Origin of the sequence: Serratia sp. M24T3 (assembly GCF_000257645.1) — a bacterium.
GTDB lineage: Bacteria > Pseudomonadota > Gammaproteobacteria > Enterobacterales > Enterobacteriaceae > Rouxiella.
This window is the reverse complement of the sequence record NZ_AJHJ01000028.1, coordinates 1-57,671: the sequence shown is the minus strand read 5'-3', so window position 1 is coordinate 57,671 and position 57,671 is coordinate 1. Positions and strand designations below refer to the sequence as shown.

Sequence of the window (57,671 nt, the reverse complement as noted above, 5' to 3'; positions counted from 1 at the left end):
AAGGCCATGGCTGATATTTTGCAGAATATTCGATACTGGTCGGCAATGGCCCTTCAGCAGGCACCGCGTAACCGGCAAACGCCACTTTAATCAGCGCCTGTTTGTTAATGGCATAGTTGATAGCCTGACGGACTTTTAGATTATCAAACGGCTTTTGGGTAACGTTGAAACTGATGTAACGCTGCAAAATCGATGGCGAAGTCACCAGATTCAATTTGCTGTTTTTTTCCAGCAAAGCCGCCTGCTCATAAGGCACCGGATACGCTAAATCGGCCTCACCGGTTTGCAACATTGCAGCACGGGTATTGTTATCAACCACTGGCCGCCAGGTGATGGTGTCCAGTTTTGGCTCGCCTTTTTTCCAGTAGCCGTCAAACTTCTTCACTTTCACGAAATCAGTCTGATTCCACTGTTCCAGCGTATAAGGGCCTGTTCCGACCGGATGGAAACCAATGTCTTTGCCGTATTTGCCCAGCGCCGCAGGTGAGATCATCACCGCAGAAGGGTGTGCAAGATTATTAATAAAGGCTGAGAATGGCGCTTTCAGAGTGATCTTGACGGTATCAGCGTCAATCACCTCGGTTTTGGCAATCATCTTGAACAGGTTGTAACGTTTGAGATGGCTGTCAGGATTGCTGGCGCGATCGAGGTTAACTTTTACCGCTGCCGCATTAAAATCGGTGCCATCCTGGAATTTGATCCCCGGATGCAGCTTGATAGTGTAAGTCAGGCCATCCTGGCTCACGGAGTAGCTGTCTGCCAGCACGTTAACCAGCTTCATGTCTTTGTCAAAACCGAACAGGCCCTGATAAAACGATTTTGCTACCGCCTGAGAGAGCGTGTCGTTGGCGTCATACGGGTCCAGTGAGGTGAAGTTTGAACCAACTGCAATCACCACATCCTTCGCTGCCCAGACTGAACCGGAAGCCATTGCGCTAAGCATTACCGTCGCCAGAACGGCTCTGCGCATCATTTTCTGCTTCATACTGATTTCCTTTTCCTTAGACCCTGTCGATAAAGCTCCCTGTAAGTTGGGCGCTCCTTAATAAACGCCGGCAATAGCATGACGAGCAACGTAATGCCCCTCAGACACTTTCACCAGCGGTGCAATAATAGGCTCATCGCCGATCGCTCGGATCGGACTTGGGATTTCATCCACCAGCAGCGCCTGTTCAACACGTCGATGTTGCGGGTCCGCCACTGGCACCGCAGCCATAAGCTTGCGGGTGTAGGGATGCTGCGGATTTTCAAACACCGCCGCGCGTGGCCCGATCTCGACAATTTGCCCGAGATACATAACCGCGACGCGATGGCTTATCCTTTCTACTACCGCCATGTCGTGCGAGATAAACAGAAACGCGATGCCAAATTCTTTCTGCAGATCCATCAATAGATTGACGATCTGCGCCTGTATCGAAACATCCAGCGCCGACACCGACTCATCGGCAATCACCACTTTAGGATTCAGTGCCAATGCGCGGGCAATACAGATCCGCTGACGCTGACCGCCTGAAAATTCATGCGGATAACGCTCGGCGTGCTCCGGCAATAGCCCAACTTTCTCCAACAGCCATGAAACCCGCTCTTTTGCCTGTTCACGACTGCCAATTTTATGGACCAGCAGGGGTTCCATGATGGAATATCCCACCGTGAGGCGCGGATCGAGGGAGGCGTAAGGATCTTGAAAAATAAACTGAATATCACGTCGAAGATGTTGTAGCGCAGAACTGGAAAGCTGCCCGGCATGTTCGCCATCGAACACAGTTTTGCCGTTAAAAATAACTGAACCACTCTGGCTTTCGACCAGCCTGAGCAATGAACGCCCAGTGGTAGATTTGCCGCAACCGGATTCTCCAACCAGTGCCAGGGTTTCTCCGGGATAGATATCGAAGCTCACCTTTTCCACCGCGTGCACATAGCGGTTTATACGATTAAACAGGCCACTGCGTAACGGGAAACGAGTCACCAGACTGCGCACCTTCAAGATAGGAGCGGCACCTAGAGTTAAAGTCTTTTGAATCAAGGAGGAGTCATCAACGGGCTGATCGTTGACTTCGGTATTTAACAGCGGGAAACGAGCGGGTAGCCGAGTGCCTTTCATTGCGCCAAGTTTTGGCACCGCAGCCAGCAACGCGCGGGTGTAGGGATGCTGCGGCGCGGCAAATACGCGACCAACTTCACCGCTCTCAACACTTTCACCTTTATACATCACCAGCACACGGTCGGCGATTTCGGCCACTACGCCCATATCGTGAGTAATGAAAATCACCGCCATCTGCATCTCTTGCTGCAGCACGCGAATCAGTTGCAGAATTTGCGCCTGAATGGTGACGTCCAGCGCGGTGGTTGGCTCATCGGCAATCAGCAGCGCCGGTTTACACGACAGCGCCATCGCAATCATCACTCTCTGGCGCATCCCGCCGGAAAGCTGATGCGGGTAACTATCAAGAATATTTTGCGCTTCGGGAATGCGCACCAGCTCAAGCATGCGCAAAGCTTCTGCACGCGCGGCGGCATGGTTTTTGCCCTGATGCAGACGGATAGATTCGGCAATCTGTTCGCCGACCGGAAACACCGGGTTAAGCGAGGTCATCGGCTCCTGAAAAATCATCGCCATATCCGCACCGCGCAGCTTGCGCATCTCGGACTGACGGGCGGCAGTCAGGTCAACAATCTGCCCGTTACGACGCCTAAAATCGATTTTTCCCTGATGAACCTGGCCACCACCCTGCTCCACCAGGCGCATCAATGCCAGTGAGGTGGCGGATTTCCCGGAGCCTGATTCCCCGACGATCGCCAGCGTCTCACCACGTTTCACCTCAAAGTCGAGATGACGCACTGCCTCAATCGCCTGCCCCTCGTGCTCGAAACGAACGCTGAGACTGCGCACCGACAGCACTTGATCGTCAAGCATTGTCGGTGCCGAAAGCGCGTGCTCGCGGGAAATTGTCTGACTCATCACGACTCCTTAACCATGTACTTCTCCCTGAATTTCTTGAAACTCACCTGCTGATTAGCAATAACTTCAGATATTAACGATAAATTGCCACTTCTGGCGCTTTGCCAACGTAGGCAAAACCGCGATACATACCTTCGCTGTTAAACGGCAGGCGTACATTGCCGAAACGGTCGATGGCTATCATGCCACCCGAGCCTTCCAGCGCCACCAGCTTTTCCATTACCACTTTATCGGTGGCCTGTTCGAGTGTAAGTCCTGCGTACTCAATCAGCGCGGCGACATCATAGGCCGCGACTGTGCGCATAAATACTTCGCCAGTGCCGGTGCTGGAGACTGCGACCGTTTTATTGCTGGCATAGCAGCCTGCGCCGATAATTGGCGTATCGCCAACGCGGCCAGCCTGTTTATTGGTCATTCCGCCGGTTGAAGTCGCAGCAGCCAGATTACCCATAAGATCCAATGCAACGGCACCAACAGTGCCAAATTTGCGATCTGGATCTAAAGGATCGTCAGAAATATTGGCATTTAAGCTCGCCCCGTCATGATCAAGCATGACGCCATCGGTTTTCAGAGCGCGTTGCAGTTGATCGAAACGGTCCTGAGTGAAGAAATAATCTGCCGACACCATTTCTTGCCCGTGCTCACGCGCAAACGATTCCGCGCCTGCGCCGGTAAACATTACGTGCGCGCTCTGTTCCATCACTTTACGGGCGGTCAAAATCGGATTGCGGATGTGACTGACGCAGCTGACAGCGCCGGAATCCAGTGTGCGGCCATCCATAATACAGGCATCGAGTTCGTGAGTGCCCTGATGGGTAAATACCGCGCCGGTTCCGGCGTTGAAAAAAGGACACTCTTCCAGCAGGCGAACCGCCTCGGTCACTGCGTCAACCGCGCTGCCACCCGCTGCCAAAATTGCCTGCCCGCTGCTGACGATCTCTTCCAGCGCCTGTAAATAAAGACGCTCTTTTTCGGCGCTCATTGCCTGGCGAGTTATCGCCCCAGCGCCACCATGAATAGCAATTACCGCCACCGGTGACGTTGAATCAGGTGTTCCGCCTATCACTACAGTTTGAGATATGGTCATTTTTTCGCTCATGTGCCACTAAGGCCGCCTAAAGAATAGTCCAGGATTTCGACTATATTTAGCCGTGCAGAGTATGTAAAGCTGAAAATTAAGTCCATCTTGATGAGGCTAATTGCTTAGATTATTTATAGAAAATAACGCGCAGGAATGAATAACCGACGGCGGATAAAACGAAAAAAGGAAAACCAGCGGCGCTGATTTTCCTTCTTGATATTGAGGGGCTCAACTATGAGAGACGCGCTGCAAGCTATTGATCCAGCCATAGGAAGGCGGTGGATCAACGCGACGTGCCCTACCATGGCGGCGTTGAATCAATCCTTTGTCTTGCATTTCGTTGAGGTCACGGCGAATTGTTTCCAGACTCACCTCTAACCAAAGCGCTAACTCATTAACCTGAACTACCTCATGTTGATCCACCAATTTCAGGATGGCCTGATGGCGGTTTTTTTTCATCACGATGCAACTCCAGACGCAAAAGACAATTTTATGTGACACCCATCACACAAAGGCCAGTAATAATACGCCGATTGCAGGATCATTTATGCGATCGATCTCATTCTTTTAGAAGATTTTAAGAACTTTTTAAGCTTAAGATTGCTGATCTGCTGCTATTCAGATCTTAAAAATCGCTTATACGTTTAGAAACGTTCAAGTCACTGAGTGCTTTTCGTTAGCCGTTCGTTTGGGCGCACAGGGCTTTCTCTGGCATAATCAAAGGATATTTCTCACCATCAACCGGCTCGCCTTTTGCCCCTTCTCGGCCGGTAATAAAAGGGTTTAATGATGGAAAACACGTTTACCTCGGGCCTGATTTCGCTGCAAGAAGCGCTGGACAAAATGCTCTCGCAGACCTCGCCGTTAACTCAGGCAAAAACTGAATGGCTGCCACTTACCGAATCCGCAGGCCGCATCACCGCCAGCGCGGTGCGTTCTCCGGTATATGTACCTCCGTTTGATAATTCGGCTATGGACGGGTATGCCATTCGCAGTGCGGAATATCGCGAAGATGCCGTATTCACCGTGGCCGGTAAAGCCTTTGCTGGCGCGCCTTTCAACGGTGAATGGCCTGCCGGAAGCTGCATCCGCATCATGACTGGTGCGCCCGTGCCCTCCGGCGCAGACGCGGTAATCATGCAGGAAGAAGCGGAGAAAACCGATGCGGGCGTGCGTTTCACTGTGCCGGTTGAAAAAGGTCAAAATATTCGTCTTATCGGCGACGATATCCGTCAGGGGCAGGAGGTTTTAGCCGCCGGCGTGCGACTGGGTGTAGCTGAACTGCCGCTGCTGGCTTCTTTGGGAGTTGAGAAAGTCGAAGTGAATCGCCGTCTCAAAGTGGCGGTATTTTCCACTGGTGACGAGTTACAGCCGGTCGGCACGCCATTAGAAGAAGGCCAAATTTACGACACTAACCGCTTTGCGGTTCACCTGATGCTCGATCAATTAGGTTGTGAAGTGTTGGATTTAGGCATTATCCGCGACGATCCGGCAGCGCTACGCCAGGCTTTCCAACAGGCCGACAATTATGCTGACCTGGTTATCAGCAGCGGTGGTGTCTCAGTCGGCGAGGCTGATTACACTAAGTCGATGCTCGATGAAATCGGCCAGATTGGCTTTTGGAAGCTGGCGATTAAACCGGGTAAACCTTTCGCCTTTGGTAAATTGAATAACGCGTGGTTCTGCGGTTTACCCGGCAATCCAGTTTCAGCCGTGCTGACTTTTTATCAGTTGGTGCAACCGTTGATCGCCCGCCTTTCTTCACACACTGACTGGCGCTTGCCGCCGCGCCTGCGCGCCAGAGCGGCGAGCAACTTTAAAAAAACGCCTGGTCGTCTCGATTTTCAGCGCGCGGTGTTTGTGCATAACGCGCAGGGCGAACTTGAAGCTCGAACCACGGGCCCTCAAGGTTCACACGTGTTCAGCTCCTACAGCCTGGCTAACGGCTTCGTGGTGCTGGAACGCGAGCGCGGCGACGTGGCGGTGGGCGAATGGGTCGACGTTGAGCCATTCAATGCCTTGTTAAAAGGATAAACCGATGACACTGCCAGAGCTAAGCGATGCGGAAACCCTGCGCTACAACCGGCAGATTGTGCTGCGCGGTTTTGATTTCGACGGGCAGGAAAAGCTTAAAGCCAGTCATGCGCTGGTGGTGGGTCTCGGCGGGCTGGGTTGCGCCGCCGCGCAGTATTTGGCCGCGGCGGGGGTTGGCGCGCTTACCCTGCTCGATTTCGACACCGTTTCGCTTTCTAATCTGCAACGCCAAATCTTGCACAGCGATGCGCGTATCGGCTTAAAAAAAGTCGACTCAGCAGCCATCGCGCTGGCAGCGATTAATCCCCACGTCATTCTTAATACTGTCGATCATCAACTCGATGCCGAGCAACTTTTGAAGCTAATCGACGAATGCGACATCGTGCTCGATTGCACCGATAACGTCGAAACGCGCAATCAGCTCAATAAAGCCTGCTTTACGCTAAAAAAACCGCTGGTTTCTGGCGCGGCAATCCGCATGGAAGGGCAAATCAGCGTTTTCACCCACCAAGACGATGAACCTTGCTATCGCTGCCTGAGTCGGCTGTTTGGCGAGCAGGCGCTTAGCTGCGTGGAGGCTGGAGTTATGGCACCGTTAGTGGGCACTATCGGCAGTTTGCAGTCTATGGAAGCCATCAAGCTGCTGGCGGGCTTCGGGGAAATTAAAAGCGGCAGATTGCTGATGTATGACGCCATGACGCTGCAATTTCGTGAAATGAGGTTGGCGAAAAATCCGCATTGCGAGGTTTGTGGCAAATCAGCTTAGTCCCCATCGCTGATTTAAAGCATTAAAAAAGCCGGTTATCAAAACCGGCTTTTTTTCTATTGATTTCAAAAAACTAGCATTTGATAATTTCAGAAAACTAGCATTTGATAATTTCAAAAAACTAGCTTTCCAGAATCAGCTTAAAACGCTTAGCTATTGATGCCCTGGCTGCGCAGGTAATCTTCGTAATTACCGGTGAAATCAGTGATTTTGTTCGGCGTGATCTCGATGATTCGGCTCGCCAAAGAACTCACGAACTCACGGTCGTGGGAAACGAAGATCAGGGTGCCTTCATACATTTCCAGCGCCATGTTCAGCGATTCGATGGATTCCATATCCAGGTGGTTGGTAGGTTCATCCATTATCAGAATGTTTGGACACTGCATCATCAGTTTACCAAAGAGCATACGGCCCTTTTCGCCACCAGAAAGCACTTTAACTTTTTTCTTGATGTCGTCCTGACCAAACAGCAAACGCCCCAGAACACCGCGCACGGCCTGCTCGTCGTCTTTTTCCGATTTCCACTGGCTCATCCAGTCGAATACGTTCATCGTTTCGTCGAACTCGTACTCGTGATCCTGCGCGTAGTAGCCAATCTTGCAGTTTTCAGACCATTTTACGGTACCGGCATCGGGCAGCGAATCGCCTACCAGCGTTTTCAGCATGGTGGTTTTACCGACGCCGTTTGCACCCAGAATCGCCACTTTTTCACCCACTTCCAGCATCAGGCTGAAGCCTTTGAACAGCGGGCCGTTGTCGAAACCTTTAGTAATCTTGTCCACTTCCAGCGCATTACGGAACAGTTTTTTATCCTGCTCGAAACGCATATAAGGATTCTGACGGCTTGAAGCCTTGACTTCATCCAGCTGGATTTTATCAATTTTCTTGGCGCGTGAAGTTGCCTGCTTGGATTTGGAGGCGTTGGCGCTGAAACGGCTAACGAAAGATTGCAGCTCGGCGATCTGAGCTTTTTTCTTGGCGTTATTAGCATTCAGAAGATCACGAGCCTGCGTTGCCGCCGTCATGTATTCGTCATAGTTGCCTGGGTAAACGCGCAGTTCGCCGTAATCCAGGTCAGCCATGTGAGTACAGACCATGTTCAGGAAGTGACGGTCATGCGAAATAATGATCATGGTGCTGTTACGCTCGTTCAGCACCTGCTCGAGCCAGCGAATAGTATCGATGTCGAGGTTGTTGGTTGGTTCGTCGAGCAGCAGGATCTCTGGATCGGAGAACAGCGCCTGCGCCAACAATACGCGCAGTTTGAAGCCGGGAGCAATTTCGCTCATCGGGCCGTAATGCTGCTCAACCGGGATACCAACACCCAGCAGAAGCTCACCAGCACGGGATTCAGCGCTGTAGCCGTCCATTTCACCGTAAGCAACTTCAAGGTCAGCGACTTTGTAGCCGTCTTCTTCGCTCATGTCGGCCATTGCGTAGATGCTGTCGCGCTCTTCTTTTACAGCCCACAGCTCTGCGTGGCCCATAATAACGGTATCAAGCACGCTATATTTTTCGAAGGCGAACTGATCCTGACGCAGCTTACCCAAACGTTCGTTGGGATCAAGCACGACGTTACCGCCCGATGGCACTAAATCGCCACCGAGGATTTTCATAAAGGTCGATTTACCGCAGCCGTTCGCGCCGATCAAACCATAACGGTTTCCGCCGCCAAACTTGACGTTAATATTTTCAAATAGCGGCTTGCTGCCGAATTGCATGGTGATGTTGTAAGTACTTAGCACAGAGCTCGCTCTTAAGTTTAATTGGATTCAATATAATCTATAGCTTTCATGATGCAGGAAGGCGGCAACTCAACGAATCCCCACGAGCTTACCAAGGTAAGTGACTAGCGTGAAAGAAAGCAGCCAACGCATCTGCAACTTGAAAGATAAAGAGTATAAGTGTGATTTGGCGCGCATTATGCCATAAACCGGCCAAGAGATCGTGCGAAGTTTTGGTGAATTATTGCGCTATCCAACGAGACAGCGCAATAGAAAGGCAGAGGCCCAGGCTGACAGGCTATGCAACCGAGGTTTATAAAGCCTTAAGGAAGCCGCTTAATACAAAGTATCAGAAGCTATAACCGATCACTGCGTAGTAGCCAAAACCGGTTGATTTGACGGTGAAATCGCCGTCACCGAAGTTCAACTGGGTGCCATCGGCCCACTGTCCGCCGTTGTGGAAGTAACGCGCCACCAGCGAATAATGCCAGTGCGCATAGTTAAGTGCCAAAATGTGGCTGGATGCAATCGAATGGTTGGTTCTTGCCGTGTTGTCGTTATCCGCAAGATGTGAGCCCCAGTCGAAGTTGGTAAAGCCGATATAGCTGACTTTCCCGCCCCACATTTCACCTAACGGCAAGAAGTATTTCACTTTGAAGCGGTAACCGTCCCATTTGTTTTCATTGGCAGCACCATAGTTTTGCCATTGATATTTTTTATAAATATTCAGAGACAGGTTTAACGGCGTGTGAGTATCGATGTCGGTACCCAGGCCCATGTACCAAGTATTCTGGCGGTTGGCGTTGTTAGGACCCTGATCGTAAATATAGTTGTTGGCGAAATACCACTGCTTGATCGGGCCGATGCTCAGATCTTTGCCGGTCAGTTTATCGATAGAGAAACGCGGTTCGATCTCGGTAAATACTGGAGAACCTACTTTTCTGTCCCAGATGCCGTTGTCGTTGCCGTTACCTACACCGAAGAATTTTGGCACATCGACATAACCGTAGAAGTCGAACCAGTCTTTATGCGCAAAGGCTTCGTACTCAAGATATAAGTCATTGTTTTCATGTGGTCCAAAACGCGTGTGGTAGCTGCCAACCACGTTAACGCTTTGATGCCACCAGTCGGAAACGTATTGATCCTTGAGATCGTCAGCAAGCGTTTGCGCACTGTACGAAGAAAGGAGAAGTGCACCTGCCAGTAAAATTTTAGTTTTCATGGGTTACCAGAAGCAAAAGGAAAGCAACTCCCTGGCGTGGGGAGATATTTGTGTATAAAAACGACCCTGCTAACAAGCCGACACATTCCGGAAATCGCACGTTCAAATAAACGTCACATCGGAAAATTCTGTATACGGCGTAATTGTTGTCTCTTAATTATCGACTCGGTCAACATTTGTCAATTTCAGTTTCATTTTCATACACACTTTATGTGATCGATGTCACATAAATTTCACGTTCTTATGCTTTTGCTTTCTATGCTTATGCTTTTGGCTCCTCCAGTGAGAAGGCAAAAAAAGGGGATAATCCGAAGATTATCCCCTTTAATCACGTCTTAACTGCCTAGAGCGTAAATTTATACTTAAACAGTTTTACTGTTACTCGCCTTCAGCGGCTCGCCGCGCACGGGAGCGCCGTTGGCCTGATAATACTCGGTGGTGCTGCGTGGCAGCGGCTGGCGACCACGAATAACATCAGCAATTTTCTCGGCAATCATGATGGTAGTCGCGTTCAGGTTGCCAGTAATGATTTGCGGCATAATTGAAGCATCAACTACGCGAAGATTCTGCAAGCCGTGAACGCGCCCTTGCCCGTCAACCACGGCCATCTCGTCGCTGCCCATTTTACAGCTACAGGATGGATGGAACGCGGTTTCAGCATGTTCGCGAATAAACGCATCCAGCTGTTCGTCGGTCTGCACCTCGATACCTGGACTGATTTCGCGGCCACGATAAGGGTCCAGCGCCGGCTGAGCCATGATTTCACGGGTAATGCGGATAGCATCACGGAACTCATGCCAGTCCTGTTCGCTAGACATGTAGTTGAACAGAATACTCGGATGCTGGCGTGGATCTTTCGATTTTACCTGCACGCGACCGCGGCTTGGCGAACGCATAGAACCCACGTGCGCCTGGAAGCCGTGTTCTTTTACACCATTACTGCCGTTGTAATTAATCGCTACCGGCAGGAAATGATACTGAATGTTCGGCCAGGTAAACTCTTCGCGGCTGCGGATAAAACCACCGGCCTCAAACTGGTTGCTTGCACCAACGCCAGTGCCATTAAACAACCATTCGGCACCAATTTTCGGCTGATTAAACCATTGCAACGCCGGATAAAGCGAAACCGGCTGAGTACAGCTGTACTGCAAATACATCTCCAGATGGTCCTGCAAATTTTCGCCCACGCCCGGCAAATCGTGCACTACAGGAATATCCAACGAATTCAACAATGCTGCTGGACCCACGCCCGAGCGTTGCAGAATCTGTGGAGAAGCGATCGCTCCACCACACAGCAGAACCTCGCGTTTTGCCTGAGCTTCAATCAGCTTGATATCGTCGCCTTTCATATAGTTGACGCCCACGGCTTTCTTGCCATCAAACAGAATGCGGTCGGTGGTGGCGTGAGTGACGATAGTCAGATTGGCGCGCGGTTTAGCCTGATCCAGATAACCACGAGCGGTACTCGCACGGCGACCTTTTGGCGTCACGGTGCGGTCCATCGGGCCAAATCCTTCCTGCTGATAACCATTGAGGTCGTCAGTTCGCGGATAACCCGCCTGAACGCCTGCTTCAATCATCGCGTGGAACAGCGGATTGTTGCCGGCTTTCGGCGTGGTGACGCTAACCGGGCCGTTATCGCCGTGGAAATCATTACCGCCAATATCACGGGTTTCTGCCTTGCGGAAATAAGGCAGGCAGTCGAGATAGCTCCAGTTTTCAAGCCCCGGCGCGGTGGCCCAATTGTCGAAATCCATCGCGTTGCCACGGATGTAGCACATGCCGTTGATCAATGAAGAGCCGCCCAGACCTTTACCACGGCCACACTCCATGCGGCGGTTGTCCATATGTGGCTCGGGATCGGTTTCATAGGCCCAATTATAGCGACGCCCCTGCAATGGAAATGCCAATGCAGCAGGCATCTGGGTACGGAAATCGGCACGGTAATCCGGACCGCCCGCTTCGAGCAACAGCACGCCGACGCTGCTGTCTTCGGTGAGTCGGGTCGCTAAAACGTTGCCGGCAGAACCCGCACCAATAATGATGTAATCGTAATCCATAAAAATCTCCTCTAGCAGTCGGCGGTTAAAACACCGAACTAAATTCGCCCAGCTCAACCTGCACGGATTTGATTTGTGTGTAATGTTCAAGCGTGCTGACGCCGTTTTCACGACCGACGCCTGAATGCTTGTAGCCGCCAACCGGCATTTCTGCCGCCGATTCGCCCCAGGTATTGATCCAGCAAATACCGGCTTCAAGCTGATGAATAACGCGATGCGCCGTGTTGAGGTCACGAGTGACCAGACCGGCGGCCAGACCATAATCGGTATCATTGGCGCGGCGAATCACTTCGTCTTCGCTTTCGTAAGTCAGGATGCTCATCACCGGTCCGAAAATCTCTTCGCGGACGATTTCCATCTCATCGCGGCAGTCAGTAAACACCGTCGGCGCGACAAAAGCGCCTTTGCCGTATTCGCCGCTGGTTACGCGTTCGCCGCCAATCAGCAGACGTGCGCCTTCACGTTTGCCGCTATCGATAAAGCGCAGCACGGTTTCCATGTGGGCAAAGCTCACCAGAGGCCCAAAGTTCACGGCTTCATCGGTCGGCTGACCCAGCTTGATGCGCTTGACACGCTCAAGAATTTTGGCTTCGAATTCGCCCTGCCGTGTTTTCGGTACAAAAACGCGGGTGCCGTTGGTACACACCTGTCCAGAGCTGTAAAAGTTAGCCATCATCGCGATGTCGGCGGCCTTGTCTAAATCGGCATCCGGGAAAATGATGAGGGGTGATTTACCCCCCAACTCCATGGTTACTTCTTTCAGCGTGGACGCCGAGGCGCTGGCCATGACTTTCTTGCCGGTCACGACGCCACCCGTGAAGGAAATTTTGGCAATACCGGGATGCTCGGTCAGATATTGACCAATTTCAGCACCCTTGCCGGTCAACACGCTGAACACGCCATCTGGCACACCGGCTGCGGTGTAAATTTCAGCCAGTTTCAATGCGGTTAACGAGGTGACTTCACTTGGCTTGAAGATCATTGCGTTACCTGCAGCCAGCGCTGGCGCGGATTTCCACAGTGCGATTTGTATCGGATAGTTCCACGCACCAATGCCTGCAACGACGCCCAGCGGTTCGCGACGAGTGTAAACAAACGCGCTGTCACGCAGTGGGATCTGCTGACCTTCAATCGCCGGGATCAGACCCGCGTAATACTCCAGCACGTCGGCACCGGTCACAATATCTACGGCGGTGGTTTCAGACAGCGGCTTACCGGTATCCAGCGTTTCAATTTGCGCCAGTTCGTCGTTACGATCACGCAGGATATCCACGGCCTTGCGCAGGATGCGGGAACGTTGCATCGCGGTCATCGCGGCCCAGATTTTTTGCCCCTTCTGCGCAGCCACAACCGCACGGTCGAGATCTTCGCGGGTTGCCGAAGCTACCTCGGCCAGAGTTTCACCGTTGGCCGGATTAATGGCCGGAAAAGTTTCACCGCCGGTGCTGTCCTGATAGCGACCGTCGATATAAAGTTTTTGCATGCCAAAGCGGGACATAAATTCTCCTGTATGAAAGCAAGCAACTTGTGCAGGCTTTTCAATGTTCTAACGGGCGGCAGTCTGCGCCAGCGATTCGATATAACGATGCGTAATTAATAACGCCTCCTGGCGATCGAATGCTTCGTGACTCAGCGCGCTGCGCAACCACAAACCATCAATCAGACCTGCCAGGCCTTTCGCTGCCAGACGCGCCTCGTGATGAGGTAAAAAACGTCGAAATTCGACGCAAAGATTCGAGTAGAGCCTTCTGCTATTCACCTGCTGTAAACGATACAGCTGCGGGTGATGCATGCTCGTGGCCCAAAACGCCAGCCAGGTTTTCATCGCCGGATCGTTGGTTTGCCCTTCGTCAAAGTTGGCTTGGGCAATCGCCCGCAGCCGCGCAGTCGGCGAATCATCGTTTAAGGTAGCAAGCCTTTGCTTGACGCTGTCGCCAAGGTGACTGAGCAAATAACGCATCGTCGCCTCAAGCAGGCCATTTTTGTCACGAAAATAGTGACTGATAATGCCGTTCGATACGCCCGCCCGACGAGCAATCTGGGCAATCGAGGCATCGTGCATGCCAACTTCATTCACGGCGGCCAGCGTCGCGTCAATCAACTGCTGTCTCCGAATCGGCTGCATTCCAACTTTAGGCATGGACTCCACTCCTGAAAAAGGCGTTTCGAAACGGCCATTTTGCGGGCTGTTTCAATGTTAATGAACGCCGTAACTGCCCCTATTAAACTTTTTTTTGATTGAACGTTCAATAAAAAATGCATATATTTTATTACCGGTTGGTAACCAGTTTGGGCAAAAAAGTGCTTAAAAAAGTTATCAATTTATTGAAAAACAATAAGTTTAAGGAATTATTTCCCTAAGCTTACTTTTTGGTAGTGATTGGAATTTATAGCCAGTGTACTCAGCGGATCTCCTGTCAGGACAAATATTTTGCCGATGCAAAAGCAGTCCTCGGTGTTCTTGATATGCGCTAAGGCGCGCTGCTTTTGCGTCCAATTACTCACCTGTTTTTTGTTTTTTTTACTTCTGATAAAACGGGAAAACGATGGCTTCTATTGAACTTTCGGATAAACCTAAAGACTCGCTAAACAAGGTGGTGTTTTTTACCTCGGCAGGATTGATTCTGGCCTTTACGCTGATGACCATTTTCTTTACCGATATCTCTGGAAAAGCAATTGGCGTGGCGCTGGAATGGGTATCGGCCACTTTCGGCTGGTATTACATGCTCGCCGCCACGTTATACATTGTATTTGTGGTGTTTATCGCCGCCTCGCGCTTTGGCTCGATCAAACTCGGGCCAGAACAGTCGAAACCTGAATTCTCGATGATGAGCTGGGCATCGATGCTGTTTGCCGCCGGTATCGGCATCGACCTGATGTTCTTTTCAGTGGCCGAACCCGTGACGCAATATATGCTGCCGCCCGAAGGTCAGGGGCAGAACATTGCTGCGGCCAGGCAGGCGATGGTTTGGACACTGTTCCACTACGGCCTCACCGGCTGGTCGATGTACGCCTTGATGGGCATTGCATTGGGTTATTTCAGCTACCGCTATAACCTGCCGTTGACTATCCGCTCCGCGCTGTATCCGATTTTTGGCAAGAAGATCTATGGTCCTATCGGTCACAGCGTAGATATTGCGGCAGTAGTCGGCACCATCTTTGGCATCGCAACCACCTTGGGTATTGGGGTGGTGCAGCTTAACTACGGCCTGAAAGTCTTGTTCCATATTCCAGAAAGTCTGGGGGTACAGGCGGCGTTGATTCTGCTGTCGGTGATTATGGCTACGGTTTCGGTGACCTCTGGCGTGAACAAAGGCATCCGCATCCTTTCGGAGCTGAACGTCCTGTTGGCGCTGGGTCTGATCCTGTTCCTGCTGTTCTTCGGCAATACTGAATTTCTGCTCAATGCTCTGGTGCTGAATATTGGCGACTACATAAATCGCTTTATGGGCATGACACTAAACACCTTTGCGTTTGATCGACCAACGCAGTGGATGAACAGCTGGACTCTGTTCTTCTGGGCCTGGTGGGTTGCCTGGTCGCCGTTTGTCGGGCTGTTTCTGGCGCGTATTTCTCGTGGCAGAACCATCCGTCAGTTCGTATTGGGTACGCTGATTATTCCATTTGTGTTCACGCTATTCTGGCTGTCAATTTTCGGCAACAGCGCGCTTTACCAGATCCTGCACGGTAATCTGGCATTCGCCAATGAAGTGATTGCTCACCCTGAGCGCGGCGTTTACAGCCTGCTTGCACAATACCCAGGCTTCACTCTTAGCGCCTCGGTGGCAACTATTACCGGCTTGCTGTTCTATGTCACTTCAGCGGATTCGGGTTCACTGGTGCTGGGTAATTTCACCTCCAAGCTGGTCGACATCAATAATGATGCGCCAAACTGGCTGCGCATTTTCTGGTCGGTGACCATCGGGGTTCTGACTTTGGGGATGCTGATGACCGACGGTGTTTCGGCATTGCAGAACACCACGGTGATCATGGGCCTGCCGTTTAGTTTTGTGATCTTCTTTGTGATGGCCGGGCTGTACAAGTCGCTGCGCCTTGAGGATTTCCGCCGCGCCAGTACGCAGCAGAACTATGCACCCGCCACACCGTCAACCGGAGATGCGGCGCTGAACTGGAAGCAGCGTCTGTCACGAGTGATGAATTTCCCTGGCACCACGCACACGCAGAAAATGCTCGATATTGTCTGTCGCCCGGCAATGCAGGAAGTCGCAAATGAGCTTGAACTGCGCGGCGCCAAGGTTGAATTCTCTGAGGCGCAGGCGCTGGAAGATGAAAAGCTCAATCATCTGGAGTTATTGGTCAAGCTGGGCGAGGAGCAGAACTTTATCTATCAGATTTGGCCACAGCGCTATGCCGTGCCGGGCTTTACTTATCGTGCTCGCTCGGGGAAATCGCACTATTACCGTTTGGAAACCTTCCTGCTCGAAGGGACACAGGGTAACGATCTTATGGACTTTACCAAGCATCAGGTGATCAACGATATCCTCGACCAGTACGAGCGACACCTGAACTTCCTGCATATTAATCGGGAAGCCCCGGGGAATACTCTGACGTTTCCCGAGTAGCGACTCGGGGGCGCTTTAAAGAGGGTTTGTGCGGCGCACGGGCTGGTGTGCTGCGGATAGCTTTAGGCGCAGCTCACAGCTTTTATAAGGTCAATAAGCACCGTGGCGTTTTTCCGGTTCACTAAATTTAATGGGGGAGTATCTGGAAGGGGGTTCTACGCCGGAACCCCAGATTTTTCCGCTCCCCCAGTTTCAGCCCGGCAACCAGTGCATCAGGGTCAATAATTTCATTGCTGCTCTCGAAGGTACAATGCCCTTTAAACAAACTGTGCTGACATCGACAGACGAGCCTGAAATATAGCAGGCCCTGAAAAGATAAGCTTTTACATCGAAATATTATCACTTGCCAAATTGCAATCTCTTGAAAGTTATTGATTTTAACCTTGCATAGATAATAATGTTAAATTTTTATTAAAAACAAAATCATCATATTGTCGAACATGGAATATCACGTCTTTTTCCTCTTTTAGCTGCGTCATGTCTATCTTTTCCGAGTCATTATTAATTTCCAGCATGCTAGCGACATCTTTCTTCCACTGACTGGAATTGGTTTTCAACGAATCTTTATGGAGATACCTTTTTATGAGTGCTATGGATACAGGGTCTTTGCTGCGGGTTTTCATCCAATCAGCAATGCTCAATGCAGGTAGCGAACCACCCAGATTAGATTGATATATGTAGCCCACATCGCTCCCGGCTGGTTTGTCTATCAAGAACATATGACCCAGACGTGCATCATTGACCAATACAACATAGCTTTTATCCTCAGTCATTTTCTCCAGCGCATCAGTATTCGAAGGATCTTTTTTTATCGTATCGACGGGGTTAACAGAGTGGTCATTTTCAACCATAAGTTTGAAGATATTTTGAGCTGAGAGGCCACACACAGGATCGGTTAAAACAAAGGGGTCTATTGTGGTTATCTCTATATAACTTTCAAGTCCGCCAAAAGCCTCAATAACTCCACTTAGTATGTTAATCATTTCAGCGTGATTTCTAGAGTTTATATGCTTTTCCCACTCGTCATTCCATAATAACCGATTACCTACTTTAGACTGGTGTAGGGCAAGAATTTTATCTATTCTTGTATGCCTGTCACTGGTATAAGAAGGACTGGCCGTTGATATGGCATCTGCTTTTTGTTTTTTTTGTGGATGCGCCATTTTATTATTTTCGTATGCTTGCATGTTTGTCTCCTCTATACATTCTTTAGTCTTATATATTGCAAAACACGCCAGCCATTTTTTAATTGGTTAACGAATAGCCTCAAGGCATATCAATCTGCAATTTTAAAACTGCTTCCTGCTCGCCCTTTCCCAGCATAGTCATTTACTGGTTTTACACTAGGCGGATGTATTCCACTGACAGAGAGTTGAAGTTAAGCCATGCGCAGCACAAAAAAGTTGCCTTTAGATTCCAAATCTAAAACCGCACTCTGTTCGGTTTAACAGAATTCAGCTTGATGGACATCCCGGCTTTTAATCCCCGCGTTTTCCATTTTTTCACGAGCTTCCTCGATGTCGCCCTGCTCTATCTCAAGCTTTTGCTGCGTCTTTCCTTCCAGCGGATTTAGCGCTAGCTCCACCATGATCGGGAAGTGATCCGAACCCATCGGCTCAAGGCGTTTCAGGTCGATTAGAGTGAATTCTTTACTGTGAAAAACGTGATCCAGCGGCCAGCGGAGCACCGGATAACTGGCGTGGAAAGTGTTAAACATCCCTCGGCCACGGCGCGGGTCCAGCAGCCCACTGATTTTCATAAATAAACGTGTAGTGCGCGACCAGGCCACATCGTTAAGATCGCCAGTAACAATAGTGGGATACGTTGCCCGCGCCGCCGTATGGCCGACCGCAATCAGCTCGCCATCGCGGTTGGTGGATTCGTCATCTTCCGTAGGGCTTGGCGGCATCGGATGCAAGCAATGCATCACAATTTCCTCGCCTCCCTGCAAACGCACTCGAAAATGCATCGAAGGGATCCCCTCTGCTACCAGATACTGAATTTTCGACTCAATCAGCGGCAAGCGCGAATAAACGTGCATACCATAGAGATTTTCCAGCGGACATTTGAGAGTGTATGAATAATTCGCCTCCAGCGGAGACATTTGCTGTTCCCACCACAAATTGGTTTCCAGCAGCACCACAATATCCGGCTGATTTTCTTCAATAATCTTCAGTAACTTTGCCGTATTACGATTAGTCATCAACACATTGCAGTTGATGAGTTTGATACGAGAATGCGTGGTGTGCGGTGTCTTTTTGACCTGAATGTTTGCCAGCCCTGTGTACGGGAAAATCCACCAGCTTTGATAAAGAGTACAGCCAAGCGCCAACAGCACGATAATCCACGCCAGAGGCCCACCGCCGGGCAGGAAACACAGCTCCAGAATTAAAAAAATCACCGATAACACCGCCATTTGCAGGCGCGGAAAATCCCAAACTCTGACCCACCAACGCTGGTTACGCGATAGAGGCAATAGGGTTAATAACGTCATAATCAGCGTGAGAATCGCTACCACAAGACGCGCATTATCCATTTATTCTTCTCAATTTGATCCCGTTGTTTGCACATGACACCAATTATGCTGATCCACCACGCCGCCATCAGGTGAGGAATAGCCTATACAACCTAATATACTGTCGAAAAGTTTCTCATGATAGGCCGGTGTTTTATTCTTCGCCATCAGTTGTAACTGTGCAAACCCCTGACGATTCTGATCGTTAGCCAAAAACTTGTCTGAAGCCCATACCATGATCGGCACTTCTCTCTGCTCGATAGGCGCACGATCGCGTGGTGTTCCGTGGAAATGCATGTTTTTCGATACGGATTCCCCGTGGTCAGCAGCATAAAATACGACAGCATTTTTATCGCGTAGTTGATTCAACACCTGCTCGAGGAAATAGTCGGTATAAAGCAGCGAGTTGTCATAAGAATTGATCATCGCTTGCGTAGAACAGGAATTATCTATCCCCATACACTCCGGCTGGTAACGGGCAAAACTGCGCGGATATCGTTCAGAATAAAGATAGTGCGAGCCTTTGGTATGCAGAATGATGAGATGCTTGCCATCAGGATGATTGGCGATAGAGTCTTTCATCTCATTAATTAGCAACATATCGTCAACGGGTTTACCGGTATTGCGCTTTTCGGAACCAATAGTTTCCCGTAAAGAGTAAGAATCAGCATTGGTTTTGTTGTAAAACCAGGCCTCGCTTTGCATGGAATAGAGGTCTGAGCTGAATCCTTGTTTTTTAAGTAACGAGAAAACGTTCATCTCTTTCAAAGTGCGTTCCGGATTATCCTGAGTCCCTCCCATTCGTACAAACATACAACGCAGGGAAAGCTTGGTTGCTGTATCACACGAATAACCTTGCAGCGCGGCCAGATTTTTTTCTTTATCGAGGTTGGGAGTATTGTCCCGCGCATAACCATACAGACCCATGTGGTCGCGCCGGGCACTTTCACCAATGACAAATACGACATACAAATCTTTAACGTCTTTGGGCGGAACATAGGTGAAATGTTTTGCCGGATCGAACAGATTTTTCGTGTCTTCAGATTGGCTGTAAGCGCTATAGGCGAAAAGTCCCAGTGCAGAAAGCCAGTTGGATGGCGAATAGGTTGCAGCAACCACCCCGCCATAACTCGCCATCATGCGATTATCGAGGCGATCATGAGCCTCTTGCTTGTGCTCCATCCACTTCAATGGCATTAAACAAGCCAGACCACTAACAAGCAGCAGTCCTCCTTTTAACAGTAGTTTTTGCCAGGTAGTCTCACGCAAGGCAGAACCGGGCATTTTGCCGCCCCACAGTACAATAAGCGGGATTAGACTGCCGATAAGGGTCCAGAGGAAAAAGTGAGTGCCTACCGACTCTTTCGAAAGGTCTATAGAGTCAAAGGCCAGCGCTGATGCGAGAATGCCGTAGCCAATATCGACATTAAAAACAATCATATAGTAGCCAGCGGCGAGCGAGCCGACCACGACAAAACTCATTAATATCCGATAGAAAGTTTTGCCGGTTAAGGACACTAGCGTGGTAATGAAGTAAACCAGAGCAAATGCGGCAATCATCTCCACCATTAGTGCCTGGGTATTGGCGTAATGGACTTGATGAAAACGACGGTAGAAAATAGGTAGGTTAAGTATTATTCCCAGGTATAACGCAATAAAAAGTGAAATCTTCTGTTGTATTAGTGCTTTTAATTTATACATCAATCAGTAATGACTCTTTTAAGGATTTGATAGCGAATACCACTCGCTCATTCCGAAGTCATTGCCCAGAGAGCACAAAAAGACAACGGATTACTCTATCAGACCCTAGGATTACAGAATCATTCTGCTTCTGTTCATGACTAAAACAAAATTATGTTACGAATTTTACCAAAAACCTATATATCAATGAGATAAATAAGCACAAAAAAACAATTATTTTGTATGTTTTAACTAAATTAGTTTTGCTGACGCGGAAACGAAAGAGTAAAACGCGTTTTACCGCCGGCCAGTGAACTAACCTGAACGCTACCATGATGCAGCGCCATAATAGCCTGAACGATAGATAATCCCAGCCCGTTTGAACTTCCGCCTTCGCTGCGAGAAGGGTCGGCGCGATAGAAACGGTCAAACAGTTTATCAAGCTTGTCGGCTGGAATGGCTGGGCCGGCGTTGTCGACATTTACCAGACTACTGTCCGGCTGATGATCCACCGAAACCTGTACCTCACTGTTTTCATTACCGTAATTGATGGCGTTGGCAACCAGATTACTCAAGGCACGCTGGAAAAGCAGCGCATCGGCAAACACCACGCCCTCGCCCTGGCAGTGCAACCGAATCCCCCGCTCCTCGGCCAGACCTTCAAAATAGTCGACCACGCGCAGCGTTTCATTCGCCATCGATAATGGCGTGATAGTCAGCACTGAGCGAGCATGGGAAGCGCGCGCAAGAAACAGAATATTTTCCACCATCCGTGAAATGCGCTCCAGCTCACCCATATTATTAGCCAGCAGCGTTTCGTATTCTTCGGTGCTACGAGTCTGATAAAGCGCAACCTGGCAATGTCCCATCAATGCGCCGACCGGCGTGCGGATCTCGTGGGCCAAATCGGCAGAAAACTGGTTAAGCCGCTGATAACCCTCCGCCAGTCTGTCCAGCATCTCGTTGAATGAGTGAATAAGCTGCTGTAATTCCAGCGGTGCTCCTTCTTCGCTCAATCGGGTAGATAAACTGGTCGGGTGAATTTCGGCAGCTTCCTGCGCCATTTTCTGCAACGGCCGCAGCCCGCGACGGATAACGATATAGCCCAGCCCGGCAATCAGCACATAGGCCAACAGCACCGAGGCAATAATTTCCCAGCGAAAAGCCACCAGCATCCGAGTTTCCCCAGCCATGTAATGCCCTGCCAGAATCTCCACAGTTTGGCCATTTCTCATCCGCACGTCGGCTGCGGCATAGCGCACCGGTATATCATCCATAGCCAAAATATGATGAACACTTTGTAAAGTGAGATTCTGGCCATCAGCGACAGCAGCGACCTCAGGCAACACGATATGACCGGGATTAACATTGATGATCGGTGACTGCCCCACCAGTTTAAAGCGCAAAATATCCTGCTCGTTGCCAAGCATGTTTTCGAATAATCCAGGATTTCGCGTCAGCTGCGTCAAAGGAAAGCTGTTACCCAGCAGTTGACGGAAATACTGCACACGACCCGCAACCTGATAGTCGGCACGGCGCACCATCTCTTTTTCCATCGCGTAATAGAGATAAAAACCTACGCTGCTGACCACCAGAGCGGCTATCAAGGCAAACAGCAAGGTTGAACGCAGGGTTAGTGAAAAAGTCGGTTTACTCATAATCACGTACTTCGCAGACATAGCCGATACCGCGAACGGTATGGATCAATTTCACATCATAAGGACGGTCAATTTTACCGCGCAGGCGTTTCACCGCCACATCAACCACGTTGGTGTCGCTATCAAAGTTCATATCCCAAACCTGTGAAGCAATCATGGTGCGCGACAGCACTTCGCCCTCGCGGCGCATTAATAAATGAAGCAGCATAAATTCTTTGTTTGTTAATGGGATAACCGTTTCCTGACGCGTCACTTTACGCCTCAGGACATCAAGATGCAGGTCAGCCAGCGAATAAGTGTCGGACTCACGCACCGTACCGCGTCGCAGCAGGGTACGCACGCGAAGCATCAGCTCGGTGAATGAAAAAGGCTTCACCAGATAATCGTCAGCGCCCAGCTCAAGGCCGTGGATCCTATCCTGCACTTCATCGCGAGCAGTGAGAAACAGCACCGGTACAGCGCTTTTCTTGCGCAACACTTCCATCACCTGCCAGCCGTTTAGCCCAGGCAGCATCACGTCGAGGATAATCGCGTCATAGCCCTCTTCCAGCGCCATAAACAATCCGTCGGCACCGTTTCGCGCCAAATCTACGCGATAGCCCGCCTCACTCAGCCCCTTTTTCAGGTAATCGCCAGTGCTGACGTCGTCTTCGATAACCAGTATCCGCATTAGTGCCTCTGTTCACTGCTATTCTTAATAAAGTCTATCAGTTCTGTCAGAAACCTTTGATGACAATATTGTCATCAACTTGTCATCAGCAGGTCCCTGTTTGTCGTTCACTCTTACTATTATTAGTAAACAGAGTTAAACCAAGTAGCTGTTTTTCTTGGGTGATGCATTACCTGCTCTTTCCTCGATGGAACGAGCTTTGACTTCCTGTCAGTTTCTCATACGAAAATTTGGAGAGTAATATGATTAAGTCCTCACGCCTTGCCGGTCTGCTTTTATCTTCGCTGCTGATGACCAGCGGTGCTTTCGCAGCAGATGCCAGCAACGTTATCAAACCTACTCGTGGCACTATCGACTCAGTGACGCCAACGTCTCTGGTTCTGACCACCCGCTCTGGCGACAAGCTGGACGTTAAATTGACTGACCAGACTAAAATCACTCAGGTTACCGAAGGCAAACTCACTGATATCAAGGCAGACAGCTTTATCGGTACTGCGGCAGTTCCTCAAGCCAACGGCACGCTGAAAGCGCTGGAAGTTCACGTTTTCGCACCAAGCCTGCGCGGCAGCGGTGAAGGCTTTAACCCGTTTGAATCTGCCGATGGCAAAATCAACACCATGACTAACGGCACCGTCGGCAAGCTGGTTAACAGCAATGGCCGCACCCTGACCGTTAAATATCAGAACGGCGAAAAAACGGTAATCGTTCCAGACAATGTTCCAGTAGTTCTGCTGGCGCCGGGCGATCGTAGCCTGCTGAAAGCGGGTGCTCACATCGTTCTGTTCCCGGTTAAAGATGCGCAGGGCGCACTGGCAGCTCGCGGTATTGCAGCCGGTAAAGATGGCGTAACCCCACCGATGTAATTTGGCTTTTGCCATTGATAAATAGTTATGATTAACAGCTTCGGTCCGCCTCCCTCACGTGTCTGCGTTTCAGGGCGGATCGAAGCTGACCTCCCTCCAAGGACACTCTGATGCGTAAAAAAAGAATCCATCCCTGGCCGGTGAGAGTTTGTCATTGGGTCAATCTGCTGGTGATGATTGGCATGGTGATGAGCGGTTGGGGTATTTATAACGCCGACCCCATTTTCAGTTTTACTTTCCCGCAAAGCGCCACGCTGGGCGGCTGGCTGGGTGGCAACATTGGTTGGCATCTGGCGGTGATGTGGGTATTGGCAGCCAATGGGCTGTTTTATGTGCTCTGGGGCCTGTTTAGCGGTCACTTTAAACAACGATTTTTTCCGTTTACACCCTCCTCCGTATGGCATGATTTTGTCGGCGCTTTACGCCTGCGTTTGTCGCATAAATCAAACCAATACAATGCGGTGCAAAAGCTGATGTATGTTGGCGTCCTGCTATTGGGGCTGTTGCTGGTGTTTTCTGGGCTGTCAATCTGGAAACCGGTGCAGTTCAGCGGACTCGTTTATCTGATGGGTGGCTTTACCATTGCCCGGTACGTTCATTTTTTTGCGATGAGCGGCATTATGCTGTTCGTTATTGTTCACGTTGTCATGGTGTTACTGGTGCCTAAAACCTTGCCTGCCATGATTACCGGCGGCAAAACCGTGGCAAATAAACCAGGAGACAGCGCCGATGACTGATGAAAAAAAGCGTCCAAAAATCATCCTCGAGCCGGATCAACGCAAACAGTTGGTTAATATTCAACGCCGTCTGATGATTAAATCCGGCCTGACTCTTGGCGCAGTTTCCATGCTTACCGGCTGTAACATGCAAGACGGCGATGAAGTCGATAAAGTGTTATGGGCCATGTCGCGCTGGAATGATCGGGTTCAGGGATGGCTGTTCAGCGGGCAAAAGCTGGCACAAACTTATTCAGCAGACCAAATTACCAAACCGTTTCGCTTCAATGCTTATTATCCCGAATATAACGTTCCGGAAATCGATATTCCCAACTATCGGCTGGAAGTCTCGGGCAATGTGCAAAAGAAGGCGCCATGGACGCTGGAGCAGCTGCAGCGCTTACCGCAAAGCAGTCAGATCACTCGACTTATCTGTATTGAAGGATGGAGCGCAATTGGGCAGTGGAGCGGCGTGCCGCTGAAAACTTTTCTGGAAAACATCGGCGCCGACCTGAACTGCAAATATGTCGGTTTCAAATGTGACGACCGCTACTATTCCAGCATCGATATGGCCACGGCTTTGCATCCACAAACCATATTGGCGCTCGATTTTGGCGGTAAACCGCTGCCACCGGACTTTGGCTATCCTTTGCGCCTGAGAATGCCCACCAAGCTTGGTTTTAAGAATGCCAAACACATCGGAGCGATTTTTGTCACAGATAATTATCCGGGTGGATATTGGGAAGATCAGGGTTATAACTGGTATAGCGGGATTTAAAAGGCGGTTTCAAGACTGTCCAGAACAGAAATCATAGAACGCCAGAATAGAAAAACCGCCCCTAAAGGCGGTTTTTTTCGAAGCTGGATGGTCGGTATTATTATAACTTAAGACCATCAAGTTTCGGCAATTAGAAGCGGTAACCAACACCAGCGATCCAAGTACCAATGTCAACGTTTTTAACACGGCTCTGCTCGTAAGAGAAGTCCAGTGCAACGTTTTCGATTGGGTTGAACTGCAGACCAGCGCCGTAAGCTACGCCACCGTCAGTGTGACGATTTTTTTCACGGTCGATAGAAGAAGCATTACCAACCTGTTCGAATTTACCAACACCCATACCCACTAAGCCATAAGCACTGACCCAGTCATTGATACGGTAAGATGGACCTACGGTTACGCCGTAGTACTCACCTTTCTGGTAGTCATTCTCAACAGGTGAATGTGATTTGTTAAGATAGGTCAGGGAGCCAACAACGCCCCATGGGGTGCTTTCGAACTCGTAGCGGTATTTCAAGTTGAAACCTTTCGCTTTGTTCACAACACCTTGCGCATCACCCTGTGCATAACCTACAGAAACAGTGCTGGTGTTATCAACCGCAAACGCAGTTGAAGTGCTTAAAGCTACTACGCAAGCTAATGCGGAAAGACATGCAATTTTTTTCATAACCACCTCAAAAAAGGGAACCAAATTAACCTTCACCATTAAAATATAACAAAAAGTTCCGTGAAACTCTGCCTCGAATAAGATGTCCAATGCATCAAATGGTGTAACAGATAGTTTCCAACACCACTTAACTTGTTATAATTTAACGACTTTATTGACTAAAAATTATAAGACAAACTTATTGAACTTTTTCATATTAGCAGATAATTCTTAATTATTTGGATAAATATTCACCACTTACTGAGTAAAATTGTCCGAGTTTGGCCTTAGTCACCAATTTTTTTTACAATCTGCCCACACTAATACTCCAAAGATTTTGTCTTGCCAGTACAATGACGGCGTTGATTTGCTCTCTTTACCATGTATGGACACAGAATCTTTGAAAAATAATTCTTTAGAAAACCAGACAGGTTCTTCAGCGCTTGAAGATACTGCGCTCAGTTCTGTAAAAGTTCACCATCCGCTGATTGCCGTCGCGATGATCCTCATAGCCATGCTCTCTTTACAGGGAGGAGCCGCTTTGGCGAAGTCTTTATTCCCTCTGGTTGGTTCTCAGGGAGTGACGGCGCTGCGCCTCGGCATGGGATCAATTATTCTATTGGCTTACTTCAAACCCTGGCGCCTGCAGATGCGCGGCGGCAATATTCGCTCGCTGCTTATTTACGGGCTGGCGCTGGGTTGTATGAATTATACCTTCTATTTGGCAATTCGCACGGTGCCGTTGGGAATCGCAGTGGGTTTGGAATTTACCGGGCCGCTAGCGGTGGCGATGTTCTCCTCGCGCAAGCCCGTTGATTTTGTCTGGGTGCTGCTGGCGGTAGTCGGATTATGGTTCCTGCTGCCAATTGGACACAGCGTTTCAGGCATTGATCTAACCGGGGCCTGCTTTGCGTTGATAGCGGGCGCTTGCTGGGCGGTTTATATTCTGGCGGGTCAACGTGCTGGCAGCAGCTATGGTCCTGGAACGGCCGCCCTGGGTTCAACCATTGGCGCATTGATATTCTGCCCCATAGGTATCATGCAGGCGCACAGTGGGCTGTTTAGCCTCGAAATTCTGCCTATCGGTCTGGGTATCGCCCTGCTCAGCTCCGCCCTGCCATACTCGCTGGAGATGATGGCGCTGACTCGGCTACCGGCCAAGACCTTTGGCACGTTAATGAGCATGGAACCCGCGATGGCGGCATTTTCCGGCATTTTGTTTCTTGACGAAATTCTAACCCCGACACAATGGCTGGCGCTGGTCGCCATTATCGCGGCTTCGGCGGGTTCTACGCTGACCGTGCAGAAGAAGAACAAAATTCGTGCTATTAAAGTTGATCCGCAGTAAAGCTTTGCGTCACTAAGATAATGAAATCATGAGATTGCAAAAAAGATCGAAAATAGTTCATTTATTTTGATCTTTTTTGCATCCAAAACGCAGGGTTGATTCGTATGTATTGATGTCAGGCAAACATCTTACCGACCCAACCTTAAAGGATTACATCATGAAAACATTTATCCGTACCGCTCTGTGTGCTTCAATTTTGTTCAGCACCGCGTCAATGGCTGCAATGATGTCAGATAACACCACCATGGTGGGTGGTGCTGCAATGTACCCGTCAAAAAATATCGTTGAGAACGCCGTCAATTCTAAAGATCACACCACGCTGGTTGCCGCTGTGAAAGCCGCAGGCCTGGTTGATACACTTTCCGGCAAAGGTCCTTTCACCGTATTTGCGCCAACCAACGCCGCCTTCGCCAAATTACCCGCGGGTACCGTAGACAGCCTGGTCAAACCTGAAAACAAGGCAATGCTGACCAGCATCCTGACTTATCACGTAGTGGCCGGTAAATATGAAATGAAAGATTTAGAAAAATTGCTGAAAAAAGGTGGCGGCCACGCAGAACTTAAAACGGTAAACGGCCAGGCACTATGGCTGATGAGTAATGGCCCACACAATATTCAATTAAAAGATGCTAAAGGCGACATCGCCAATATCAGCACTTATGACGTAAATCAAAGTAACGGTGTTATCGATGTTATCGATACAGTATTAATGCCTAAGTAAATTCAGTCTCCTATAATAATAAGCGGTATTCCCGTTGGAATACTGCCGGGGGAATGCAGTACCGCCGGTGTGCTGCATTCTCTAGTATTCAGGAAGAACGAATGAAAGACAGCGCCTTTGAAAATCCACCCGGCGATGGTGAACTGCATAAGCAACTGATGCAGGCCATGGCTAAAGGGGACCGTCAGGCTTTTGAGCAACTTTACCGTTTAACCTCCCCTCGCCTCTTTGCGGTTGCATTGCGCATGCTGCGCCGACATGCCTGGGCCGAAGAAGTCCTGCACGATAGCTATATAACTGCCTGGAACCGGGCATCTACCTATAATCCTTTGCTCAGTTCGCCGATGACCTGGCTGACGCACATTGTGCGTAACCGCTCGATTGACTGGATGCGCGGCAGTGACAATCAGCTGCTGGAGCTGGAAGAAGGAGCAGAGGAAAGTCTAAGTGATGAATACAGTCAACCGCTTCGCCGTCTGCAACAGGACAGCGACGCGAAAAAATTGGCGGAATGTCTGGGGCATTTACCCTCCGAACAAAGGCAAAGCCTGGTGTTAGCTTACTACCAGGGACTCTCGCATGGCGAAGTTTCCGACCACTTGCAACAACCTCTTGGCACGATAAAAAGTTGGATCCGTCGCGCCCTGGAACACTTAAAGAGCTGCGTGGGCCTATGAAAAACAGACGCGAGTATCGCGCCGCGCTGTCGGCAGAATATGCACTGGGAACGCTTCGCGGATCAGCACGCCTGCAGTTTGAACAGCAGATGTTGCAAGACCCGGAGCTGGCAGCAGAAGTTGCTCGCTGGCAGGAAGCCTTTGCCCAGTTGGATAACCATCTTGACCCTGTAGTGCCGCCCGAGTCAGTTTGGAAACGAATTCAGCTCCAGTTGCCACCCAAACCGTTGCCGCTTGAGCCGACGTTAGAGCATTCCTCAGCGAGCCAAAAATCACGCTCCCGCTTTAACCGTGCCTACATTGGCTGGGCGGTCGCGGCTTGTCTGGCTGCAGTGCTGCTCGTACCTAAGCTGTGGGAAACCTCCGGTTTGAAAAATACAGCGACAACCCCAGTTGCCGTATTGGCCAATAGCGGAGCAACACCCTCAGCTGGCCAATGGGTTGTCATGGCGAGCAACACTTCCCATCAGTTAACTATTACCCCATTGCATGCGGCTCAGGTCGCCAGCGATCGCAGTCTGGAACTGTGGGTAATACCGGCAGGGGGTAAACCAAAATCTCTGGGGCTCGTGAGCAGTGAAGCGCCGACAGCGCTGGCGCTTAATGATATGCAGGCGAATGGCGGTTCGACATTGGCAATAAGCCTGGAGCCTAAAGGAGGCTCGCCGACAGGGCAACCGACCGGCGACGTGTTATATAGTGGTCGCATAACACTTTGATTAATACATTACACTTTAGTTAATACATTATATAAAGGAGGGCCTCGGCTCTCCTTTAAAAAACCTGCACAACATCCGCCTATTATTAGAATAATTATTCATCAAAATTACAGAATAGTCTTAATAATAAAAAATTCATGAATTTAAATGCCAATGAAAATAAATACCATTTAGATTAATGGATTATTACAGGATTTTCTTACAACTAAAAAATCCTTTTTAATCAATAAAATGAAAATAATTTTTTGGCCAAAGGTTGATATTTACCACTTCAACCCATAAGTTATTTATTAACCATATGGGAATGGTTTTTACAAAGCTTATAAATTTTGTAGCGATGAGGGCAGTAAATATTGACTTAACAAAAACGCCATTGAACATTATTAGTTCTAGGCTATAGGATTGATAGGTAATATTTTCCTACGTTATCGCCAAAGCTTGCTATACTTATTTCCGTGAACAAAATACTAACTACTCACTGAAGAGGATATTAATGATGAGTACCGCTAAACTGGTAAAAACGAAATCTTCAGAGCTTCTTTATACACGCAATGATGTTGACGAAAGCACCAAGCTGGAAACCATTAAGGTTTTGAACAAGCTGGTAGTGGAATTTGTGGATCTGTCGCTTATCACCAAACAGGCTCACTGGAACATGCGCGGAGCCAACTTTATTGGCGTGCATGAAATGTTGGATGGTTTCCGTACTGCCATCACTGACCACCAGGATACCATTGCAGAACGTGTGATTCAGCTGGGTGGTACAGCATTGGGTACCGTGCAAGTGGTTAACGATAAAACGCCACTGAAAAGTTATCCAACCAATATTCACTCTGTACAGGAACATCTGAAAGCACTGGCCGAACGCTATGCCATCGTGGCTAACGATACGCGTAAAGCGATTACTCAGGTGGAAGACGAAGATACTGCTGATATATTCACAGCCGCTTCGCGTGATCTCGATAAATTCCTGTGGTTTATCGAAGCGAATATCGAATAGTTTTAAATGCGACAGTTTTTGATGATCACTGTTTGAAATAATCATCAACAATCAATGGGAGGCTTAGGCTTCCCATTTTTTTCACCTTTCAATTAGCATAACCTCCACTTAACCGCACCAATTTCGAGCATTAATTCCCCACATTGCCCTACGCCTCGTTTTAACGCACACTGCCCGCCCCAGAAAATGGCGATAAATCGTCTTTGCAAGGATATTTGTTAGCAGAAATGCGCACTAAATGTATAAAAATGTTAATAAATGCGCATTTTTGAGACAAAAATTAGTATAGCCTAGCGTTTCGCACCATAAAGGATCGTTGCGAAAACAACCGGCACCACAAAGGTGCATTACGCGGTGTACTTTACCATTTCATGCCGCCAACAGGAAACTAACCCATTGAATTTAAAGATATGTGCAAATGTGGTATAACTTTTGCTTATCACCCCACGTAACTATAAAAGGGTATGTATTCCCATAGACAATTAAAGGAATTGCACTTATGAAGTCGATGTTAAAGGTTTCTCTGGCCGCACTGACGCTGGCCTTTGCAGTAAGCTCACACGCAGCACAAGAAAAACTTATCGTTGCTACAGATACCGCATTCGTTCCTTTCGAATTTAAACAGGGCGACAAATACGTTGGTTTTGATATCGACCTTTGGGCTGCACTGGCAAAAGAAATGAAAGTTTCTTATACCCTCAAGCCTATGGACTTTGACGGTATCATCCCGGCTTTGCAGACCAAAAACATCGACTTGGCTCTGGCTGGTATCACCATCACACCACAGCGCGCGCAGGCTGTTGATTTCTCTGATGGTTATTATACCAGCGGTTTAATCACCATGGTGCAGTCAAGCAATAAAGACATCAAAAGTACCGCTGACTTAAACGGTAAAGTGATTGCAGTCAAGAGCGGCACCAGCTCTGTCAACTACATTGCTTCCAACCTGAAACCTAAAGACGTTCGCCAGTTCCCGAATATCGACAGCGCCTACATGGAATTGGGTACGGGCCGTGCTGACGCAGTATTGTTCGATGCACCAAACATTCAGTACTACATCAAAACTGCCGGTCACGGTAACTTCAAAACTGTAGGGCCGGCTGTTGCAGGTCAGGACTACGGTATTGCCTTCCCGAAAGGCAGCCCAATGCGTGACAAAGTTAACGCCGCGCTGAAAACTCTGCGCGCCAACGGCACTTATGCAGCTATCTATAAAAAATGGTTCGATGCAGAACCTAAATAATCGAAGTATTGCGATATAGAACCTACCGTCAACGTTAGAAGCTATATCACCGGCCCTGAGTGAATTTCGCCAGGGTCGGCTTGTTTTTGTTTATCAGGAGATTAATCCATGCAGTTTGACTGGAGCGTTGTTTGGGCCGCTCTTCCTATCCTTCTTGAAGGCGCCAAGATGACCCTGTGGATTTCTATCCTGGGTTTAGTGGGCGGCGTAATTATCGGCGTCACTGCGGGCTTCGCGCGCGCATTTGGTGGAATGATCAGCCGTAATATTGCTCTGGTATTTATCGAGCTTATTCGCGGTACTCCAATTGTTGTTCAGGTAATGTTTATCTATTTTGCCTTGCCAATGATGATCAGCGGATTGCGTATCGATCCCTTTACCGCTGCCGTGGTAACGATCATTATCAACTCCGGTGCCTATATTGCCGAGATTACTCGCGGGGCCGTGCAGTCTATCAACCGTGGCTTTAACGAAGCTGGCCTGGCGCTGGGGCTTTCCCGTCGTGCAACGCTGCGTTACATCATCATGCCTTTGGCCCTGCGCCGCATGTTGCCACCGTTGGGTAACCAATGGATCGTCAGTATCAAAGATACCTCGCTGTTTATTGTTATCGGCGTAGCGGAACTTACTCGTGAAGGTCAGGAAATCATTGCCGGTAACTTCCGCGCGATGGAGATCTGGAGTGCTGTTGCCGTTATCTATCTGATCATCACGCTGGCACTGAGCTTTGCGATGCGCCGCTTAGAACGCAAACTGAAAATTTTATGATTGAATTTAAAAACGTTTCCAAACACTTTGGCAAAACCCAGGTGTTACATAATATCGAGCTGAACATCAAACAGGGCGAAGTCGTGGTCATTATCGGCCCTTCAGGCTCAGGTAAATCTACCCTGCTGCGCTGCATCAACAAGCTGGAAGAAATCACTTCCGGTGACTTGATAGTCGATGGGCTGAAGGTTAACGACCCTAAAGTCGATGAGCGCCTTATTCGTCAGGAAGCGGGCATGGTTTTCCAGCAATTCCATCTGTTCCCACACATGACTGCACTGGAAAACGTCGCCTTTGGCCCGATTCGCGTGCGCGGTGCGAGCAAGGATGACGCACAAAAACTGGCAAAAGAGCTGCTGGCTAAAGTGGGCCTTTCTGAAAGAGCGCACCACTACCCTTCCGAGCTTTCTGGCGGCCAACAGCAGCGCGTGGCGATTGCCCGTGCGCTGGCAGTCAAACCTAAGCTGATGCTGTTTGATGAGCCAACCTCGGCGCTGGATCCAGAACTGCGTCATGAAGTGCTGACCGTCATGAAAGATCTCGCGGAAGAAGGCATGACAATGGTTATTGTGACCCATGAAGTCGGCTTTGCCGAGAAAGTGGCTTCGCGTCTGATCTTTATTGATAAAGGTCGCATTGCTGAAGATGGTCCTCCGGCCGAGTTGATTGCCAACCCGCCAAGCGATCGTTTACGCGAATTCCTGCAGCACGTTTCCTAAGAAAAAAGGCCTCGAAAGAGGCCTTTTAGCATTTATCATCAATAAGTTAGAGTTTTAAGGACTCTAGTGCCAGTACTCGACAGTTTTCAGTAATTACACTGTTTCATTCCACAATGTAATCGCAACCCCCGGTATCCAGCCTGAGTTAGAAGTATGCGGATTGATACAAATATATTTAACTCCCGCATAAATGACTTTGTCACCTTTACGGTAAATATGGCCGCTCACTACCCATGCCGGATAATCTTTAGGCGTTGGGTCAGGTTTCACATTTTGCGATTTAACTACGGTAAGAACGAAGCATTGCTTTTCTGCCGCTGCGCCTTTTGCATCTTTAACTACCAGCTCAAAAGAAAAATCAGTTGCCGTGGAAACATCAGGCGCTTTGATTTCAATAACGTCTGCTTTGGTATCAGCGCTGACAATACCCGCGGGCAGAATCCACTGATAGGACAACTGATCGCCATCTTCATCGCTAGAAGCCTGCGCTGATAATTGCACAACGGATCCCGAAGTCACTCGCAGGGCGATATTTCCTTTTGGCGCACGATTAGTTTTATCTGCTTCATCTTTTTCTTTTTCTTTTTCTTTTTCATCTTCGCCGTTTTTAGGCTTAACATTGATACCCTCGAAATAAAAATGTTTCATGTCAATGACTTGCGTTTCAATCTCGCAGCCCAATCCTTCTCTCGCGGCATTAACCAGTACACCGTTATCCTGATCAATCGTCCAAGTGAATAAAGCCCCTAAATTATGCTTCATCACATACTCCCCCTTGGCTTTTACTGTTCGTGGAGTATCAATAGACAAAAACAATTTACTCTGTGGGCTATAGAGATAATCGGCATCGGCAATTTGGTCGGTATAGACATTAAAACCGTTGCGACCGCATTGGTTTTCGAGATCCAGATAGTTATAAATTAAATCGGCCCAAACAGTGCTTGCCGATTCTAAAGTCCCGGTAGTCAGGCTTTTTTTAAGGTCATGTGAGCCTTTCAACGGCGAGAAACTTTCAATTTCGACTTTTTTCGCGTTGCGTGAATAACCGGCATATCCGATATTAATGCGGTCAGAAGCAATACCCTGCGCGATAAGATAATTGATAACTGTATCGACGGAGTCGCCATCAGGCTCTTTCGGCATAATGTTGGTGTGGTGATTTAATTCCTTTGCCCACGGTATACCAAAGAAATCATAGGTCATCAGATTGATACCATACAAACCGACAGCCAGTAATTCCTTGATTTTAGAGTGAACAATTTTTTTCACTACAGCAGCCGCTGCAATACTAATTTTGACATCAGAACGGCCGGCGGCATCTAGCTGCTGACGTAGTTCTTTAATCAACAAAACATAGTTATCACCATCTTCCGGGCCAAAAGGGTTCTCATTGCCGATATCGTTAGGATATTCCCAGTCGATATCGATTTCGCTGAACATTGGAAACTGTTTAAACAGCTTTACGACACCCAGAGCAAAGATCTTTCGGCTTTCTGAGCTAGCAGCCAGTTCGTGGAAAATATTACTCATTGTCCAGCCGCCAATACTCATGGAAAGAGCCAGCTCATGACCCAGTTTTTTGGCTTTTTGCTGGAAATCACGCAGTCCACCGAGGATCCCTTTCGAGTTTTCCTGAGTAACTGTGGCCACGTCAATCTCTCGCCAGGCTTCAGGCTGGTCACAGTTACGGTATGACTGGAAATCACCCCAAGGATCCAAAAATAGAGGTTCATACTTGCTTTTATTTTGTAATGATGCAGCAGCATCAATTTTTTTCACCATATCTCCCTGGTCACCGAAAATACCGATAAAGCCAAAAATAATTTTATCAAAAGCCGTTGGGGATAAATTAGCCAAGTCATAGCCTGCCCCGCGGTTATCTTTTTCGAACTTATTATCTAATCGACCATCATATTGTGACCAATCAGTGTAATAACCGAAAACTTTAGGTTTACCCTGAGTTTTATATTTATTATAAACAGGTTTCATTACTCGACTTGAGGTATAGCTGTAATTACTAATCTCAACTTTAGGATCAAAGTTATCCATTTCATACGTTTTTTCTGTATGTTCATCTTTTTGGACAAGTAAACTGTTAATCACTTTGTTATTCATTTTTCTCTCTTTATAATTAGATAATATTTTACATACCAGCAGGCATTTCATCCTTCTGCCTTGGCGTGTTTAAATTAACCGTATTAAGCCATAACGTATATTCCAAATAATGACACACACACCACAACAATTGAAATGTGCTTTATATAGTAAATTAATGACATATTGAAAAACCATTAAACCTTAAGGTAATAAAATACTTTTCATAAGCATAAATATAAAAATTAAAAACAACCCAGATTAAAACCACCAACAAACAGGAATTTCAACTTTCCTTGAAGCGAGCAACGAAATCATTGATGTTATTACCAATAGCTTTCAATATTTTTATACACAGTGCAGAGGAAATCATGGCGCCAAAGGAAGCCTCAGCGACTACTGAACTTGGCGTTATTGCAGAAAGAAAATTGGCTGCGAACTCAGCAGATATAATCCCAGTCATAAATGAGATTATAAATAAAGCTATAGTTTTAGATTTTGAACGCGTTTTTTCTGTAAACGTATAGTATATTGCTCCAGTTGAGGCCCCCATGGCAACACTAGATCCAGACGTAAAATGTAAACTCACATAAGAAATTATTTGGTTAAACATTATAATAAACGTACTATTCACTTTATTATCACCTTATCTGATAAATACTTTAATACCCCGAACCCAAGTATTTATCACCTCTTTAATAATCACGACTTCGCTTTACGGCTATAAAATCAGAAACAAAAAGCTGAGCTTTCTGCCTCTGATTTATTCCTTCATTTAATTAGAAATCTATTTCAATGTATCCAGGAATGTTAATGGTTGATCGCGGTAAGCATTTAGCCTGTCACCAACCCAAGCCGTATCAGCGGCGGTACAACTTAATGGTGGAACAATACCCAACGTACAGCCGCCACCTAGCAGAACGGCGAAAATTCCCTGTTTTGCAAAATCTTTATAACCAGGTTCAGAGACGTCGAATTTGCCTTTGCGCGTATACATGTGCTCAGGCGTTGCGCCTACCTGTGCCGCCGTAGCCGGAGCATATTTGTTGAAATCAAACTCACGAATCGTCGAGTGGATATTTTTTACGTCAGAGCCAAGCGCGGCATCGCCAAACAAGTAGTTAGCGCTAGAGCCCCAATGCTGCTCCTCAAAATTATCGGTCACATAATCTGTTTTTAAAGGCGTGCGGCTGGCAGGAATTTGCCAAGGCATTACAGGGCAGTTAAGCTGTTCGCTAACTTCAGCACAAAAATCATAGAATCGACGCCATTCATGCGGGCCATAGCAATAGCTATTAACATAAGAGCGAATAGTTAAGTCATCAGCCTCATAGCGGTCAATAGCCAAGAAATCCGGGCAATAATCCCCACTATAGACCTGCAAGGATTTAAGATAATCTGCGGTATCCTTCCCTGCTTTTTGTGGCGTCATAGAACCTTTATTATCATAGATCCATATAGAACTTCCGACTCCCCAAAGATTAATTTGCCAACCAAACGTAACTGATGGAGCAATGGTGCGAGCCAACCAGTTAACGCTTTGAATATACCCCCCCACATTATCTTCAATAGCTTCAGGGATTGCCAAATCGATATTCCAGTGCTTTAGCGCATCGCCTAACGGACTGCGAACAGGCATTGGAGTTTCTTTAGTAATATTATTTTTTTGACATTCGCCGAGAAAATCAGGGTTTACGATAAAACCAGCAGAAACTGGGTGTGCAGCATCCTGTCTTTTTTGTGCCGTAGATAAGGCTAGAATAAAATTACCATAGCAGTGCATATGAGCATCTCGATCGCCAAGACCCGATATACCACCACCTGATAATTGAACTGTGTAAGAGATCATCACTGGTAAAACATTTCCGTCAGCAGGTAATTCATTTTCAATGGCACGGGCCATATTAATCGAATTCACTGTGGCATCATCCTTAGCAAGAAACTCATGGGGATTTCCATCACCACCAGTACCTGCATATTTAAATATTGATGAGGTGCGGGCATTAACCAATAAGTCCTTGTTATTGCCTTCAAACGTGATGCAACCACCAAATGACAGATAATCGGGAAAACCACGGACTGATAGATTGGCAGAACGTTTTATATCAATATTGAGAATATTTTCATCCGTACTGTTTACAACCAATAGCTCAGCATTTTTTACGATATGTAATATTTTATTATCAATAAAGTTTTCGATAACTACACGGTATGAGCCTGGCATTACTGCTAAAGGCAATGTTATTGTCAGATTCTTTACCTCGATTTCCTGAACGTAATTCATTTCATCGGATAATAACCGGACAGTCATTTTTTTGGAAATTTCACTATCCGTGTTAATTTTAAATTTTAATGGTTGAAAAGTAGATGTTTTACTCTCGGTGCATTCCATCATATCACGTGTAATAACGTGATTGACAAGATTGCCCTCTAGTTTCAATACTGGAACGTTAAAGGAGATATGTTTGTTATTTAATTTCAACGGCGTGATATCAGTTGACAAATTACCATCATAACTAATACGACGTATATTTTTACTTACACCTGTAAGCACATCAAAATTATATATTTCTTCCTCTGTTTTCAGGGAAACCTTTAATTGCTCATCTGCAATCTCTTCTGCTTTTTCGATTTTAAAATCTACTGCACTAAAATAACTTACCTTGCCAAATGAGACCTCTACATGAGATGTGTTTCCAGCAATAATATTGGCTAATTTAGGAGCAACAATAACGGGAACCACGGCGGTAGCATCTTCATTTTCAATCGTTTCGGCTTGAAGCAAATAATTACCCGATAACAAACTGATTTGTTGCTGTTTTCCCGGATTTAATTCAGCAGTCTGCGTAATTTCTCCGTAACTTAATTTTATAACAGGTTTTATATTATTTAATTTCTTTTCATCCGGTGATACAGCACAGTTAATATTAATTGTTCCTTCGGTTGCGGGTAACTGGTCTGCGGTAATAGTTATTTTTGAACAACATTCCGGAAGCATTTTTGGTAGGTTTGATGTTGTTGCCGTTGGTGCATCAAAAGGAATGGTAATGCAATCTTTATCCGATAAAGAGAACTTTTGCCCAGACTCTGCCTTTATAGTAATCATCACGGAAACAGTTTTATCATCGATGGGCTGATTTTTAACTTCGCTGGAAAAAGCCATCCAAGGCACCGTGCTAATTTGTAAAGCATCACTCGCTGGCACAGGAGCAACAAAATAAAACGATAAAAATGATTCCGCCTCCACCGCAGAGCCATCATTGTTTCGAATTTTAGATATAACAATAGAACCATACCAGTTACTCAGTGTAGAACCTATATTTGCATCATAAATAATAGACATAAATGTATTCCCTAATAATGAAATTATTTTTTATCGAAATAAGTTTATTTCATTAACGACAATGCCATTGATGAGGAATTAGTGACATTCCAATTACTGCCTTTCAGATTCCAACAATTGAAATATAACCCTATGATGACTTATGCCATATTTAGTGCACTTTAACCAACAGAAGACTGTTGTAATAAAAAATTAACAGCTGGCATGATTTAATCCTAAAAATGACATTCTGTTAAAAACTGCGTAACTCACTTAATCTCACATTAATAAAAACTAAAATATGACTAAAAAACAACATTATAATTTTAATAAACTTTAACAGGAAATTACTTAAAAGAGACAAAGCTCGTTTTTAAGCTTTAAAAACAACTGACTAGAAAACACATTTATTTTAAAAAATTGCTCTTTAAATCTGTATAAAATTTCAGGACATTATAACGTATGAGGTTTAAGCAATGATCAGTAAAAGATTAAAATCATTTATTGTCACTGTCCAGGAAGGAACGATCGCCAAAGCCGCTGAAAAATTATTCACTACACCACCGCCACTGAGCCGGCAAATAAAACTTCTTGAGAATGAACTAGGGATTAGACTTTTTACCCGCAGCAACGCCGGGATGAGACTGACGGATAAAGGGAGCGATTTTTATCAAAAAACAGTTCAGGCATATAATCTATTATTAAGTTTCTCGGAAAAAAGAAATGTTAAAAAAAAGCGGGAAATCGTAGTAAATAATTTACCTAGCATGCACATTTACTCTTTATCAGATTATCTTTCTCACAATTCAAATATAATATCCTCATATACTCAAGATAGCTCTCCAGATATTATTATTTCCACCAGCCCAATAGCGGATAATGGAAGAGTTCAATTTGTTAAGAAAATCTCCTCCACCATGAAACTTGTTTCAACAAATACCGAATCAGGTGATGAAGACAGTTATAAAAAGTTGCCATTCATTCAAAGCTCACATTTGATGAAATATTATGGTTTCAAAAATTATCTGCATTCTCTCGAAGAAAGGGGATTTACTGGCGGCATAATTATTAATGATTGTTTTTTAGCTAGAGTTGAATCCGTGCTTGCTGGTCGAAGTCTCGCAATACTATCGAAAGATTTTTTTGACACTTCTTATGCAAAAGATCTAAATATGAAAATTATTGCCGGGGTAGATTTTTCGATCGGGTACTGGATTTATAAGTCATTCGAAAATATTAACTGTGACGATATTCTGGCATATTATGATAAAAACAGGTTTTCTACTCTGGCGACTGCGGATTAAAAACGCTGGCTGATCAAACAAAATATTAGTACTGTTTTCAATCGCTTTGTTCAAAGCCTTTGAAGCAGCTTTTTGCCAGCAAAAAAAAACACCGGATCAATGTTAATCGATCCGGTGTTTTAATATTTACAAAGTTAAATTTATGCCCAGCGCTTGCCACCCCAGGCTTTCTGCTGGGACGGTGTCAGGAAGGTCCAGGCCACAAAGCGGCTGACTTTCTGGCCCTGAGCCATTTCAACGGTACGCACATTGGTCGCGCCGGCTTCTTCGAGAGCATCGTATATCAACGGCAAGGTCGTTTTTTTGGAAATCAGCACCGTGAACCACAGGCAGTTATTTGCTTTAACTGCGCTTTCTTCAACCATGCGCTCTACAAATGCCTCTTCGCCGCCTTCACACCACAATTCGTTATGTTGACCGCCGAAGTTAAGTTCTGATTTATCTCCACGGCGATTCAGGCCCAGATTATCGCGCTTGCGCTGGCTTCCTGCGGCAGCTTCTTCAGCTGAGGCATGGAACGGCGGATTACAGATAACCGCGTCATAACGCTCGTCGTGGCGAATAATCGTGTCAAAAATGCGCGGCGGTTTAGCCTGCAAACGGAAACGCACCTGATTGGTTAATAGCGGGTTAGTGGCGACGATCTTTTTCGCAGCAGCCATTGAAACCTCATCAATTTCACTGGCGGTAAAGCGCCAGCCGTATTCACGCAGGCCAATTATCGGGTAAATACAGTTCGCCCCCACGCCGATATCCAGAATGGCGACGTTTTTGCCCTGTGGGATCTCGCCGCCGTTGCTGGTAGCCAGCAGATCGGCCAAGTGGTGGATATAATCGGCACGACCCGGGATCGGCGGACACAGATAATCGGCCGGAATATCCCAGTTTTCAATCTGATAGAAATGACGCAACAGCGCGCGATTAAGCGCCTTGACCGCCTGCGGATCGGCAAAATCTATTGACAGGTCGCCCCATTTATTTTCTGCGACAAACGCTTCTAGCTCTGGGCTGCTGACAATCAGGGCAGGAAAATCATAGCGGCTACGATGGCGATTTCGCGCGTGAAGCCCGCTTTTTTCCTGCGGGAAAACTATCTTTTTATCCTGCGGAATCGCTTTCTTTCTTTCCACCTTAATGACTCTCCAATATCAATGTTAAGCTTACCCGACCACATAAACTGGTTAAAATAGCACCTGCGTCGGGAAAAATTCTGCCGCGTAAGATAACACAAACCGTCGCCATTGACTGTCGGCATCACACAGAAGGCCACTGTAAATCCAGTCAATCTTGGCTAAGCTATTGAAAACGTCTCATTGGCTGGTCTGCAAATAGTTAATGAGTGCAAAATATCCGGCCCAAAAAGGTGAATTATGAGCTCTGACGATCGCTATTTTTATGAACCCGCAAAAGGGCACGGCCTGCCGCACGATCCCCTCAACGCGATAGTCGGACCGCGTCCTATTGGCTGGATAGCTTCGCGCAACGCAAAAGGTCAAAGAAATCTCGCTCCCTACAGTTTCTTCAACTGCTTTAATTATCGACCACCAATCATTGGTTTCGCCAGCAGTGGCTGGAAAGACAGCGTGGCTAATATCGTTGAAACAGGTGAGTTTGTCTGGAATCTGACCACCCGTAGCCTGGCGGTGAAAATGAATGAAAGCTCCGCCTCGCTGGAACATGGTCGCGATGAGTTTGAATTTTCGGGCCTGACGCCAATAGCCGGCAGCATTGTTGCCGCCGATCGCGTCGCCGAAAGTCCGGTAAATTTTGAGTGTAAACTTTCACAATGTATTCAGTTGCAAGGCTCATCAGGTGAGAAAATCGATACCTGGCTGGTACTTGGAGAAGTGGTTGCGGTACATATTGCCCGCCATTTACTTAATGAAGAGGGAATTTATCAGACGGCGTTGGCCGAGCCGGTTTTACGTGCCGGTGGTCCGTCGGCCTACTATTCTATCTCTGAAGATTTGCGTTTTGACCTGATACGCCCCGACGCCCGTTAGTCTTGTGACTTCAATAAGTGATAAAAACCGGGCGACATGCCCGGTTCTCTTTTGCCGATAATTACTTCTCTTCTGCTGCCTGCGTGCCATAAGCGGTATAGCGATACTCGCGAGTCTTGCCTTCTTCATTGGCAGTCATTATAGAGCTTTTACTGTCGGTACCGATAAGTGACGTGGTTTGCTTATCACCCTCATGGTTAATCTGAGCAACATTGCTGCCCGCAGCGTAAACCAGACGCACACGACTATCTTTGGTGTCACTTTGCGGCTGCCCTTCAGGGCTCATCCACTCATTGACCAATTTGTTACTACGATAATATAAACGATGTAACTGCTTGGTTTTATCCACAATTTGCCAGCTCAATACGTTCTGAGCATTGTAGCCATAACGGCCACTGCCTTTTTCACCTGCAACACTTTGCAAACGGCCCAATGCATCGTAGGAAAGTTTTCGGCCCGCTTCATCCAAGATCATACGACCTGCAGCATCATAGGTCAGCGCGATTTTTGCAGGATATTCCTTCGCACTCAAACTGTTGGTAACTGAGGTCAACTGACAAGGATCTTTACTGTTTTCAAAATGATAAGTAGCCACATTTTGACTGCCATTTTTAAGCATCGTGGTGCAGGTAGTGATGTTACCCAACACGTCAAAGGTGAAATCCTGGCGAGTAAACGCATTACCATAGGCATCTTTTGGCAGTTGGCCTTCTAGCGGACCAGCTTTGTAGGTTACCAGGCGATTACGCGAGTCGTAGAGATAGGTTTCATTACTTAACACTTCGCTGCCACGCAGGCGAGTGCGGCTCTCCAGCTGGCTATTAACATTCCAGTTCTGCCTGATGTGATAAGTTTCACCGTTGCTATGCGCCACAACTCTCGCCGTTTCACGCCCGAAATCATCAAATGTCAAAGAGGTAGTCAATGTGTGTTTCTTGCTTATTTCTACGACTTCCCAGCCAGTAACTCTTTGAAACTCATCGTAATGAGGGGTGACTTTCAGTTCTGAGTCACTCACTTCCAAAAGCTGACCGGTAGAGGTGCCTGAAACGCCAAATTTACGCTGTCGGCTAACATTTTCAATATCGCTATCCTTCTCGACCGCACCGGCCAATGAATATTGATAGCCAACTGATTTTTCTGTGCCGCCGTGAATAATCGACATTTCAGACTTCACACGACCTGAAGGATAGGTTAACCAACGATTTGATGAATTATTTTCCGTGGCTTTGGTCATCATTGCCGTTGGGAGATGATAGTCAAAAGATTGCGTGACCGCGCCAGCGCCTTCACCGGCATAAAGATGAGTCACCGCATCCCCCAAATTAGGATCGCTGACCGTACGCGTGACGACACCATCTGGCCCTTTTACCGATGTTGGGCGAGTTTGCCAGGCATGGGTATAGGTCATTACACTGGTTCGACCGCCGCTGGTCGTTTCTAGCAAACGCCCGAGACGGTCGAATTTCTGGGTGCCGAGAACAGTCTCTTTGCCGTTCTTATCCGTCACGCTGATTTGGGTTACCAGTTTACCTGTGGAAAAAGGAGCATAGGTTTTACTGATTTTCGAGCCATCGCTCAAAGAAGTCGAAATAACACGATCCTCTTCGTCATAGTTAAAGAGAGTGCTACGCAACAGCGCATCAGTGGATTTACGCAATCGCCCCACCCCATCCCATGATTGAGACTGGGTACTATATTGATTTCCTTGAATTAAAAAAATTTCTGTTTGCAGCGGGTGATGAGTTTCGCTGAAATGAGTTACCTGCTTGCCGGTCATTTGCCTGCCATTCTGACTGCTACTCCAGCTAGTCGTGCTGAGTGCAATCGGATCGGTAATGTTGTAATGGATTACGCCATCTTGCCCGGTAGTCGAATAGCTTTGCCCCCAGTTATCCTGAGTTACAACCTGGCTTGATTCGAGGATTTGTGGCGTTTGCGACCCTGGATTGAGGATGTCTCTCCCAGTGACTTTAAAGACCGCGCCAAACTTGTCGTAGTGGTTGGTACTGACCAACTGCCAGGCGTCTGACTGACCTGAAACCATACTTTTTGAATCACGGTCAATCACCCATTGTGTGATTTCACGCCCGAGACCGTCGTAATCCACGCGCATTTTATTGCCAAGAACATCAGTATGAATCGTGCTGGCAGGCTGGTTTTTAAGACGCTCGGGAAGCGTATAACTATAAGTTTCCGTTGAAGTATATGCGGGTTTGTCAGGATGGTGTGTCTGAGAAAGGATGCGGCCCAACGCATCATAGGCGTAGGCTACCGTGTTGCCTGCCACGTCGGTTTCCGACAATAGATGCCCGCTGTGACGACAAAGTTTGCTGCTACTTTCAGTGGTAAACAACGGAGTAATGCCATCTTCACTCAGCATCTGGTTTTTAACGCTTTGTATCAGCGTCTCACCTTGCGCCTCCATCGAGAGAGTTTGTTTCACGCTGAAAGTTTTACCATGGGTCGAATATCGTGTACGCAGTTTGCTTTTTACACGACCAAAATTAACCCCAGCCTGGGTGTGATAGATTAATTGCTCGCGAAATTTCGATGTACCGTTAATCTTCAGCGTTTCAGACTCTTTCAACACCGCGTAGGAAACTGCGCTGCCAGCCAGGGGTGTAAATTTCTGATAACGATATTCAGTACATGAAACGGGTTCATCAGCATAACTGGTTTTAGGCGGGGTAACTGTGGTGCTCTTGATATAACGGCGAAAACCAAAAGCATCAGCCGGGCAGCCTTCTTCGCCTTCGCAAGAATAGTAGACATGAGTGGTGACGGTGCCATCAGGGGCTTTCTGACTAACTAAATTTCCACTGTTTGAATAATTGCCCTGAGCGTCTTTGTCGTAGTCGTATTCGGTGACTTCCGGTGCTTTCAGCTCGGCACCTTTCTGCCACACTTTAGTCACTTTTTGCGGCATCTGTAGTACAGAAGGCTGCTTCTCAAAGTCGAAATTTTCTTTAAGAAAATATTTAGTTATTTGCGAAGTAATGCAATCACCACTGGCAATTTTTTCAATAGTTTGAAGATGGTAACTGTTATAAGTTCGCTGAATTATCTTGTCTTGCTGGCCTTCTGGTGCTTTTTGCGTCTCGGTTGAACCATAGATGTAATCGGTAGGAAAACTGTAGATATAATCATTACCGGCATCAAATTGGCCATACTGCAGTGTTCCACCTAAATAGTTATTGCCGGTATAACTGTAGTTAACCGTCATGTCAGGCTGGCCGTAACCGGGAGAAGTAATTAACCGAATTATCGCCGGTACAAATTCGGTGCCAAATTGATGGTTTACCCGCATTGCCTGAGGATCATAGAGAGCCTGCTCGGTGAGACCGGTGGGAGCAGTCACCTCTTTCAATATGCACTTGCCAAACATACGCAGTTTGTCGTCATCCCAGCTGTAATTCAGACTCCATTTCAAATTATTTTTCAGACTGGTGTTTTCGATATTATGCAAATACTGCGAGCCACTGGCGGTAGTAAAAGAAAGCAATAGTTCAACACTGTCTTTTTTCTCCGGGAATAATGTTATAGCAACATTATCTGGACTTGATTGATAACTTAGTTTGCACAGACAAATGTTATCATCATCCGTCACACTCAATAATTGATTATGACCATTCCATTTTAGTTTTAAACGGCTGCCCAGTGGCGATTCTATATATCGAGGTAAATTAAGTGTTGAAGCACCATTGTTTGTTGTCAGATATTCACATTGCCCAGATTTGTGAACAATACGATAAAAAGTATCTGATCCTTCGGTGTATTTTTTAATCCTGATATTGTCGAGTTTATTCTGGCGAATAGTCAAAGAGTTAGCAAACTCATCAACCTTATACATTTCACCAGTACTCAAGGTCAGCACTTTACTTAGACTGTCATAGGATGAAAGCCCCAACGTTACGCCAACGCCCAATCCAAACAGGTTTTCAGTCAGCATCGGCGAATAACGCAGGGTCATATCGAGGAATGGACCGCGTTTATCATTACCGGCTAAATTTTCCAGTGGGAAATTAAAAAGAAATATCCCGGTACGAGGGTCAACTCGCCCTTGTGCGGCACTCACAAAGTTAAATGCCTGGGTAAATATAGTGTTTCCTTCACTCATAATTCAAGATCTCCACAGGTATATCAGAATTTAATGCCCTCACTTTTCAATGAAGGCATTGTAATAAAAGATCTATATTATCTATAGACCGTAAAACAGCGACCCTCAGAAAACTTCAACTCCATAATGCTCGCCTTTAAAATGAATTTTAACCGCCACGGAGTGGCCAAAAGCTAAACTTGATAGCCACCTAATTTCTTTTATTTCCGAGTATTGCTGCACTCGAGGCATAGGTCTTCTCAAGAAATTCCATTTTCAGGTTATTAATAAAGTTAATTTCAGAAGCCTTGTTATACTTTTTAATATCTATTTCTTTCTGGTCGTCCATGATGCATCCCTCTAAACATTATGGGATCACAATCTATAAACTTAAAAAAGTCGCTTGAATATTAAACAATATAGGGCGTATAGCCTGTATCATGAAAAGCAATAACAACTTCCCCTGAATTGCCAAAGGCATCAGTGACAGTTACATAGGCATTATTAATATTATCGCTCCAACCACGTTTGACCAAGTCAGTTTCACGAAGCTGAATATTATAAACATAGAGAGTAATTCCGCGTGCATCCTTACCTTTTAATTGGCTTGACTTAATTAACTGTTCCCCTTTAGGCCGAGATGTATACCATGTATTGATACCGGTCCAATTATTGGTCGTTAAACGTATCGGATAATCAGTTCCTATTGCGTCAGCCGAGGGATCTGGGGTTCTCACTACAGGTTCAACCCACCAACCGTAAGTATCATAGCGTTTCCCTTTCCAACCAATCCAGGCACTGCATTCGCCCTCAGGTTTTTTACTGGTTTCGCCTTTCACTTTAAAATCAACCAATTCATAACGAGGATCGCTAATATACTTTTGGCTTCTGATTAACATTGGAGCATAGGTGCAAGGAGCGTTGCTGGTTCCTGTAGAACCTGAGTCCCAATGGAAATCAAGCCAACTGTGATCAATCCAGTTCAAATTAGTAGGTACTTCCCACAGACTTTTGTCACTGTAGTAAATTGCTTGTATAGCGTTAATTGCCAATATAACCTTTGGGAAATTCTTAACATCACCGCTAGTATCAACATAAGTATCAGGATAAAAATCTTTACTCAAATGACTGAGCCGCGCATAGATATCAAAATTGTTAAAGTCGTTAGCCCATACATAGAAAGTCATAGTGTGGGTATACCGTGCTTTTTCAGTATAAGGAATACTCTCTTGATAAACATGTGAATCAGTATAATTTACTGCTTTACAATATTTTGTCTTAACATCGGTATAACTCAAACTTGAATTATCATAGGCTTTAAACAGCAATTCTTTGCCACTTGCTACGTCATACAAGCATAAACAGTGCAATAACTCTTCGGGTGCAAGATTAGCCGGCTCTTTATTCGAGTCCCCAACAAACATATTAAGACTTATTTTTACACCTACTTGATTTTGCTTATTAGCATGAATAGTCGCCACCTGTGCTGCAGTTCTGTCCAGGAACTCTATTTTGAAATCACTAACAAACGTTACATCTGAAATGCTGTGTACTTTTAAACCAAACATCGTTTTTTGATCATCCATGGTAATTCTCCTTGTTTACATATTTGTGAGTAAAATTCAATACGAACATCGTTATAATAACCATAAACTTGATAATTAAATCCGCTCACTCTTTATTTTGTTTGTTATATGACCTCAACAAAAAACATGGATTTAAAAACCAGTTTAAGGAAGTTTTTACAGAATTAATGTTAATACTCCTAGAAAATACTTAGGAATATTAACACTTGAAAATTCACATCTAACTCAAGAAATATAATATTTATAGTTTTCTTTCTCGAAGCAAATATCTACGACGCCAGAGTTGCCAAAAGCATCCGTCACCGTGACTGAGGCTTTATTAATTTCATCATCCCAGTAGGATTTATACGCATCACCAGCATGAATTTTAATGTTAAAGAAATATATAGTAATGCCTTTTTTATCATAGCCACTTAGAAATTGATTTGTTATGAATTCATTGTATGTGGTATCAACATAATAAGATGTACATACGCCAAGGTGACCAGGAGTAGTAATAAGTTTATGATCCTCATAACCAATTGCTCTTGTTTGAGCACCTGGCGCTCTTAATTTAGGCTCAACCCAACAACCGTAAATGTCATAATTTGACGATCCTGTCCAGCCAATCACAGCACTACATTGCCCTGACATAGCAAGAACTGATTCTCCAGTTACTGCAAAATCTACAATTTCATAGCGGTTATCAGCATGATACTTCGCACTTTCAATTAATGATGAGGCATAAGAGCACGATGCGTAATCGGTTCCACTACTCATCGCCAACCATTTAATTGGCATTTGATCCGTATCGATCCAGTGTTTGTCTTCAGTGGGCATCTGCCACATGTTCTTATCACTGTAATCAATAGCTATAATGGCGTTAATTGCCAACGTCACTTTTGGGAAATCTTTAATGTTGCCACTCGTATCAACATAAGATTCTGGATAAACATTTACGTTTAAATTACTGAGTCGAGCATATATATCGAAAGTTTTAAAGTCATTAGCCATAACATAAAAACGATACTGTGAGTATATTTCAACTCTTCAGCAGTTGGATCATTACCTTGGTAAATCTGCGAACCTGAATAATCTACCGCTTTACTGTAGGAGTTTTATCATTGGTATAACTCAATCCAGAATCATCATGAGATTTAAACAAGAGTTCCTTATCACTGGCGACGTCATACAAGCTCAGACAGTGCAATAACTCCTTTTCTGTAATATTGGCAGGCTGTTTATTGTCATCACCAATAAAAATATTAAGACTCAGCTTAATGCCTACTTGGTTACTCTTGTTGGCATGGATGCTAGCGACTTGTGCATTAGTTCTATCGAGAAACTCTATTTTAAAGTCACTGACAAATTTCACATCCGACATCTTGTCAATTCTCATACCATATGCTGTTTCCGGTACGTTCATTTATTACTCCACTGGTTAATTGTTAAAATTCAGAACCTGCGGCCTCTTCGAAATAATCAAGGACCGAATCGGGCTGGATAAAAATTAGCACTGGAGTAAAAAGCATACCAATCAGCAAGTATCACAAAATCAATAATGAGGTTTAAGGCTAATTATGAGTTTCTATCTAAGAAAAGTGAGATTGGAAAAGATTTTTAAGGCGGGATAAGTAAAAAAAAACCTCTTATCGCGTTACCGATAAGAGGGGAGATATCATGTTAACCGTTATTTAGTCGATATTTTATCGATGTCATTTAGTATCGACGTTATAACTTATCGACGTAAATAGGTTTGCTCGACAAAATCAGCGAAGTCTTGGCACATTGCATCATCGCCTTCGGCGTTATCAGCCAGCACGCGTTTGCCGTCTACCACTTTAATATGCACGTTGAGATCAAAATCAGCTGCCGTTTGCTCACGAGTAGCGGCCTGAGCAATGACCTCCTGAGCATCCTGCCACGCACTTTCAACCGTCTGGTTGCAGGCCTCGGCCAAATAATCAGGATTAAAACCTTCGCCAGTCAAGCTACGCAGCGTTTCGTCGTGACTCACGCTGTTACCCGGCGTCCAATAATGTTTTGCCAGATCCGGTCCAATCGCCGCATTGTCAGTCAGATAACCATCGCGCTTAAGGAAGAAGGCGCGAGTTTGCTCCACCGCCATCAGTGCCAATAAATAGCCCTGATAAGAACAGGCAGATTCTAGCGACAGCAAATGTGGCACCGCCAGCGTCGGCCTTGGGCTGCCTGCAACACCAAGAATATGGGTTTCAACATCACGAGCCAATGCAGTGATAGCTTCAGGCGTACATTTCTCTTCAGGCCATTGATAAAGCTGCCATTCAAAATATGGCATCAGCAGAATATGGCGTTCGTTGAATGCCCGCATCGGCTGGCGCGCCGCAATGCTTTCCTGAATCAACGCATCCGGCACCGACTCACCCTGCTCATTTTTGGCATAGCGTTTCAACCAATCGGCATCGTCTAGCAGGCTGTCGCAAAACATCGACTGTGTTTCCGCATAAGCCATTGAAGTCGGTGGAAACTCCATCGAGAAACAAGGCGCATTTTGACGAATGTTGGCGAAATGTGCAGCATGGCCGCCCTCATGGAACAAGGTCGCTAAACCCGTTGCGCCGCTGCCCACCTGGTCCGGTTTCGCGAGGCTGGTAAAGTTAATCACCGCCGGTACCCATTTGCCCTGATCGACAAACGGCGGTACCGGTCCATGCATGAAACCATTCTCGTATTTACCTTCGCGCACCAGCAAATCGAGCTGCATTTCTGCCCCGTTGAACCCAATGTGCAGGCGCTTAAAGCTGTTGATCCAGCGGCTTAGCGAGTCGGCAAACGGGAAATAGGGGTCCAGCTGACGTGTGACATCTCCAGCACTGGCATAGCGAATATTCCATGGCATCAGCGCGCCGTCGCCTGCACGATCCACCAGCTCATTCAAGCTGCGCACGTTGGCTTCGCGAGTCTGCTCCTCAAAACGGTCGAGAATGGCAAACAGTTGCTCGGGGCTCATCTGCTCGGTTTTATTTACTTTGTAATCAAAGTAGTTACGGTATCCCTGCTGACGTGCAAAGCGATTACGCAGGGCGATAAGTTCAGGAAAACCGTTAACGAGCAGCCACTGCTCTAACTCACGCAGGGCGATTTGCGAACTGCGACGATACTCTTCGTTTTCATTGGTGGCCTGATTGGTCAGCAGCTCGCCGAGTGAGGCGTTGACCAGCTCGCCCTTGCTGTTGGTGTGCATCAGTTTGTGCAGCTTGCGTTTGCCGTAAAGCGTCGACTCTGCCTGAATTATTTCTTCGAGCAGCGCCTGAGCCTGCGGGTCTTCAATCGCATTGCAATCAAAAAAGCGATACCAGCCACGCAGGCCGGTCAGCAATTGTTGCTGTGCCTCGCTTTTTGGCTCAGCCTCCACGGTTGCAATATGATCGCGCAGTTCTGCCAATCGAGCCGGATTGGAAATAAAACGTTTAAAAACCGTTTCAGCATTGGAAAATCTATCGGAAACATCGTGGTCTCCGGTGCCCATATAGTTCTGCCAGAACAGCTCTTCTTTCGTTTTGTGTACCTTCAGATAGTCGTGATTCAGTGCGGTGAAATATTCCTGTGACTGTTTCATAGCGTCCTTCTTGGCTGAAAGTAAAAGAAATTATGCTTTGAGTGTAAGTTCAGACCCAATGTCTGTCGACAGTCCAGCCGCTAAAAAAGCTGCTCGACCAGCATGAGGGCTTCTGCCAAATCTGGCGCAAGTTTGGTAGCAACCAGACAACAGGCGAGCTGATGCAAAATGGCCTGTGGGACGGCAACTTTTGCTTCAAGACAGCCTTGAATCCAATCTGCGGTGGTTTGGGCATCTTTGGCAGCTGGCAGATTTTGCGCACTGAATTCCTGCCGTTCGAGCAAGATTTTCTGTTCACCGTGACCAATAAGATGAACTGGCGCGCTGCGTAGCGGGTTAGCGTACACTTCGCCTTCAGTTCCCTGCGAGAGCAGAGCAAGCCCGCCAACGTCTTGGAAGAAAGAGGATACTCGCTGGATATATTCAGGATGAGAGACACTGGCCAATCTCAGCGCAGGTTGATCAATAAACGGCGTTGCCAGCTTGGCAAGGGTATGGCTGCTGTTCCGCACCCCCATCTGCCAGCGTAGCTGTAACTGCTGGTCGATCGGTGGGCAAAGTATCGAAACCGGGATAAACACCGGACCGCGACCTTCATTGAGCATGGCCTGCGCTTGCTCGGCGCAATCAGCGGCTTTAATACCCAGTGCCTGGAAAATTTCATAACTAGTGATGCGGCCCGGATCTGAAGTCACACCGTGAACAATCACCGGCAAACCTAGCCGGTGCAGCAAAATTGCCAGCAGCGGGGTCAGGTTAGCCTGCTTGCGCGCGCCGTTATAGCTGGGAATGACCACCGGCATCGGGCGCTCGGCGGGAGCTTGCAGCCTGAGAGTCTGCTCTTCCATTGCCTGATAAAAACCCAGCATTTCCTGCTCGGCTTCGCCCTTGATACGAAAGGCAATTAACAAACCACCGAGCTGCAAATCAGGCACTTCACCTGCCAACATTAAACGGTACAGCTCTAAAGCCTGTTCCCTGTCGAGATCGCGGGCATGATTTTTACCGCGTCCGACTTCTTTAATAACTTTTGTGAAATCCATTGTGCTTTCCTCACCTGCGAATAACACCAGCATAACTCAGCCAATGGCGGGGAGAAACCTTGCCGTTACCTCGCAGATAAGGAAAGCAGGACTAACGTTTACGACGCGCTTTGACCACTTTGGTTTTGGTTAACGGAATATATTTTCCGAAACCAGGCTCTGGCATTTCGCGCTGTTCGATAGGGAAAACTGGCAGCGCGGCCAGCAGTCTGGAGCCGTAATTTTTAGTGATCAAGCGGCGGTCATAAATCACGATTTCACCGCGACACTCATGACTGCGAATCAATCGCCCTACTTGCTGAATCAGATTGAACGAGGCGCTAGGCAAGCTCTGCACTTCAAAAGGGTAGCGTTTCAGTGTTTTCAACCACTCGCCCTCGGTGAGGATTACCGGGCTGTCGATCGGTGGGAAGGCAATTTTGTGGATGTGCACCTGAGTCAGCAAATCCCCTTTGAGATCCAACCCTTCGGCGAAGGACTGTAACCCCACCAGCACACTGACTTTTCCAGCCTCAACCCGTTTACGATGCTCTTCAACCAACCGATAGCGTGGTTGATCGCCCTGCACTAATAATATCAGGCGCAGGTCTGGCATTAATTCGACAAACTGCTGTAACGCACGATTGCTGGCAAACAGTACCAGCATGCCGCGATGTTTTTCTGTTGCCAGTTCAGCGCGGAAGAAATCGCTCATTTCCTGAATGTGCTGTGCCTCGTTAGCCATTAACGGTTCGGTGCGCATCTGCGGAATAACAATCTTTCCCTGCTCGACGTGATTGAACGGCGAATCGAGGCTGATAAACACGTCACCAGCCTTCTCGTTCAGGCCACTCATTTCTTGAAGACGTGAAAAACTGTTTAACGAACGCAGCGTCGCCGACGTCATCACTACGTGCGGTATTTTGCGCCACAGCATTTTCTCAAGCTGCTCGCTGACGCGGATCCCGACACAGTGGAACACCAGGTGAGTCTGATTATCGAAATATTCGCGCGTCACCCATTTGCCGATAGGCGCATTGGAGGCTTTCTCCAGCGCCGCCAGCCGCCAGAGTTTGCTCATGGTTTCGAGGTAACCCAGCATTCTGCTCATTTGCAAAATAGCGCGATGCAGGCGCAGCACGTCATGCTTGCCGGTTTTTTCACTCAAATCGTTGAGCATAAACTCGGCCAAACCACGTAGCGCATCCGTCAATTTAAACTGACGGGCGCAAAGCTCGGTCAATTCTGGCGGCAAAATACCCATTTCGAAGCGATATTCGGCTTCCGGCTCGTCTGGCAGTAAAAACTGATTTACTTGCTGCTCAATCAGTTGCAGCAGTTCGCGCATCTCGGCGGTATGGTTTTGCAGACGCTCGGCATTGGCCAGCGGTGGCGGATTTTTCGGCGTAAACAGTGCAATACACTGCTCGAACTGACGAACAAAGTTGTCGAGTTGGAGATGGTTCCAGACGGCGGTAATTTCTGCATCCACTTCCAGCGCATCGCGCGCCACATCAGGTAGATGATGGCCCTCGTCGAGCACCAACAGTAAGTCTTTGGCATTGGGTAATACTGATTCAGACTCCAGCGCAGCCATCACCAGCGCGTGGTTGGTCACCACCACATCGGCACTTTCAATCTCTTTGCGCGCCACAAAATACGGGCATTCTCGGAAATAATGACAATTTCTCCCCAGACAGTTGGCTTTATCTGTGCTGAGTTTTTGCCAAAGCGGGTCCTGAATCGTTTGTTTATAATGGTCGCGCAGCCCGTCCCACTCATAGCGACTTAGCGCCTTCTCAAGCGTTGAACAGAACTGCTGTTCTTCACCGCTGGAAGGGGCAAGCTCGTCACCTAAAAACAGGCCGAGATCGCCCTGTGCATTTTCGGTGCTCATCATTGACAGGTTACGCGGGCAAACATATCGTCCACGACCAAACGCCCCGGTAAATTTGAGGTCTGGAATGATTTTCTTTAACAGCGGCAGATCTTTACTGAAAATCTGATCCTGCAGCGCAACGTTGGCGGTGCTGACCACCAACGGCTTTTCTTCTGCTCGACTAACGGCAATCCCAGGGATGAGGTAGGACAGGGTTTTTCCTACGCCCGTTGGTGCCTCGATAGCGAGGTGTCGGGCTGAATCACTGGTAAATGCCTTTGCGACCTCGGCAATCATCTGACGCTGAGGGGCACGGGAGATAAAATCCGGGATTTGCTGCTGCAGGGCTTTGTACCACTGGCTTATCTGATCTTTTACTGCGGAGGACAGCGCCATGCATCTCTTATCATTTTCATAGGTTGTCGCTATTGTCCCACACTCGCCCGCCTACGTCAGCCGTAAATTAAATAGCTACCACCATTATTAGCTAGCTTATTAAAATCATTGAGTTAAAAAATCACCTTCCTATTTCAATGTCATAAATTGATCACATTAATAAGGTAAAAAACTCTCGCTGTAAAAACTTCCACTCATAGATGGAAATAACAGCATTGATGATGACTAGCGTCCTTTAATTAAAATTGTTGTTACCAAAAACAGGGTTAAAAATGAAACGTAATATTTTGGCAATATTAATCCCATCATTATTAATTGCCTCAGGCGCACACGCAGCGGAAATTTATAATAAAGACGGAAATAAACTCGACTTTTATGGAAAAGTGAAGGCCGAACATTATTTTTCTGATGCCATCAGCAGTGACGGCGATCAGAGTTATGTACGTTTTGGATTTAAAGGCCAAACAAAAATAAACGATCTGATGACCGGATATGGCCAATGGGAATATCAGGTTGCAGATAACGTTTCTGAGGCACAGGGAACCAGCACTGGCACCAAAACACGAATCGGTTTCGCCGGTTTGAAATTTAGCCAATACGGTTCTTTCGACTATGGCCGTAATTACGGCGTGCTCTACGACGTGGCAGGCTGGACCGATATGTTCCCGGAATTTGGTGGTGATGGTTATACCAAAGCCGACCGCTTTATGACCGGGCGCGGCAACGGCATGGCAACTTACCGCAACCGCAACTTCTTTGGCCTGATTGAAGGGTTGAACCTGGCGCTGCAATATCAGGGTAAAAATGATGACAGCAGCTCGCGCTCAGCCACGGCATCCAACGGCGATGGTTATGCCGTTTCTGCGACCTATGACATTGGGGCCGGAATTAGTGCAGGTGGCGCTTACACTTCTTCCGATCGCACTAATACACAGTCTAATTCAACTTTAGGTAAAGGCGATAAAGCCAATGCCTGGAACGCCGGTCTTAAATACGATAATAACGGTGTTTATTTAGCCGCTCTATATGCGCAGACTGAACGCATGGTCGGTATTTCTGTTCCAGCGGGTGTATCAAGCTTGACTAATTCAGCCGTCAGCGGCTATGCCGATAAAACTCAAACCTTCGAAGCTGTTGCGCAATATCAGTTCGATTGGGGTCTGCGCCCTTCTCTTGGCTATGTTCAGACCAAGGCAAAAGATATTGAAGGCGTAGGCGATGCTGACCTGATTAAATATATTGACGTGGGCACGACCTATTATTTCAACAAGAACATGTCAACTTTTGTTGATTATAAAATCAACCGTCTTAGCAACGATAATAAATTGGGCCTAAATAATGACGACGTGGTTGCCGTAGGCCTGGTTTACCAGTTCTAATAATAAGACCTTGCATCAATATCATTTCATTTTACCTTCGCCGGGCTCATCCCCCGGCTTTTTTTGTCATATGAAAAGCTTATCCACGTCAAAAATCTGCTCGTAAGTACTTTTACAGCCCGCTGAATCTGCTAAAGTTTTTCTGACCCACGCCTGGGAGCAACAAACTTCTTAATTTCCCCATCACAGGATGATAACGATAATGATGAAGAAAGCCTCGCTGTACGGCACGAGTGCCCTGGTTTTTCTGGCACTGACCGGTTGTGCACAGCAAACAAAATCAGACGCCAACGCACAATTAAATGACCAGTCAGTAATGGCGCTAAACTGGTTCCAGCAGTCGGGTGAATATCAGGCTCTGGCCTATCAGGCATTTACCACCGCAACCTACGCCTTTGACAAAGCACAGTCTCTGACCGGTAAACAAAAAGCCGTCGTGGTTGACCTGGATGAAACCATGATCGACAACAGCGCCTACAGTGCGTGGCAGGTCAAGGCCAATAAGCCATTTGATGACAAGAGCTGGTCGCGATGGACTCAGGCGAAACAGGCAAACGCGATACCGGGTGCGGTCAGTTTTGCCCAGTATGTTGATAGTCACGGCGGGATCATGTTCTACGTATCAAACCGCAGTCAGAAAGATTATGCCGCTACGGTTGCCAATCTTCAGCGTCTTGGTTTCCCGAACGTTACCGAAAAAACGCTACGTCTGAACTCAAATACCTCGAATAAAAAGGCCCGTTTTGATGCAATCAAAAGCGAGGGTTATAACATCGTGTTATATATCGGCGATAATCTGAATGACTTTGGCGCCGCGACTTACCACAAAGGTAATGCCGAGCGCCGTAACTTTGTTAACGGCAACCACAACCTGTTTGGCACTCAGTTTATCGTGTTGCCTAATCCGCTATATGGCGATTGGGAAAGCGGTTTAGCTCCTGATTACAACAAGTTGACTCCTGAACAGAAGTTAAAAGTCAGAGATGATGCTTTGAAAGCGTGGGACGGGAAGTAATCGGCTAGACCAAGTCTGGTCTGGTTTTAGATTGGGAATCTAAAGGCAACTTTTTGTGCTGCGCACGGCACTTAATGCTGCGCATGGCCTTTAGCTTAACTTCAAATTCAACTTCAACTTCATGCGCTTCGCTTACTGGGCTGCGGCCCAGACCGCCTTAAGGGTGGCCCTTGGGCCGCCACCCTTAAGAATCCCGGGCCCCTTTTCTCGCGACCAGATTGGTGCAAAAAAAGTAGATCGTTTCAGCAGCCCACGTGCGTGGCGTTGGCCACGGCCCTGCGTGCTGCCTTCACTCAGTCGGGAGCCAAAAACGTCTCCCTTTCCTTCGCTCAGCGTAGGCCTGAGGCCGCCAAAGCCGCTAAAAAGAAAAACCGGCAACTCCACGGCGGTCAAAAGCCGATCTCACAAAGATAGGTCTCTTAGGTTTGTTCGAGACTAAATATAACTTTTGATTTCGTTTCTGAATTAATAAAACCGATGTTCGCAGAACGTCACCCTCAAAAGAAAATTTTTGTCAGAAGGAAGGTCTTTTGACCTCAGCTTAGGTTGCCGGTTTTTCTTTAATAGCCCTGATTGGCGGCCTCGGGGCGGCGCTGAGGGAGGGAGAAAGACGCTTTTGGCTTTCGAACGAACGAGGGGACCGCGCAGCGGCGCGACCAACGCCACACACGGTGGCAACTGAAACGAACTCATCGTCTGGTGCCGTACAGGCAAACGACACCATAAGGGCGCGGAGATGCAAGAGGGCTCGCCCTGGAGACCTCTTGCCCGGTTCCGGCACTGCCGGTTAAATATCCATTGAAATAAGTGAACCGGAAAAACTCCTCGGTGATCATTGACCTTAA

45 protein-coding genes (1 of these 45 running past the window's edge) are annotated in these 57,671 nt (G+C 47.2%); 18 read left to right on the top strand and 27 right to left on the bottom strand.

Translation table 11 applies throughout. From position 1 onward, the window contains the following. The 4 genes from gsiB to SPM24T3_RS18130 all read right to left on the bottom strand — a co-directional run. Positions 1-985 carry the 5' portion of a glutathione ABC transporter substrate-binding protein GsiB gene (gsiB, locus tag SPM24T3_RS18145; protein ID WP_009638255.1) on the bottom strand. Its footprint begins 554 nt before the window's first position, so the window shows 985 of its 1,539 coding nt (coding positions 1-985); it begins with the start codon at positions 983-985; its stop codon lies beyond the left edge, outside the window. Positions 986-1,042: 57 nt separating this feature from the next. Further along, the gene (locus tag SPM24T3_RS18140) at positions 1,043-2,959 is read right to left on the bottom strand and encodes a dipeptide ABC transporter ATP-binding protein (protein WP_009638254.1); all 1,917 of its coding nucleotides are present in this window, start codon (positions 2,957-2,959) and stop codon (positions 1,043-1,045) included. 73 nt (positions 2,960-3,032) lie between these two features. Continuing rightward, positions 3,033-4,046 (bottom strand): isoaspartyl peptidase/L-asparaginase family protein, encoded by a 1,014-nt coding sequence (locus SPM24T3_RS18135; protein WP_050956180.1) that lies wholly within the window; start codon positions 4,044-4,046, stop codon positions 3,033-3,035. Positions 4,047-4,268: 222 nt separating this feature from the next. Then, on the bottom strand, positions 4,269-4,499 hold the full coding sequence (locus SPM24T3_RS18130; RefSeq protein WP_009638252.1) for a DeoR family transcriptional regulator: 231 nt from the start codon (positions 4,497-4,499) through the stop codon (positions 4,269-4,271). 330 nt (positions 4,500-4,829) lie between these two features. Here SPM24T3_RS18130 and moeA point away from each other — a divergent pair, with 330 nt between their 5' ends. Further along, positions 4,830-6,074 carry a molybdopterin molybdotransferase MoeA gene (gene moeA / locus SPM24T3_RS18125; protein WP_009638251.1) on the top strand — a complete coding sequence of 415 codons (1,245 nt, stop codon included), beginning with the start codon at positions 4,830-4,832 and terminating at the stop codon, positions 6,072-6,074. 4 nt (positions 6,075-6,078) lie between these two features. Next, positions 6,079-6,840, top strand: coding sequence for a molybdopterin-synthase adenylyltransferase MoeB (gene moeB, locus SPM24T3_RS18120; protein WP_009638250.1), 762 nt, complete (start codon positions 6,079-6,081; stop codon positions 6,838-6,840). A gap of 149 nt (positions 6,841-6,989) precedes the next feature. On the opposite strand, the gene SPM24T3_RS18115 is transcribed toward moeB, so the two are convergent. From SPM24T3_RS18115 to betI, 5 genes are all read right to left on the bottom strand, one after another. Beyond that, positions 6,990-8,585 (bottom strand): ABC-F family ATPase, encoded by a 1,596-nt coding sequence (locus tag SPM24T3_RS18115; RefSeq protein WP_009638249.1) that lies wholly within the window; start codon positions 8,583-8,585, stop codon positions 6,990-6,992. 328 nt (positions 8,586-8,913) lie between these two features. After that, positions 8,914-9,786, bottom strand: coding sequence for a nucleoside-specific channel-forming protein Tsx (locus tag SPM24T3_RS18110; protein ID WP_009638248.1), 873 nt, complete (start codon positions 9,784-9,786; stop codon positions 8,914-8,916). A gap of 362 nt (positions 9,787-10,148) precedes the next feature. Continuing rightward, positions 10,149-11,846 carry a choline dehydrogenase gene (gene betA, locus SPM24T3_RS18105; RefSeq protein WP_009638247.1) on the bottom strand — a complete coding sequence of 566 codons (1,698 nt, stop codon included), beginning with the start codon at positions 11,844-11,846 and terminating at the stop codon, positions 10,149-10,151. Between the two features lie 25 nt (positions 11,847-11,871). Next, positions 11,872-13,344 (bottom strand): betaine-aldehyde dehydrogenase, encoded by a 1,473-nt coding sequence (gene betB, locus SPM24T3_RS18100; RefSeq protein WP_009638246.1) that lies wholly within the window; start codon positions 13,342-13,344, stop codon positions 11,872-11,874. Between the two features lie 48 nt (positions 13,345-13,392). Then, positions 13,393-13,986 (bottom strand): transcriptional regulator BetI, encoded by a 594-nt coding sequence (gene betI / locus SPM24T3_RS18095; protein ID WP_009638245.1) that lies wholly within the window; start codon positions 13,984-13,986, stop codon positions 13,393-13,395. Between the two features lie 406 nt (positions 13,987-14,392). Between betI and SPM24T3_RS18090 the strand changes: the two genes are divergently transcribed. Further along, positions 14,393-16,429 carry a choline transporter gene (locus tag SPM24T3_RS18090; protein ID WP_009638244.1) on the top strand — a complete coding sequence of 679 codons (2,037 nt, stop codon included), beginning with the start codon at positions 14,393-14,395 and terminating at the stop codon, positions 16,427-16,429. A gap of 377 nt (positions 16,430-16,806) precedes the next feature. On the opposite strand, the gene SPM24T3_RS18085 is transcribed toward SPM24T3_RS18090, so the two are convergent. The 5 genes from SPM24T3_RS18085 to SPM24T3_RS18065 form a co-directional block, all read right to left on the bottom strand. Then, on the bottom strand, positions 16,807-17,616 hold the full coding sequence (locus tag SPM24T3_RS18085) for a cycle-inhibiting factor (RefSeq protein ID WP_009638243.1): 810 nt from the start codon (positions 17,614-17,616) through the stop codon (positions 16,807-16,809). Between the two features lie 257 nt (positions 17,617-17,873). Beyond that, the gene (locus tag SPM24T3_RS18080; protein ID WP_009638242.1) at positions 17,874-18,965 is read right to left on the bottom strand and encodes an endonuclease/exonuclease/phosphatase family protein; all 1,092 of its coding nucleotides are present in this window, start codon (positions 18,963-18,965) and stop codon (positions 17,874-17,876) included. A gap of 9 nt (positions 18,966-18,974) precedes the next feature. Continuing rightward, positions 18,975-20,645, bottom strand: a complete 1,671-nt coding sequence (gene eptB / locus SPM24T3_RS18075; protein ID WP_009638241.1) for a kdo(2)-lipid A phosphoethanolamine 7''-transferase — start codon at positions 20,643-20,645, stop codon at positions 18,975-18,977. Positions 20,646-20,881: 236 nt separating this feature from the next. Next, on the bottom strand, positions 20,882-22,282 hold the full coding sequence (locus SPM24T3_RS18070; RefSeq protein WP_009638240.1) for a heavy metal sensor histidine kinase: 1,401 nt from the start codon (positions 22,280-22,282) through the stop codon (positions 20,882-20,884). Next, entirely contained in the window at positions 22,275-22,952 is a 678-nt protein-coding gene (locus tag SPM24T3_RS18065) for a heavy metal response regulator transcription factor (RefSeq protein WP_009638239.1), read from the bottom strand. Before SPM24T3_RS18065 ends, SPM24T3_RS18070 begins: the two co-directional genes overlap by 8 nt. 242 nt (positions 22,953-23,194) lie before the next feature. Here SPM24T3_RS18065 and SPM24T3_RS18060 point away from each other — a divergent pair, with 242 nt between their 5' ends. The 3 genes from SPM24T3_RS18060 (at position 23,195) to SPM24T3_RS18050 (ending at position 25,309) form a co-directional block, all read left to right on the top strand. Beyond that, positions 23,195-23,815, top strand: a complete 621-nt coding sequence (locus SPM24T3_RS18060; protein ID WP_009638238.1) for a hypothetical protein — start codon at positions 23,195-23,197, stop codon at positions 23,813-23,815. A gap of 110 nt (positions 23,816-23,925) precedes the next feature. Next, the gene (locus SPM24T3_RS18055) at positions 23,926-24,552 is read left to right on the top strand and encodes a cytochrome b/b6 domain-containing protein (RefSeq protein WP_009638237.1); all 627 of its coding nucleotides are present in this window, start codon (positions 23,926-23,928) and stop codon (positions 24,550-24,552) included. Continuing rightward, a complete protein-coding gene (locus tag SPM24T3_RS18050; protein WP_009638236.1) occupies positions 24,545-25,309 on the top strand; it encodes a molybdopterin-dependent oxidoreductase in 765 nt (254 codons plus the stop codon). Before SPM24T3_RS18055 ends, SPM24T3_RS18050 begins: the two co-directional genes overlap by 8 nt. 130 nt (positions 25,310-25,439) lie before the next feature. Here the strand turns inward: SPM24T3_RS18050 and ompX are convergent, their stop codons facing one another. Continuing rightward, on the bottom strand, positions 25,440-25,973 hold the full coding sequence (ompX, locus tag SPM24T3_RS18045) for an outer membrane protein OmpX (protein ID WP_009638235.1): 534 nt from the start codon (positions 25,971-25,973) through the stop codon (positions 25,440-25,442). Between the two features lie 463 nt (positions 25,974-26,436). On the opposite strand from ompX, the gene rhtA reads away from it, so the two are divergent. From rhtA to glnQ, 8 genes are all read left to right on the top strand, one after another. After that, positions 26,437-27,300 (top strand): threonine/homoserine exporter RhtA, encoded by an 864-nt coding sequence (gene rhtA / locus SPM24T3_RS18040; RefSeq protein ID WP_255346527.1) that lies wholly within the window; start codon positions 26,437-26,439, stop codon positions 27,298-27,300. Positions 27,301-27,457: 157 nt separating this feature from the next. Further along, positions 27,458-28,021 (top strand): fasciclin domain-containing protein, encoded by a 564-nt coding sequence (locus SPM24T3_RS18035; protein WP_009638233.1) that lies wholly within the window; start codon positions 27,458-27,460, stop codon positions 28,019-28,021. A gap of 101 nt (positions 28,022-28,122) precedes the next feature. After that, positions 28,123-28,698, top strand: a complete 576-nt coding sequence (locus SPM24T3_RS18030; RefSeq protein ID WP_009638232.1) for a sigma-70 family RNA polymerase sigma factor — start codon at positions 28,123-28,125, stop codon at positions 28,696-28,698. Further along, positions 28,695-29,417, top strand: coding sequence for an anti-sigma factor domain-containing protein (locus SPM24T3_RS18025; RefSeq protein ID WP_009638231.1), 723 nt, complete (start codon positions 28,695-28,697; stop codon positions 29,415-29,417). The genes SPM24T3_RS18030 and SPM24T3_RS18025 overlap by 4 nt, the downstream gene beginning before the upstream one ends. Positions 29,418-29,913: 496 nt before the next feature. Then, positions 29,914-30,417, top strand: a complete 504-nt coding sequence (gene dps, locus SPM24T3_RS18020) for a DNA starvation/stationary phase protection protein Dps (protein WP_009638230.1) — start codon at positions 29,914-29,916, stop codon at positions 30,415-30,417. A 499-nt stretch (positions 30,418-30,916) separates the two neighbouring features. Next, positions 30,917-31,660, top strand: a complete 744-nt coding sequence (glnH, locus tag SPM24T3_RS18015; RefSeq protein ID WP_009638229.1) for a glutamine ABC transporter substrate-binding protein GlnH — start codon at positions 30,917-30,919, stop codon at positions 31,658-31,660. Between the two features lie 108 nt (positions 31,661-31,768). Then, positions 31,769-32,428: a glutamine ABC transporter permease GlnP gene (glnP, locus tag SPM24T3_RS18010; protein WP_009638228.1), complete on the top strand. Its 660-nt coding sequence runs from the start codon at positions 31,769-31,771 to the stop codon at positions 32,426-32,428. Beyond that, positions 32,425-33,147: a glutamine ABC transporter ATP-binding protein GlnQ gene (glnQ, locus tag SPM24T3_RS18005; RefSeq protein WP_009638227.1), complete on the top strand. Its 723-nt coding sequence runs from the start codon at positions 32,425-32,427 to the stop codon at positions 33,145-33,147. The genes glnP and glnQ overlap by 4 nt, the downstream gene beginning before the upstream one ends. Positions 33,148-33,240: 93 nt before the next feature. Here glnQ and SPM24T3_RS18000 read toward each other — a convergent pair whose 3' ends face one another. The 3 genes from SPM24T3_RS18000 to SPM24T3_RS17990 form a co-directional block, all read right to left on the bottom strand. Then, on the bottom strand, positions 33,241-35,262 hold the full coding sequence (locus SPM24T3_RS18000) for a glycosyl hydrolase family 18 protein (protein WP_009638226.1): 2,022 nt from the start codon (positions 35,260-35,262) through the stop codon (positions 33,241-33,243). Between the two features lie 265 nt (positions 35,263-35,527). Next, entirely contained in the window at positions 35,528-35,875 is a 348-nt protein-coding gene (locus SPM24T3_RS24810) for a putative holin (protein WP_083836274.1), read from the bottom strand. A 153-nt stretch (positions 35,876-36,028) separates the two neighbouring features. Continuing rightward, entirely contained in the window at positions 36,029-38,584 is a 2,556-nt protein-coding gene (locus SPM24T3_RS17990; RefSeq protein ID WP_009638223.1) for a hypothetical protein, read from the bottom strand. Positions 38,585-39,039: 455 nt separating this feature from the next. Here SPM24T3_RS17990 and SPM24T3_RS17985 point away from each other — a divergent pair, with 455 nt between their 5' ends. After that, the gene (locus SPM24T3_RS17985; protein ID WP_009638222.1) at positions 39,040-39,867 is read left to right on the top strand and encodes a LysR family transcriptional regulator; all 828 of its coding nucleotides are present in this window, start codon (positions 39,040-39,042) and stop codon (positions 39,865-39,867) included. A 140-nt stretch (positions 39,868-40,007) separates the two neighbouring features. Here SPM24T3_RS17985 and rlmF read toward each other — a convergent pair whose 3' ends face one another. Continuing rightward, positions 40,008-40,997 (bottom strand): 23S rRNA (adenine(1618)-N(6))-methyltransferase RlmF, encoded by a 990-nt coding sequence (gene rlmF / locus SPM24T3_RS17980; RefSeq protein WP_009638221.1) that lies wholly within the window; start codon positions 40,995-40,997, stop codon positions 40,008-40,010. A 240-nt stretch (positions 40,998-41,237) separates the two neighbouring features. Between rlmF and SPM24T3_RS17975 the strand changes: the two genes are divergently transcribed. After that, positions 41,238-41,870 (top strand): flavin reductase family protein, encoded by a 633-nt coding sequence (locus SPM24T3_RS17975; RefSeq protein WP_009638220.1) that lies wholly within the window; start codon positions 41,238-41,240, stop codon positions 41,868-41,870. Positions 41,871-41,931: 61 nt separating this feature from the next. Here SPM24T3_RS17975 and SPM24T3_RS17970 read toward each other — a convergent pair whose 3' ends face one another. The 8 genes from SPM24T3_RS17970 to dinG all read right to left on the bottom strand — a co-directional run bounded on the left by SPM24T3_RS17970 (position 41,932) and on the right by dinG (position 54,432). Further along, entirely contained in the window at positions 41,932-45,990 is a 4,059-nt protein-coding gene (locus SPM24T3_RS17970) for an RHS repeat domain-containing protein (protein ID WP_009638219.1), read from the bottom strand. 190 nt (positions 45,991-46,180) lie between these two features. Continuing rightward, positions 46,181-46,318 (bottom strand): hypothetical protein, encoded by a 138-nt coding sequence (locus tag SPM24T3_RS25965; protein ID WP_237713112.1) that lies wholly within the window; start codon positions 46,316-46,318, stop codon positions 46,181-46,183. Between the two features lie 61 nt (positions 46,319-46,379). Next, positions 46,380-47,555 (bottom strand): hypothetical protein, encoded by a 1,176-nt coding sequence (locus SPM24T3_RS17965; protein WP_009638218.1) that lies wholly within the window; start codon positions 47,553-47,555, stop codon positions 46,380-46,382. Between the two features lie 225 nt (positions 47,556-47,780). After that, complete coding sequence (locus SPM24T3_RS17960) at positions 47,781-48,548, bottom strand: hypothetical protein (RefSeq protein ID WP_009638217.1); 768 nt, start codon at positions 48,546-48,548, stop codon at positions 47,781-47,783. Between the two features lie 82 nt (positions 48,549-48,630). Further along, entirely contained in the window at positions 48,631-48,960 is a 330-nt protein-coding gene (locus SPM24T3_RS17955) for a hypothetical protein (protein ID WP_009638216.1), read from the bottom strand. Positions 48,961-49,272: 312 nt separating this feature from the next. Continuing rightward, complete coding sequence (locus SPM24T3_RS17950; RefSeq protein WP_009638215.1) at positions 49,273-51,135, bottom strand: M3 family metallopeptidase; 1,863 nt, start codon at positions 51,133-51,135, stop codon at positions 49,273-49,275. Positions 51,136-51,215: 80 nt separating this feature from the next. Beyond that, positions 51,216-52,178, bottom strand: coding sequence for a DNA-binding protein YbiB (gene ybiB / locus SPM24T3_RS17945; protein WP_009638214.1), 963 nt, complete (start codon positions 52,176-52,178; stop codon positions 51,216-51,218). 91 nt (positions 52,179-52,269) lie between these two features. Beyond that, positions 52,270-54,432, bottom strand: a complete 2,163-nt coding sequence (gene dinG / locus SPM24T3_RS17940; RefSeq protein WP_009638213.1) for an ATP-dependent DNA helicase DinG — start codon at positions 54,430-54,432, stop codon at positions 52,270-52,272. 272 nt (positions 54,433-54,704) lie between these two features. Here dinG and ompC point away from each other — a divergent pair, with 272 nt between their 5' ends. Then, complete coding sequence (gene ompC, locus SPM24T3_RS17935; RefSeq protein ID WP_009638212.1) at positions 54,705-55,811, top strand: porin OmpC; 1,107 nt, start codon at positions 54,705-54,707, stop codon at positions 55,809-55,811. A 205-nt stretch (positions 55,812-56,016) separates the two neighbouring features. Continuing rightward, positions 56,017-56,826, top strand: coding sequence for a 5'-nucleotidase, lipoprotein e(P4) family (locus SPM24T3_RS17930; protein WP_009638211.1), 810 nt, complete (start codon positions 56,017-56,019; stop codon positions 56,824-56,826). Positions 56,827-57,671: the final 845 nt, after the last annotated feature.

Excerpts from the sequence above, each read along its gene's own strand:
- SPM24T3_RS18090 (WP_009638244.1), top strand. The coding sequence starts at position 14,393 with ATGGCTTCTATTGAACTTTCGGATAAACCTAAAGACTCGCTAAACAAG.
- SPM24T3_RS17985 (WP_009638222.1), top strand. The coding sequence starts at position 39,040 with ATGATCAGTAAAAGATTAAAATCATTTATTGTCACTGTCCAGGAAGGA.
- glnQ (WP_009638227.1), top strand. The coding sequence starts at position 32,425 with ATGATTGAATTTAAAAACGTTTCCAAACACTTTGGCAAAACCCAGGTG.
- SPM24T3_RS18085 (WP_009638243.1), bottom strand. The coding sequence starts at position 17,616 with ATGCAAGCATACGAAAATAATAAAATGGCGCATCCACAAAAAAAACAA.
- SPM24T3_RS17975 (WP_009638220.1), top strand. The coding sequence starts at position 41,238 with ATGAGCTCTGACGATCGCTATTTTTATGAACCCGCAAAAGGGCACGGC.
- SPM24T3_RS17990 (WP_009638223.1), bottom strand. The coding sequence starts at position 38,584 with ATGTCTATTATTTATGATGCAAATATAGGTTCTACACTGAGTAACTGG.
- SPM24T3_RS18140 (WP_009638254.1), bottom strand. The coding sequence starts at position 2,959 with ATGAGTCAGACAATTTCCCGCGAGCACGCGCTTTCGGCACCGACAATG.
- SPM24T3_RS18065 (WP_009638239.1), bottom strand. The coding sequence starts at position 22,952 with ATGCGGATACTGGTTATCGAAGACGACGTCAGCACTGGCGATTACCTG.
- moeB (WP_009638250.1), top strand. The coding sequence starts at position 6,079 with ATGACACTGCCAGAGCTAAGCGATGCGGAAACCCTGCGCTACAACCGG.
- SPM24T3_RS18055 (WP_009638237.1), top strand. The coding sequence starts at position 23,926 with ATGCGTAAAAAAAGAATCCATCCCTGGCCGGTGAGAGTTTGTCATTGG.
- SPM24T3_RS18000 (WP_009638226.1), bottom strand. The coding sequence starts at position 35,262 with ATGAATAACAAAGTGATTAACAGTTTACTTGTCCAAAAAGATGAACAT.
- SPM24T3_RS18070 (WP_009638240.1), bottom strand. The coding sequence starts at position 22,282 with ATGAGTAAACCGACTTTTTCACTAACCCTGCGTTCAACCTTGCTGTTT.
- ompC (WP_009638212.1), top strand. The coding sequence starts at position 54,705 with ATGAAACGTAATATTTTGGCAATATTAATCCCATCATTATTAATTGCC.
- ybiB (WP_009638214.1), bottom strand. The coding sequence starts at position 52,178 with ATGGATTTCACAAAAGTTATTAAAGAAGTCGGACGCGGTAAAAATCAT.
- SPM24T3_RS17930 (WP_009638211.1), top strand. The coding sequence starts at position 56,017 with ATGAAGAAAGCCTCGCTGTACGGCACGAGTGCCCTGGTTTTTCTGGCA.
- eptB (WP_009638241.1), bottom strand. The coding sequence starts at position 20,645 with ATGTATAAATTAAAAGCACTAATACAACAGAAGATTTCACTTTTTATT.
- dinG (WP_009638213.1), bottom strand. The coding sequence starts at position 54,432 with ATGGCGCTGTCCTCCGCAGTAAAAGATCAGATAAGCCAGTGGTACAAA.
- SPM24T3_RS18030 (WP_009638232.1), top strand. The coding sequence starts at position 28,123 with ATGAAAGACAGCGCCTTTGAAAATCCACCCGGCGATGGTGAACTGCAT.
- SPM24T3_RS18035 (WP_009638233.1), top strand. The coding sequence starts at position 27,458 with ATGAAAACATTTATCCGTACCGCTCTGTGTGCTTCAATTTTGTTCAGC.
- SPM24T3_RS18050 (WP_009638236.1), top strand. The coding sequence starts at position 24,545 with ATGACTGATGAAAAAAAGCGTCCAAAAATCATCCTCGAGCCGGATCAA.
- dps (WP_009638230.1), top strand. The coding sequence starts at position 29,914 with ATGAGTACCGCTAAACTGGTAAAAACGAAATCTTCAGAGCTTCTTTAT.
- glnP (WP_009638228.1), top strand. The coding sequence starts at position 31,769 with ATGCAGTTTGACTGGAGCGTTGTTTGGGCCGCTCTTCCTATCCTTCTT.
- betB (WP_009638246.1), bottom strand. The coding sequence starts at position 13,344 with ATGTCCCGCTTTGGCATGCAAAAACTTTATATCGACGGTCGCTATCAG.
- SPM24T3_RS25965 (WP_237713112.1), bottom strand. The coding sequence starts at position 46,318 with ATGGACGACCAGAAAGAAATAGATATTAAAAAGTATAACAAGGCTTCT.
- SPM24T3_RS18110 (WP_009638248.1), bottom strand. The coding sequence starts at position 9,786 with ATGAAAACTAAAATTTTACTGGCAGGTGCACTTCTCCTTTCTTCGTAC.
- SPM24T3_RS17965 (WP_009638218.1), bottom strand. The coding sequence starts at position 47,555 with ATGGATGATCAAAAAACGATGTTTGGTTTAAAAGTACACAGCATTTCA.
- moeA (WP_009638251.1), top strand. The coding sequence starts at position 4,830 with ATGGAAAACACGTTTACCTCGGGCCTGATTTCGCTGCAAGAAGCGCTG.
- SPM24T3_RS18060 (WP_009638238.1), top strand. The coding sequence starts at position 23,195 with ATGATTAAGTCCTCACGCCTTGCCGGTCTGCTTTTATCTTCGCTGCTG.
- SPM24T3_RS17955 (WP_009638216.1), bottom strand. The coding sequence starts at position 48,960 with ATGAACGTACCGGAAACAGCATATGGTATGAGAATTGACAAGATGTCG.
- SPM24T3_RS18130 (WP_009638252.1), bottom strand. The coding sequence starts at position 4,499 with ATGAAAAAAAACCGCCATCAGGCCATCCTGAAATTGGTGGATCAACAT.
- SPM24T3_RS17950 (WP_009638215.1), bottom strand. The coding sequence starts at position 51,135 with ATGAAACAGTCACAGGAATATTTCACCGCACTGAATCACGACTATCTG.
- SPM24T3_RS17960 (WP_009638217.1), bottom strand. The coding sequence starts at position 48,548 with ATGGCTAATGACTTTAAAACTTTCGATATATATGCTCGACTCAGTAAT.
- SPM24T3_RS18025 (WP_009638231.1), top strand. The coding sequence starts at position 28,695 with ATGAAAAACAGACGCGAGTATCGCGCCGCGCTGTCGGCAGAATATGCA.
- SPM24T3_RS18080 (WP_009638242.1), bottom strand. The coding sequence starts at position 18,965 with ATGGATAATGCGCGTCTTGTGGTAGCGATTCTCACGCTGATTATGACG.
- betA (WP_009638247.1), bottom strand. The coding sequence starts at position 11,846 with ATGGATTACGATTACATCATTATTGGTGCGGGTTCTGCCGGCAACGTT.
- betI (WP_009638245.1), bottom strand. The coding sequence starts at position 13,986 with ATGCCTAAAGTTGGAATGCAGCCGATTCGGAGACAGCAGTTGATTGAC.
- SPM24T3_RS17970 (WP_009638219.1), bottom strand. The coding sequence starts at position 45,990 with ATGAGTGAAGGAAACACTATATTTACCCAGGCATTTAACTTTGTGAGT.
- glnH (WP_009638229.1), top strand. The coding sequence starts at position 30,917 with ATGAAGTCGATGTTAAAGGTTTCTCTGGCCGCACTGACGCTGGCCTTT.
- ompX (WP_009638235.1), bottom strand. The coding sequence starts at position 25,973 with ATGAAAAAAATTGCATGTCTTTCCGCATTAGCTTGCGTAGTAGCTTTA.
- SPM24T3_RS18135 (WP_050956180.1), bottom strand. The coding sequence starts at position 4,046 with ATGACCATATCTCAAACTGTAGTGATAGGCGGAACACCTGATTCAACG.